Origin of the sequence: Sphingopyxis flava, from assembly GCF_900168005.1 — a bacterium.
Classification (GTDB): Bacteria; Pseudomonadota; Alphaproteobacteria; order Sphingomonadales; family Sphingomonadaceae; genus Sphingopyxis; species Sphingopyxis flava.
The window spans coordinates 1-54,829 of sequence record NZ_FUYP01000019.1 but is presented as its reverse complement, the minus strand read 5'-3'; the positions used below and the strand labels follow the sequence as shown (position 1 = coordinate 54,829).

Here is a 54,829-nt window from a genome sequence, read left to right as displayed (position 1 = left end):
TCCGCGCTGTAGCGCTTTCTCGTCGTCTTCATTCCAGTCCATTCCTCAGGTCAGGCTGAGCTTATCACCCTGTCCAGAAAAACGGCACCACCTCATTCGAGGCATCACTTAAATCAGGAAGGACCCGGATGCGACGCGTCTTGCGCATCACGCACTACAAATCAGGAATGAGATTTGCCGCGCCCAACATTGCATGACGCCCTGTCAACGGGGCGTCAGAAGCTGCGCGACGGTAGTTACAGCGCTCTGCTCGGCGTGGTCGTTCCGCGGGCCGGATGAGCTTGGCCGGATGATCACCCGACATTCGGCAATGGCGCAAACCGCAGCGCCATGCCCGTTTCGCGCCCGTCCCTGGCCGAAGACTGCGTCTTGCGCAGAACCTCTCGGCCACGGACTCGCGCGATGGTCGCCATCGACGATCATGACGATTGGTTATGCGGTTCGACCGTGTGGACGCAACGCCGGGACTGTCTCGCCATCAGACCTGCGGACAGCCCGATGCCGAGCCGACAGGAACCTCAGCCTAGTCGTTCCAGCGACCGGGTGTGGGTGTCCGTCTCACCGCCGGCATCGCCTTCGGCGGTGTCGTTGGCGATCGGCTCGCTCAAATGTGCGGAGATTTCCTCGTGCATCGCGACCAGCAGTTCGCTCTTCCGCTCGCGGAGGATCTCGGTCGGCGAAGCGATCCCGATGGAGAACCGCTCGTTGCTCTTCTCGAGTTGCGGCAACGACATCGCGATCACGCCGGCACCGGGCGTGAAGGTATCGTGCTGGAACGCGTAACCGTTGGTCCGAACCGCCTGGACACGTTCCATCAGTTGCGAGACCGAAACCTTGATGTCGACCTCCTGAGGCTCGGCGCTGTAGCGAATGCCGATCCGCTTGATGTCTGCGTCGGGCAAATCGGCAATCAGCGTCAGACCCGTGGCCGAGCAGGCCAGTGGGCGGCGCGAGCCCTGCACCACGTAGAGCCGCACCGGGCTTGTGGCCTGCAGCACGTGGATGTATTCCGACATAACTTGGTTGCGCACCGCAAGCACGATGGCCTGTCCCGTCCGCATGTTCAGGCGGTGCATGAGGCGGATCAGCGGGCCATCGCTAAACAGCGGGCCATTGACCCAGCTGCCGAGCAACGCGACGCGAGTGGTCGGTGCAAAGGCACGCGTGGTGGCGTTGTAGGAGAGATAGCCCATGACCACCAGGCTGCGCAGCAGGACAGACGTGCTCGACTGAGGCAGGTCGAGAAGGTCGGACACTTCGGACACGACCGCCTCGCGTTTCAGGACATCGAAGAGTTCGAGGATGTTGAGAACACGACCGGCCGACTTGACGACATGGTCGGACCCTTCATGCTCGTGCCCAGCTACCCAGCATTCGCCCAAGGCCTGGCCAAGTCGTGCAAGCTCCATGACATCTCTCCATCTGTCCTTTGCGGTAACCTAACAGACGTTCGGTTTTGGTGCAAGAGATGCGGATGGCGATCAAGGCGACGTGCAAAAAACCCGTACAGTGACGGGACCTGGCCGCTTACAGCGGCTCGCGCGCCGTTTCACGCTGCTTTTGCAAAAGCGCTGTCGGCTGATTTCCCGCGCGGTTCGTCGCGCGGTCTAGGCGGATCGCGAATCGCCCGCGAGCAGGAACCGCCTGGCGAACGCCGCGCTCGCCTCCAGCGTTCGGATGCTTTTGGCGTTCAGCACTGCCAGCGACTGGAACGGATGGATCACCCCGTCAATGCGCTGTGCCTCGACGATATTGCCTGCCTCCTGCAACTTCCTGGCGTAAAGCTCGCCCTCGTCGCGCAGGGGATCGTGCTCTGCCGTCAGGATCAGCGCCGGGGGCAAGCCGCGAAGATCGGGCGAGCGCAGTGGGCTGAGATAGGGCTGATTGCGATCCGCCGGGCCTGCATACTGGTCCCAGAACCACTGCATCATGGCCCGGGTCAGCAGCTTGCCCTCGGCGTTCTCGAGATACGACGGCCGATCGAAATCATGATCGCAAATCGGGTAGACAAGGATCTGGCAGCGCAGCGGTGGGCCGCCACGGTCCCGCGCCATCAGCGCCAGTGCCGCGGCCAGGTTGCCGCCTGCGCTGTCACCCGCCACGCCAATCCGGTCTGCCTCGAAGCCCATGCTGTCCGCATTCGCACGGACCCATTCCGTCACGGCAAGACAGTCTTCCAGAGCGACGGGATAGCGAAACTCGGGCGCCATGCGATAGTCGACCGAAACGACCGCGCAGCCCGATGCGTGGGCGATGAAATGCGACTTGAACTCGTCGGAGTCGAGCGATCCCCTCACCCACCCGCCGCCGTGCATGCTGACGATGACGGGATGCGGTCTCGCCGTAGAGGGACGATAGATGCGGATCGGGATGGGATGGCCATCGTTCGCCGGAATCCGGCGCGCCTCGACCGTGACCGGATCGCGCAGGGGCGGGGTCACGATCGGCGCCGATCGCATCTCGCTTGCGATGTCCATCGCGGGCCGTCCGTAATCCGGCGGCGGCAGCGCATTCACACGATCGAGTATTGCCTGGAAGTCGGGATCGACCGGCATCACGCGCGTCCTGCCGATGCTGGCCGTGCGGCGCCGTTGTTGGCGCCTGCCGTCTCAGGCCGCGTCATATGGCGTCGCACCGACGGCCTTAGCCTGGCGACGCAGCCACTCGTCGAGAGGAACGAAAGTGGGGTCGCCGCGGACGAGTTCTTCCGTCTGCGCCAAGATCACCTCTTCGGGCTCGTCAAGATCGAGCGGTTCGGCGCAGGGCTGCGCGATGTACCATGCAGACTTGGCATAGAGTTCGAGACGGTTACCCTCAGGGTCGAAGCAATAGATGCTCCAGGCGTTGCCATGGTTCATGGCGCGGTCGACCCGGATGTTCTCGGCCTTGATGATCTCGTAGAAACGACGAAGATCGGCAAGGGTGTCGAGCTTGAACGACATCTGGTTGATGAGGCCGCTTCCCATGGCATCGGTGCGCCCTTCGACAAGAACGATCTGGTGATGCTCGTCCGGGCTGCGGCTGAGGAATACGATCCTGCCGCCGGCTTGCGTCGGCCCCCTGTCCGTCACCACGAGACCGAGGACCCGCTGATAGAAGGCCAGCATGGCATCGAGGTCGCGCACATAGATCCCGAGGTGGCGGAACTGGGCATTGGGCGGTGCCAGGGTCATGGGTTCGTCATTCCTTCTTCGACACGATCGGTACGCGATGGCGTCGGCTGTCGAGTGCCGCGTGCGCTAGGAGTCGGTCCGCCGCGACGGGCGGGCACCATCCCGGCCACCTAGGAGGCGCGGATCAGCCCGCCATCGACGTAGAACGTCTGTGCTGTGATCAAATCGGCATCCGAGCTGACCAGCCAGGTCAGGACGCCCGCCATGTCTTCCGGCATCGGCGCGCGCGGGATGGCCTGCCGATCCGCTAGGATGCCGTAAAGCTGCTCGGACGTCTGGCCGCGGAAGTTGGGCGGGCGGTTGAGAGTGCCCTCGGTCCGGGTGAAGCCGGGCGCGATCGCGTTGACGGTAATGCCTTCCGGGCCCAGTTCGCTGGCAAGCGCACGGGTGAAGCCGATGACCCCGCCCTTGGCCGCGATATAGTGGGTCAGTCCGGGTGCGACCTGGCCGAAACTGTTCGACGCCATGTTGACGACGCGGCCCCACTTGCGCTCGCGCATCCCGCCTACGAAGCGCTTCGAGACGAGGAACACCGAATCGAGGTTGACCGACAGCATATGGCGCCAGTCCTTCAGTTCCATCTGTGCGAATGGCATGCTGGGAAAGATGCCGGCGTTGTTGACTAGGATATCGCACCGACCGAACTCGTTCTCGACCTCGTCGCCCAGCCTGGCTACCTGATCGGGATCGCTGACGTCGCACTGGAACGAGGCGGCACGCGCATTGATCGCGCGCAGTTCGTCCATGGTCTCGTCGGCGGCGTTGAGGTCGACGACCGCGACTTCCGCACCTTCGCGCGCAAGGCGAAGCGCGAACGCGCGGCCGATACCGGCCGCAGCGCCCGTGATGACTGCGACTTTTCCTGCATGGCGCTGTTCCATGAAAGGCTCCCTGAAATGAATGGCATGGTGGGGGCGAGTGACCTCGCCCCCTTGGAAATCACACGATGTCGAAGTCGTCCGCTTCCTTGGCGATCCCGTTGCGCAGGATGCCGATCCCGGAAATCTCGACTTCGACGGTGTCGCCTTCCTTCATCCACAACGGCGGATTGTGGAAAGCGCCGACGCCGCCGGTCGTGCCGCAGATGATGACATCGCCGGGTTCGAGCGTGATGAACGAAGAGCAGTAGGCGACAAGGGCCGGAACGTCGAAGATAAGGTCGTCGAGCGTGGCGGTCTGCACTTCCTGTCCGTTGAGGCGGGTCTTGAGCGACTGCGCGCTGATGTCGGTCAGTTCGTCGGCAGTGACCATCCACGGACCGAAGGCACCCGTCTGCGGGAAGTTCTTGCCCGGTCCGAACTGCTGCGAGTGCTTCTGCCAGTCGCGGACGCTGCCGTCGTTGTAGCAGGAATAGCCCGCGACGTAGTCGAGTGCCTTGTCCTCGGGCACGTAGCGGCAGCGCTTGCCGATAATCACCGCGAGTTCACCCTCGTAATCGAACCTTTCCGACACCTTGGGACACAGCATGTCCTGGTGCGCGCCGGTCTGGCTTTCGGCAAAGCGCATGAAGATCATCGGCTTGTCAGGCGTCTCGCGGCCGGTTTCCTTGACGTGGCTGGCAAAGTTCACGCCCACGCACAGGATCTTGTCGGGCTTGGGCACCACGGGCAGCAGCTTGGCGTCGGCAAAGGCAATCGCCGGTGCGGCGTCGGCGCGCGACTTTGCATAGGCAAGTCCGTCGGCGCCATCGGCGATGAGGTCGCGCAACGAAGTGTAGCGCGGACCGAGATCGATGATGCCTTCGGGTGCGTCGATGCTTCCGGTGACGATGCCACAGCTCTCGCGTCCGTCTGATCCGATATAGCTTGTAAGTTTCATTGCCTTTGCCTTCGTGATTCGATTGCTTGTTGCGAAATGTTGTCTAGCGGCCGCCCAGGATCGTGACGACGGTGGATGCTTCCTCGTAACCGAGGAATCCGCCCCCGTTCTCGGCAATGGCCCAGCGTGCGTTCTCCACCTGCCGCGCGCCCGCTTCGCCGCGCAACTGGGTCACGAGCTCGTGCAGCTGGATGATGCCGGTGGCGCCCACCGGATGGCCCTTGGACAGCAGTCCGCCCGACGGATTGACCGGAATGCGCCCGCCAAGGGCCGTCGCGCCCGACTCCGTGAATGCCCCCCCGTCGCCCCGCGCGCACAGACCCAGGTTCTCGATCTGCAGGATTTCGGCGAACGCGGTTGCATCATGGACTTCGGCGACCGACATCGCCTCGGGCCCAACGCCCGCCTGGTCGTACGCCTTGAGCGCGGCGCGACGGCCGAGGTGATTGTCGAGATCGTCGGGATGGCGATCGGAGGATGATACCAGCGCACAAGCCGCAACCGGGACTGCCCGGGCCGCATCGAACTTGTCGAGCGCAGAGCCCGTACACAGGATCATGGCGGCAGCGCCATCGCTGATCGGAGCGCACATGGACCGCGTGAAGGGCCAGGACACCGGCTTGTCGGCCAGCACCTCATCGATCGACATGTCGAAGCGGTATTGCGCATCGGGGTTCATCGTCGAATGGTGATGGTTCTTTGCCGCCACCGCCGCGATCTGCCGCTGCGTCGTGCCGAAGCGGGCCATGTGATAGCGCGCGAAGGCGGCATAGATATCCATGAAGACACTGCGCTCGGCCGCGGGCTCGACACCTTCCGGGATGGGCATGTCCTTGGCCAGCGAAAGCAGGGCCTCGATCTGGCTGTCGAACTCCAGCGTGTCGGTGCTGCCCCTGAAGGCGCGGAACATCCCCTCACGGTTTTCCGGGAAGAACATCTTTTCCGCGCCAACGACAAGGGCGACTTCGCCGAAGCCTGCCTTCAGGAAAGCCAGCGCGTTGTAGAAACCTGTGCTGCCGCTGGCGCAGGCGTTCTCGACGTTGGTGACGGGAATGCCGGTGACGCCGTTGGGGCGCAGCGCGACTTCGCCGCGAATGCCGTTCTGCCCTTCGAGCAGCGCTTGGCGCGTATTACTGAACCACGCGGCCTCGAACAGGGATGCATCGGCAAGGCCGGCATCCTCGCGTGCCTTGGCAACCGCCATGCCGGTCAGCTCGCGAACGGATCGCTCGGGAAACTTGCCGAGCGACGTCATTCCCGAGCCCACGATGAACACGTCAGAATTTGACCGCAAATCCCAGTTCCCAAATTGTTTCGACCCGGCTCGATCCGGCAAGGGCCGAAGGGGTGCACGACTGATCCGCACAGCGCCGCCGGCCCTGCTTTCCGCACGCAGGCCTACACGCCGCCGTTGCGCTGCGGCAAGCGTTGTCAGACCCGTAGGGCCGCCGACAGGAATGCAATCAGGCTGGTGATGGCCGCCGCCGATCGCTGCGGCTGCCCATTGGCGATATCAGCCATGCGCCCGCGTCCGCTCCGGGCAATTCACGGATATAATAACGACCGGGCGGACTACCGGCGCACCATTTGGCGGTTTCGCCCCACCGCTGCATCCCCTAGCTAGACCGCAAGCCGATCGCTTCTGATGTCACCGCTGATGCCGCCGCACACCGCAGGATCGGACCGGGCACGGGTGGCGGCACCGCGCGTCCTGTCTCCGCATGGCGAACGGTCGGGTATGTTCTTTTGTGTAACCCGTCGACACGGGGAGGGAGTAGACTGATGCAGCAGGTTTTGGACCCCAAAAGCATTCCGGCGGGATGTCCCATGCACAATGCTGGCCAGAACTTCCATCCGTTCGAGCACGAGGGCATGTACGACTTCTTCGCGGAAATCCGCGCCGACGTGCCGGTCTTCTATTCGCCCGAGATCGACTATTGGGTCGTCACCCGGCGCGAGGACGTGATCGCCGTCCTGCGCGACCATGATCGTTTTTCTGCAACCGTCGCCACCCAGCCGGTCGTTCCCTGGCCGCCCGAAATGCTGCAGTCGATGATCGACCGCGGCTTCACCAACGAAAGCGTCCAAGTGGCCTGCGACCCGCCGCGGCATGACCGTATTCGCACCCACGTGCAGGGCTTCCTGAACCCCAAGAAGCTGCTTTCCTACGACGGCGCCGTCCGCGAGCTGGTCAAGGGCTATGTCGCTCAGATGAAGGGCAAGGACGAGATCGACCTGGTCGATGCGCTGACTTACGAGCTGCCCGCCAAGACCGCGTTCCTGCTTCTCGGCGTGACCGACATCGATCCGCGCCGGATCAAGCAGTGGACCGAACTGCGTGTCAAATTGATGCACGGCCATCCGACGCGCGAGGAACAGTTCGCCGCTGCCGACGACCTTCTCGATTTCTGGAACTTCTCGTGCGATCTCGTCGAGCAGCGCAAGAAGGTTCCGGGCGACGACTACCCCAGTTGGCTCCTCGCCTCGCGCGGCGGGGACGATACCAGGCTGACGGAGAACGAGATCAAGAGCCTCGTGTTCGCCTCGCTCCTGGCCGCGCACGAGACGACGTCGAATGCCTCTGCCAACCTGCTTCTCGAACTGCTGCGTCGGCCCGAGGACTGGAAGGCCCTGGTGGATGACCCGAAGCTGATTCCCAATGCCGTCGAAGAAGGGCTGCGCTACGTATCGTCGGTGGTCGCCTGGCGTCGCCTGGCCAAGGAGGACGTCGAAATCGGCGGAGTGACCCTTCCCGCAGGATCAAAGATCATCCTCTCGCTGGCCTCGGCCGGCCGCGACGAGGCGACGTTCGAGAATGGCGAGACTTTCGACATTCGCCGCAAGAACGCCCGATCGCACGTGGCATTCGGCAACGGCCTGCATTTCTGCATGGGGGCGCCGATCGCCCGCATGCAGATGCGGATGATGGTCGAGGAACTGACCGCCGCCTTTCCGAACATGCAGCTGATCGAGGACGACCCGGTCGAGATTGTGGGGGTGCTCACCTTCAGGGGGCCGACGCGCCTGCCGGTTCGTCTCAATCCCTGAAACCATCGCGACCCGCGCGCGGGTCTTGGACAGACGATCGAAAGATGGAAGTACCATGGAATCGCAGAATATCAAGTTTCAGTTCGTGTCGGCTGACGGTGAAGCCCGGGATGTGGAAGGCCAGATCGGCGAGACAGTCATGGAAGTGGCATACGCCACCGGGATCAAGGGCATTGCCGCGGAGTGCGGCGGCTCGATGTCGTGCGGAACCTGCCACGTGTTCCTCGACAAGGCTTCGTTCGAACGGATCGAGGCTCCTTCGGAAAGCGAGCTCGACATGCTCGACATCGTGTCGAGCGATCGTCGCCCGACCAGCCGGCTCAGCTGCCAGATCAAGCTGACCCCGGAATTCGTGGACGCCGAAGTGCATATCCCCGAATCCCAGTACTGATCCGCCTCATCACTGTATCCAACGCCGGAGATCATGGCTTGACCGCTTTCGTAACAGCCCCCTCGCCCGACGAACTGGCACCGCTTTTCGAGCCGCTGACCATTCGTGGCCTCACCATCCCGAACCGGGTGGTCATGTCGCCGATGACCCGCAGCTTCTGCCCTGACAACATTCCGGGGCCGGATGTCGCCGCTTACTACCGACGCCGGATCGAGGGCGGCACCGGTCTGCTCATCACCGAGGCGATCGGCACCGATCATCCGGCTTCGGTCGGCGATACCGGACTGGGCGAGGAAAACCTGCCGCTCTTTCAAGGCCAGGCCACTGTCGATGCGTGGGCCAAGGTGGTCGAGGGCGTCCATGCGCTTGGCGGAAAGATCATCCCGCAGCTGTGGCATCAGGGTCCGATGCGGATGCCCGACGGCAAGGCGCCTGCGTTCTCGCCTTCGGGATACTATGGCGATCCGGCGACGGCCGACATCTCCTATATCGAGCAGGCGCGCATCATCTCCGCCGCGCCGATGCCGGTTCCCACCGACGAAGAGATTGCCGACGTCGTCGCCGGCTTCGGCCGCGCCGCTCGCGATGCCGTGGCGGCGGGCTTCGACGGGCTGGCCCTGCACGGTGCCCATGGCTACCTGATCGATTCCTTCCTGTGGGAAGAGACCAACCGCCGCAGTGCGCCGTGGGGCGGCAATGCCGTCGAACGCACACGCTTCGCGGTGGAAGTGGTCAAGGCATGCCGCGAAGCTGTTGGCGAGGATCGTCCGATCATTTTCCGCTTTTCGCAATGGAAGCAGCAGAATTTCCGGGCCAGGCTCGCTGAAACGCCGGCCGAACTCGAAGCCATCCTCGGCCCCATCGCGGATGCCGGCGTCGACCTCTTCGATGCCAGCGTGCGCTTCTTCAACACGCCGGCCTTTCCCGATCATGGCGATCTGTCGCTGGCCGGCTGGGCCAAGAAGCTGACGAGCAAGCTGTCCGGGGCGGTCGGCGGGATCGGCCTGATCAAGGGCAAATACGATACCGACAACGCCATTTCCGAGGCATCGAACAATCTCGGCCTGGTGATGCGCCGCTTCGCAGCGGGAGAGTTCGACGTCATATCGGTAGGCCGCGCAATCCTGCAGGACCCTCATTGGGTCCGCAAGGCACGCACTGGCCAACCGCTACCGCCCTTCGATCCGGCATCGGTGTCGATCCTGACCTGATCGCCCGCACCGCGTCGCCCTCGACAAGGCCACGGGCGCTGATCCGATGACCGATCCTTTCGCGATTGAAGGATGCTGCGCATGAATGATCCCCACTTCACAGGCAAGACTGCGTTGGTGACAGGATCAGGAGCGGGCATCGGGCGCGCTACGGCCAAGGCCTTCGCGGCAAAGGGCGTTCGCGTGGTGGTGAGCGACATCTCGCTTGCCGACGCCGAAGACACGGTGGCATCGATCCGTGACGGAGGCGGCGAAGCCGCTGCCATGCAGTGTGACGCGACCGATGGCGCCGCCGTCGAACGTCTGGTGCAGGCCACGCTCGACCGGTTCGGTTCGCTTGATTTCGCGCACAACAACGTCGGCGTAGGCACCGGCAAATCGATCGAGGACCTGACCGAAGCCGATTACCGCCTGATCAGCGACACATCGTTGAAGTCAGTGATGCTGGGAATGAAGTATCAATTGCCGGTTATGCGGGCCCAAGGGGGCGGCGCAATCGTCAATACCGCGTCGATGGCGGGCATCAGCACGGTGCAGACGGCAGACATCGTCTATGCCGGGGCCAAGGCCGGGGTCATCCAGATGACTGCCCATGCCGCACGCACTTACGCGCCATATGACATCCGGGTGAATTGCGTGGCCCCCGGCCTCGTGCGAACCAAGATCCTGAGCGAGATGTTCACGCACGAACAGCAGATGGCGATGGCCGATTTCCACTTGATCAAGCGTCTGATCGAACCGGAGGAAATTGCTGCGGCAGCGATCTTCCTGTGCTCTGCCGATGCCGCCATGATCACCGGACATTGCCTGCCCGTCGATGGCGGACAGAGCGCCATTCGCTGAACCGCCGGGTGCGCCAGAACAAGAAACACGAGGGAGACTGAGATGGGCAAGCTTGGCGGAAAAGTCGCCATCATCACCGGCGGCGGACAGGGCATAGGGCTTGGCATTGCCCAGACATTCGCGGACGAGGGTGCGTCCCTGGTGCTGAGCGGGCGGACCCTGGCCAAGCTCGAGGGGGTCGTTCCCGAACTGGAGGCCCGCGGCGCGAAAGTGGCGGTTTTCGCGGCGGATGCCCGATCACGAACGGATGCCGAAAAGGTCATCGCCTTTGCAGCCGAAACCTTCGGCGGGATCGATATCCTGGTCAACAACGCACAGTCCGCCTCGGCGGGCGTGATGCTCAGCGACTACACCGACGACCTCATCGCCGAGACGCTGGAATCGGGGCTTCATGGCTCGATCTATCACATGCAGGCCGTTCGCTCGCACATGATCGCGCGCGGTGGCGGCTCCATCATCAATTTCGGATCGCGCCAGGGCATCGTCTCGCCGCCGGGCTGGTCGGTGTATGGCGCAGCCAAGGAAGCCATCCGCGCACTGAGCCGGGGGGCGGCGCGCGAGTGGGGCGTCGACAATATCCGGGTGAACGTGATCAACCCGTCCGCCGTCACGCCCGTGGCCGAGACGTTCTTTGCCGACTTTCCGGAGGAAGCTGCCAGAAACCTCACCGAAGTGTCGCTGCAGCGCTGGGGGGATGCCGCCAGCGACATCGGTCCGGTCGCGCTGTTCCTCGCTTCGGACGACAGCCGCTACGTCACGGGCCAGACGATCAACGTGGACGGCGGCATGGTCATGCCCTGAACAGAGCAGATCGGAGAATCCCGGCGCATCGCGCCAGGACTCTCCGCAAAGGGCAGGACACAGCGCCCTGCCCTTCGGGCCTCAGTCGCCGGTCAGCACCGGCTTGCGCTTTTCGAGCCCGGCAGCGAGAATCTCGTTGCGATCGGCGGACGTCGTGTAGATGGCCTGCCCGGCCATTTCCTCGCGCAGCATCGTGTTCCAGTCGACCTCGAGCGAGCGGCGATAATGCCGCTTGGCGAGGCCCACGGCGCGCGTCGGCTGCTCCGCAAGTCGCCGCGCGAGGTCCATGGCGGTGTCCGCCACTTCCTCCTTGTCCACCAGCCGGTTGATGATGCCCCAGTCGCTCAGGGTATCTGCCGTCACGGTATCGCCCAGGAGAGCGATCTCGTTCAACCGGTGAAACGGGATGATCCGCGGCAGATAGAAGGAATCGCCCGCGTGGGGGATCATGCCGCGCTTGACGAAGACATGGGTCCAGCGGCTACCCCTGGCAGCGACAACCATGTCGGCCAGCAGGGCGAGCAGCCACCCGACGCCGGCAACCGTGCCTTGCACTGCGCTGACGACCGGCCGTTCCACTTCCCACAGTGCCTTGAACATCTCGATATGGGCCGTCGAAACCGCACGATAGTCGAACAGGTTCCGGGGCGCGGCAACCGGAGTTTTCGACGGAGCACCGCCGAGGCAGAAATCCCGATCGCCCGTGCTGCGGATGAGAATCGATCGCACGTCCTGCCGCGTGTTCGCGTCGACCAGGAACCGGGTGTAGTCTCCGGCAACGTCGGCGCCGAATGCGTTGCGGTTGGAGGGCATGTCGAGAGTTAGGATCGCGACGCTATCGTCGATCTCGATCCTCAGACCCTCCTCGTTCGAACTGTCGGTCATAAAATATCTCCGTTGAAGCCATCAATCAGAATGAAATTCCGGGCGCGCAGGAAAGGCCGCTTTTTGGGCCACGGCCGGCCTAGTCCGATAGGGGGCGAGCGCGTTGCACGGGCGCATGCTCTCACTTCACAAGCGATCGGAACAGACCCTCCTGCTTCACCGTTGCGATCAATCGCCCTTCCCGATCGAACAGCCGCCCTTGCGCAAGGGCGCGGCCATCGCCGGCATAGGGGCTCTCGCAATCAAAGAGCGTCCAGTCGCTGCAATTGTGTCGACGATGGAACCAGATCGAGTGGTCGAGGCTGGTCACCGCAAGACGCGGCAGGCGGAATTCGATCGGGTGCGGCAGTTTTGCGGTGCCGCCCAACATATAGTCGGACATGTAGGCGACCAGTTGCTGGTTGGTAGCGACGTCGTCGCCGTCCGCTCCGGCAGCGATCCGTAACCAGAACTTCTGCCGTGCCGAACGCACCGGCTCGCGCATTTTCTCCGGGTCGATCAACCTGATCTCCAGGAGCGGGAGACGCCACGCGACCGAAGCCTCGTCGGCAAGTCCGTCGCTGCCCTCGGGGAGAACGAGAGAACGCACGTCCGCGACCGCATCCGGCGGTGGCACATCGGGCATGGCGACCAGATTATGTTCCAGCCCCGATCCACCGATAAAGAACGAACAGTCGAGACAGGCAATGTCGCGTTCACCCTGCCTTGCGAGCACGCGCCGGATTGAAACGCGGGCGCCATCACGAATCCGTTCGACCTCGTAAGTGACGGGTTGCGACGCGAAGCCAGCCGCCAGAAAATAGGCGTGAAGCGAATTGCACTCGCGCTGGTCCACCGTCCTGCCTGCCGCCGCGATGGCCTGGGCGATGATCTGGCCGCCGAACAGATGATCGTCCCGGCTGCGTTCGGTGAACCGACTGCGGAACCGATCCTGACCGACCTCGTCCAGCGCCACGATCTGGGATGCATCGCTGAACAGTCTCTCGTCCTCGTCGAGGTGGAGCGGACCGATGTTCATGGGTATCCTTGTACTCATCTGGTCGGACAGGAAAAAGCCGGCGCACGACGGCAGTGCAGCAAGCCTGCAAGCGCAGAACCCAGCGGCATCACGCGATTGCGCGCAATTCGACCTTGGCCACTTTGCCCGTAGCGTTCAGCGGGAGAGCGTCTACGAACCTTACCGCGCGCGGGACCTTGTAATTGGCCATCTCGGCCCGGCACCATGCGATGACGTCGGCCTCGGTCAGGTCGGCGCCCTTTGCCGGCACCACAAACGCAAGCCCGACCTGGCCCAACCGCGGATCGTCCACACCGATCACCGCGACCGAGGAGATGCCCGGCATGGTTCGCATGACATGCTCGATTTCCGCCGGATAGCAGTTGAACCCGCCGACCAGATACATGTCCTTGATCCGATCGGTAAGATGCAGGTTGCCCGCCTCGTCGAGCCAGCCGGCATCGCCCGTCAGCAGGAAGCCGTCGGCCGTGAAGGCGGCCGCCGTCGCTTCGGGATTGTCGAGATAGCCCGAAGTGATCTGCGGACCGCGCGCCGCCACTTCGCCCGTTTCCCCCTGCGGCAGTTCCTCGCCGTCGGGGCCGACGATCTTCAGCTCGATATTGCTGAGCGCGCGGCCGACGGTCCGCGCGACGACTTCAGGCGGGTCGTCATCGCGAGTAACCGTGAGAGAGCCTGCGGCCTCGGTCAGGCCATAGCCGGTCTTTACCACCGTTCCCGAGCCCATGTACGCGCGCATGTCCTCGACCAGCTTGACCGGGATGACCGTCCCCCCGGTCGAAATGATGCGGAGGCTGGAAAGATCGGTCCTGGCGCGGTCCGGATGATCGAGCAGGCCCTGCGCCACGGGAGGAGCGACGGGCAGCACAGTGACCCCCTCCTTCTCGATCAAGGCCAGCAACCTGGTCGGATCGAAGGTGCTGACGGGAATGACCCGGACGCCATAAAGGACCGACACCTGCCAGCCCGCGCGATAGCCGGCGTTGTGGGCGAACGGGAAGGTCACGGCGAACACGTCCTCGTGCGTGAACTGGTCGACGTCCTTGGCCTGCACGTCACACGCCGCGAGGCTCTTCCGATGCGTCATCAATACGCCCTTGGGACGTCCCGTCGTGCCCGAAGTGAAGATGAGATCCGAAAGATCGTCACCGGACCCTGCGGCGATACGCGCGTCGAGGGCGGCGGCGTCGGCCCGCGTCTCGGACTTGCGCAACTGCTCGAACGACATCACCTTGTCCGTATCCTTCGCGCCTGAAACGCCGAAGGTAACCAGCCGCTCCACCGTGGGCAGGTCCTGCTCCAGCAGCGCCGCCACGTAGTCGAAATCCCCGAAAGTCGGGTCGCAGAAGACGATGCGAGCACGGCCATCGTTCAGGATGCCGGCCGCCTCGCGCCCCCGCAGCCGCGTGCCGATCGGAATCAGCACCCCGCCTGCGGCCTGGATGCCGAGTGCGGCGATGATCCACTCCGCACTGTTGACACCCCAGATCGCGATACGGTCGCCCCGCTCGATGCCCAGACCCATCAGCGCTGCAGCCACCTCGCGACTGGCCGCTTCCACCTCGCGGTAGGTCAGGTTCACGTCATCCGTGGTTATGCAGACGCGATCGCCGAAGCTTGCTACCGTCTGTTGGAAGCGGCGGTAAAGTGTAGGATCGTCCATGATGGCTACCGTTGTTGTCGAAAGTACGACAGTGGATGCAAGCACCGTGCGACACAAGACGGCGGATGCCACTGGGCGGTGTGAAATCCGCAGCGTGATTTTGGCCGCGTCGCATCGTGGATGTGCGCCGATCTGCTAAGCTTGCGGCGAGTGACACTGGATAAAGCCAACGGGAGTGCGAAATGGTTGCAGGTAAAGCAGAAGGCGAAGTGAAGTCGCTGATGAGCAGGTATATCGACCTCTTCAACGCCGACGATTTCGCGACCGCAGCCGAGGAATGCTACAATGTGCCATTTTCGTGGCTGGTCGGTCCCACGATCGACAGTGTGACCACCCGCCAGGCTTTCGTCGAAAGGATGTCGGGCATGCGCGCCAGCCTTGCCGAGCAAGGCTTCGAGCGCAGCGATCTGGTCGGCTGCACCGTTCGCATGCTTGGCGCCGATGCCGCACTGGCAGGGGTGGAGGTTGCCCGCCACTATGCCGACAAGCGTCCGCCCGAGGTGACCGGCGGAACCTATGTGGCGCATAATGACGGTCGCGGGTGGAGGTTGACCTGCCTGATCGGTCACCCTGTCAGCGACATCGTGAGCTGAGCGCCGTCGGGCGGCATTGCTCCAACCCTTTGAACGAGGCGTCGCGCCGACCATCGGTCAGCGCGACGCCCGTACTTCAATCGCGTATCAGACCTTCCACTGCAGCGGCAGCGAAAGCACGCCGGTGACGCTCCCCGAGCCAACCACCATCGGCTGATCCGGGATGAGCGAGTAGTCGGGAATGCGCTTGAGCCATTCCTCGAGGAACAGGATGATCTCGCTTCGCGCCAAGGCCGCACCGGGGCAACGATGCGGGCCGCTGCCAAAGGTCCGGAAGTCCGTACCGCTTGCGGAACGGTCGAGATCGATGACAAGCGGATCGGTCCAGCGCTGATCGTCGAGGCCATGCAGCATGGTTGCGACGAAAACGGGGTCGCCCTTCTTCACCTCGACACCGTCGATCTCGACATCGGCGACGGCCTGCCGCGCGGGCGCCGCCACGCCGAAGCGCCGGATGATCTCGTCGATCTTGCGCTCAATCAGGCGCGGCTCCTCGATCAGGCGCTGGCGCAGCGGCGTGTTGACCGCAAGATGCGCCGCGATGAAGCCCATCATGGATGCCACGGTGTCGAGCCCGCCGATGAGGACCTGCGTGCATTCGCCGACGATCTCGTCGCGCGTCATCGGCCGCCCCATGATCGTTCCGTTGACGATCGTGCTGATCAGGTCCTCGCCGGGGTTTGCCGTCCGCTCATCGACATAGCGCGCGACATATTCGTGCAGTTTGTTGAACGCATCCATCCGGTCCTCGAGACTGGGCATGCGAACCACTTCGGCCAGGCTGGCCAGATAGGGCCGGTCGCTGCTCGGCAGATCGACGAGGCTCAGGAACACCTCGATCGGGAGATGCTGGGCGAAATCGGTGGTGAAGTCGCAGGTTCCCTTGTCCCGGAACCCTTCGATAAGCCCGACGGCGAGCCCGCGCGCGCGCTCGATCGCGCCCTTCAGTGGCTTGCCGACCACGTGGGGCATGATGAAGGAGCGATATCCGCGGTGCAGTTCGCCGTCCGACTGGATCGGGATGAACGGAGCCATCCCCTCGATGTTCGGCGGCACCCATGCGCCGCCGTTGATGAAGGTCTGGGCATCGCTCAGCACGCGTTCGATCACGTGTGCGCGCATCGGAATCCAGTGTCCGCCGTTGCGCGGCGAGTAGATCAGCGACGGGCTTTCATCCTGGAGTTTCTTCCATCCAAGGTGGAGTCGGGATCGATCGACTGGATGTCGAATATGTCCACGTCCCGGACAAGCTCGCGAGGCACGTGTGGCGGAACTGTTGAGAGTTCCATGGTCTCTTCTCATCTAGGCTTATTGTTTGGCATCCGCGATCAGTGCAGGGCGTTCGCTCCGCCGACATCAAGGCTGGCACCGTTCGTCATGTCCGAAAGCTCGCTGGCCAGCAGGGCGACGGCGGCGCTGATCTGCCTGGCGCTATTCGTGGCACCGTCCGTCAGGTGTAGCGCCTGGCCGACATACTCCCGACCGTTGTATCCGATGTCCTTGTGTTGCACCGCGGTCATCCGAGGCGCCCGCCAGCCACGCCCGTTGAAGTCCGGGCCCGATCGCGAACTGATGACGTTGGCGGTGACGCCGGTTCCGGCAAGCGACTGGGCCAGGCTGACCGTAAGACTGACACACGCTGCCGCGCTGGCCTGATGATCCGCGATGGACGATGACGCGGATGACATGCCCTGGTTGCTGATGTTGATGATGCGCCCCCAGCCCTTGGCCAGCATGGCCGGCGTGAAAGCGCGTATCGTTCGCACGGCGCAGATGACGTTCGTCGAAAAGCTGCGCTCCCAAACCGCTTCCGGGATCGAGAGCCAGTCCGGCAGCGTCGAGGCAGAGTTTCCGGCGTTGTTCACCAGAATGTCGACACCGCCTTTGGCAAGGACGGTTTCGATGACGCCCGCCGCACCCTGCGCTGTCGACAAGTCTCCGACGACGCCCTCGGCCCAGCCGCCATCACCGATGATCGCGGCGACCGCACCTTCGGTCGCGGAACGATCGGTGCCGTGGACGACCAGATGCACGCCTTCGGCCGCCAGGGTCAGGGCGATGTCTTTGCCGACCCCGCAGTCACTGCAAGTGACAAGCGCACGCTTGCCCTCGATACCCAGTTTCATGATCGCCGCTTCCTAGCCGCCCAGGCCACGAGCATCGACGCCGCATGGCCAAAAATCAACACTTCGCACGCAGTATTCCATTCGTGATGGACGACGTGAGCAGCGTGTCGACCGGCGATCGAGCAAGGCAGGTCCGACCGGGCCTGCCCCGTCGACAGATGACGTTGGTGAGCGCGCAGACGGCCCGGGCCGACCAATCGCGTTGCGCGCGACAACCTGCCGGCGACGGCGCGCCGGCAGGATGGGTCCGAGCAAGGCACCGACCGCGGATCGTGACCGGAAATTCGTGTGGGACGATCCGCGATCGAACGACCGCACGGCACGTAAACGAACGGGCGCTCAGGCCCTGCCGTCGAAGATCATGATCTGGGTCCGCGAATGGCGGTTCCGCAGATCGGCATAGGGCTGGTATTCCTCGGCATTGAGGAACTGCATGATCGCCTCGCGCGACGGGAAGTTGAAGGTCCCAACGCCGCTGGGAACCGGCAGATCCCCTTCCACAACCTCGACCGGACCGCCGGAAACGAAATTGTAGTCGCCGCCGTATTTCCTGATGATCTGTGGAACATTCGCGCCGTATTCCTCGGCCCAGCTCATGTCGTCGGCATACATCAGGGCAACCATGTGAGCACTCATCATCATCTCCATGCAGTTGAAGTCGGAAGGCACGGCCCAAGGCCGCAATCGCGGTTCCCTAGTCAGTCCTTGCGGCCGAGCGGCAGCAGCATGCGGCGGATTTCGGCGACGAGAATCTCGGGACTGTCGAGGCCGGGGAAATGTCCGATACCGTCAAGCTTGTAGTTCACGACATCGTAAAGCCGTTCGAGCATGACCCGAGGGGTCGGGGGAAAGAGATCGTCGGGCGGTATCATGAAGACCGCCGGCACCTTGGCCTTCGCGGTACGCATCGTACCGATCTCGTCCATGAACATGTAGATCCACGACGGCGCGAGCGATCCGCCCATCCAGTAGAGCATCACGTTGGCAAGGAGCACGTCCATCGGGAACGGTGGATCGTCGTTGGGGCCGGCGGCCGACCAGGCATGGAACTTCTCCACGATCCAGGCCGCCAGCCCGATCGGCGAATCGGTCTGGGCATAGGCGAGCGTCTGCGGCTTGGTTGCCTGTATGGCCTGGTAAGCTCCCTCGCACGCCTGCACGTCCTGAAGGGCGCTTACCCACTCCTTTTCTTCCGCACTCATTGGCGGACCGGACGCGAAATCGGGGCGCGCCCCGGCGATCGTCATCATCACGCCATCGAGCCGGTCAGCGTGCGTGAAGGCCATGTTGGCGGTGACGATGCTGCCCCAGTCGCTGCCGTAGGCGACGTAGTGATCGACTTCGAAATGCTCGACCATCAACGATGACCACAGCGATGCAATATCGGATGCGGCAAGCGGCCGCGACGGTGCGGGAGAAAGGCCATAGCCGGGCAGACTGGCCACGATGACCGTGCAGGCATCCTCGATCCGCCCGCCATGACGCTCGGGGTGGGCGAGCTTGTCGACGATGTCGAGGAATTCGATGAAGCTGCCCGGCCAGCCGTGCGACATCAGCAAGGGCAGCGGATCGGGACCCGAGCCCTGCTCGACGATGACATGAACCCTCTCGCCCCGTACGTCGATCATGCGCTGTTCGAACGCGTTGATCCGGTCGACCCAGCGCGACCAGTCGAACGAATTCAGCCAGTAGTCGCGAAGGCGCCGCATATAGTCGAGAGGGGTGCCCGTCTGCCAGTCGTCGCCGCCCTGTTGCGCCGGAAATCGAGCAGCCTCGACGCGGGCGCGCACGTCCGCGAGCAACGCCTCATCGGTCTCCAGCCTGAAAGGTGAGCCGGGAATTCGCATGCGCTGGGACCTCTCTCATGTTCCTGCCGTCAGGTAGCGTCGATGACGCCCGGCTCGCAAATCCATCGGCGCGGCGAGCGCAGATCATCGCACACCGGACGATGCCCGACCGGGAGCATGACGCGCCCTGCGACGGTCTGCCGGCCCGTCCGCAGGCCCGACCGCAGGCCCGACCGCAAGCCATGTCGTACGCTTCGCGCCGTCCACCGGAAGTGCGCCGGCGTAGCGGCCAGCCGCAGCGGCTTGCCTCTCCACCGAACAGCGCCACATGTTAAGAATGGGACACGGAAGTCAAACCCCATCGCATCGCCCGTCGCGTGCCCGGGCAGTCGATTACATAGCTGATAAGAAGCACCCCCGCCCAATTTGCGAGCGCGACCGGCCGCCGCACTGACTACGCTCTGCGCAACCACACGCAATCACAGCCGGGAGAGAATCGATGCTGGACAAGAAAGCAAACCTTAAGGGCAAGGTCGCGGCATTGCTTGGGGGAGGTGGCGGGATCGGCGCCGCCTGCACCATCGGGCTTGCCGAGAACGGTGTCGACGTCATCGTGCTGGACACGGATGGCGACGCGCTGGAACAGACGCGCGCCGCTGTCGAGGCGATGGGTCGCCGCTGCGTCACGTTCAAGGGCGATGTCGTCTCGAAGCAGGACGTCGCCGACTTCTACGACCTGGCGGCACGGGAATTCGACAGGCTCGACATCGTCGTCAACGTTGCCGGAGGGGTCAAGCAGCGCGACTTCCTGACCAGCACCGAGGAAGAGGACGAGGCCGACATCCGGCGCAACTTCGGCTATGTCATCCAGTCGATCCGCACGGCGGTCAAGCTCATCGAACGGCATGACCGCGGCGGCAGCATCATCAACTTCACCACGATCGAAGCCTATCGCGGCGCTGCCGGGTTCTCGGTCTATGCTGCCGCCAAGTCGGCAAACGCCAATCTCGGGCGGGCGCTCGCGGTCGAACTGGCGACGCGCAACATCCGGATCAACGAGATCACGCCCGACAATACGCCCAGCAACGGCAATGCCACGGCGCTGCGCCCGGAACTGATCGAGACTTTCGCCAAGGCCCCGCCGGAGGCTCTTGCCAAAGCGATGGCAGTGCAGATCCCGCGCGGACAACCCGCAACGCCGGCGGACCTGGCCGATACCGTTGTGTTTCTTGCCTCGGATCTCTCGCGCTCGATCACGGGCGTCCACATCCATGTCGACGGCGGAACCTCCGCCGCAGGCGGCTTTCTCAACTGGCCGGGCGCGGGCTACTGCCCGGCCCCCCTGGGCGAAGCGTTCGAGCGGATGTTCCTGCGCTGATCCGCCCGTGCCGCGTCGATGACGAAGCGGCACCTGACCATGATCGATCGCGATCGGGCCATCGAAGCAACCGATGGCCCGATCGCGATCCCGGGCTGCGTTGCGGCGTTTACCCGATCATTCCACCAGCCGGAACCGATACTGCCGGTGGGAGAGCCTGCCGCCGCCTCGCCTGTGCGAGATGGAAAGCGCCGCAGCGCCGCCGTGCAGGGCTGTCACCTGACGGCGCGTGCGCCGTAAAGCCGCGGGCGAGCGGGGCGGGTTTCGGGTTGATTTTCCGGTGGCTTACGCAGCGTCGGCTTCGGCAATGACCTTGCGTGCGCTTGCCACGCAGCGCTCCATGCGTCCCCTCGGTCCCAATCCCTGCTCGGCCAGAGAGCGCAACGGGATTTCTAGGCCGATGGTCGGCACGTTCGCCAGCGTCGCCAGGATCTCTGCCACCGGCGCATCGCCATCGCCGGGAAGGCGACGCTCAAACATGGCCTCTTCCAGATAGTCGGCGATGACCGGCTGCCTTGGCGCATCGCAAAGCTGGATATGGCCGATCATGTCGGAGGCATCGGCGAGGTCCTGTAACGGCGTGCCCGAGCGGAAGAAATGCATCACGTCGAGGAGTATCTTGGCCGGCGCCCCCGCGTGCCGGACCGCACCGATCGCGGTGGCAAGGTCACCCACCACCGAAATCGGGCAGGCCTCGATCGACGGCTCCAGGCCGCGTTCGACCGCCATTTCCACGAAGATGCCAAACTGGTCGTAAGTGCGCTGCAGGTCGGGTTCGAAGCTGATCGAATTGACCTTGCGGATGCCGAGTTCCTTGTAGAGATCGAGCTGGGGAGCGATTGTCTCGCGCGCATCGGTGCCCGGCAGGAACGCGTTGCCATCCCCCAGCAGCAGTTCCACCCCGCGATCCTTCAACGCAGCCTTGAGGTCGCGTCGAAGACCGGCATCCTCCATCAGGTTCCACTTGGGATAATTTTCGGGATTGTAGTCGATCGGGGCCGGCACCGTCCCGATGAACTGGCAATCGAGATCGGCGGCAATGTGCACGAGCTCTACCGGGGAAAGCCCGAACACGCCCAGAAACTCGAGTCCCAACTGTCGCAAGGCCTGATCCTCTTTCAACGAGCGCCTTCTGCCACGCGCGCAGGCCGACATCGCTGTCCGTCCGGCGTGGCATGACGCTTGATGCGCTAGGCCTAATTCGCAGCGTCGCACTTTGCCACAGCCTCGCGCGCTGTTTCTCGCAAGGATCACATCCATGCTCGTGCGTGGGTCTGCCGCCGACTATGTTCCTTCATCGGGGGCAAACGTCGAAGACGTCGAAGCGGCGCATCGCCGACGCGGCGGCCGATGGCGTCGGCGGTGCGACACTTTTATGCAGACTTGCAGGCAAAATGCTGTACCGCTGGAGGACGGGAAACGACTGCATGAAACCTATCACCAAATTCGAGAAGCCGGGGAGCGAACCGGCTCCGCCAAGGGATGTCCACGAAGGGCCAGATCCGGCAGAGGACTCGTCGCGCTACCTGTCGCGGCGCGAGACGACCGGCAAGCACACCGCACGGCGCCAGCAGGCCATCGACGCGGCGGCGGCGATCTTCGCACGCGTCGGTTATCAGGGGGCAAGCACGCGGGCCATTGCCAGCGCGCTCGGTATCAAGGTCGCAAGCCTCTATTTCCACATCGGATCGAAAGAGGACGCGCTTGCCGAGATCTGCCTGCTCGGCATGCAGCGGTCACTCGGTTACCTCGAGGAAGCTTCGCATCGGGACACCCTGAGCGAGCAAATCCGCCATTTCTTCGAGTGCCAGTGCGAAGATCATATTCAGCATGCCGACTATGTCGCGGTGTCAACCCGCGAGCGCGCTCACCTGAGCGAACCCATGCAGATGCGCATCCAGGAGATGACGCGGCAGTTCCGCGCCAACATCGACGCGATGTTCGAACGCGCGAAGGAACGGGGCGAGCTCAATCCCGACCTGACGCCGCGCCATTGCCGCTTCATCATGATCGGCACCCTGCGCGGCATCAGCGAAATGTACATGAGCGGCGTGGACTTCACCAACAGCGACATCATGGACAAGTGGATCGAGGCCCTCATCCGCGGCATGGTCGTCGAACGCGCATGAAAGACGGGGCCAGCAATGCCGGCCCCTCCCCTGGTGATCAGTGGCCTGGCGCCGCCCCGTCACGTCAGCCCTGCGGCATGGTGCGTCCCTGGCGCGGCAACCAGAAACCCCTCCTAACGATCCGTGCGCAATTTGATGACGCTGTCTCCGAACGGTCCGTCACGCTCGGCCAGAGCCTTCTTCAGGCCGCCTTCGCGCGCATCGACCCAGAAACGCGAACGTGCCGGGCCGGTGCCAAGATGTGCGCGGGCATCCATCTCCCGTGCGAAGCGCTGCACCGTGAGCATGCCCATCTGTTCCATCGCGATGTTGACGATCCGCTTCTGTGACGACGACAGCTCGGGATCGACCAGGGCAACACGCTTGGCGAGATCCAGCGCATAATCGTCGATCTCGTCCGAAGGAACGGCATCGAGAATGAGGCCGATCTTTGCCGCATCGCGGCCCAGGATGACATCGCCCGTCAGCAGCAACCGCTTCGCCCACTGCGGTCCGACATGGTAGGTCCACATGTGCGACGGCGGCGAGCCGTTCGCCCGGATTGCCGGGAAGCCGAATTTCGCGTCCTCGGCCGCGACGATGAGGTCACAGCGCAGCGCCAGATCGGTGCCACCGGCAAGGCAGTTGCCGTGGATCTTGGCGACGACCGTCTTGTGCATCGAGAAGATCAAGTCCGGGATCGCCTGAAAACGCTCCATGGCCCAGCAATCATTCTCGTAGCTGCCGTGGCTTGGCCGATAGTCGAAGTTCTTGACGCCGCCATCGTCATCCAGCGTCTGCTCGTACGACGAAGTCAGGTCATACCCGGCGCAGAAATCCTTGCCGTTGCCTTGCAGCAAAACCGCGTTGACGTCCTGCCGGTCGTCGGCCTCGAGCAATGCGTCGCGCAGCTCGAACATGAGCTGGTGCGACAGGGCATTGCGCTTGTCCGGGCGATTCATGGTGATGATCGCGACCTTGCTGTCCACCTCGAACAGCAAGCACTCGGGCCGCTTGAGCCATTTGCCGACGTAATCCTTCATCTCATCCTCCAAAAATCGTGGGTGCAAACTAGCCGTCCTTGTTGCGGTGCGAACCGGTCAATCCGCGCGGCAACGGTGAAATTACATAGGTGGTATATTGCCATGGCAGAGCGCAGCCATCGGCTCAGTCCGGCCCGCGGTCCACTCCGACACCGGGCCCGGCCTGTTCCGACACGGCAAGGCCGCGAAGGCCGGTGGCCTTCAACCCAGCCGTTCGGCCCGAAGCAGGGTCCGCCGTACCTTGCCGGCATCGTCGCGCACGGGACTGCGCGTGAATTCGACCGTGCGTGGGCGCTTGTAAGGCGAAACCTGACCGAGTTCCCCGGCAAGAAACGCCAGCCCGTCAGCCGGCTCCGCGACGCCGTCTCGCAGTTCCACGATCGCGTGGAGGCGCTGGCCCAGATCATCGTCGGGCAGGCCGATAACCGCACTGCACAGCACGTCACGGTTTCGTTCGATCGCCGCCTCGATCTCGGCCGGATAGACATTCATCCCGCCAACCACCACCATGTCGACACGCCGGTCGGCGATGTAGAGATAGCCATCATCGTCCAGCCAACCGATGTCGCCAAAGCTGTCCAGATCACCGCGGATGCGCGTTTCCGAACCGATGTAGTCGTATTTCGTGCCCGGCCCGGTCGCGCGACGGCGGAAATGAATCTCGCCTACCTCGTGCGGCGGCAGTTCGTTGCCGTGATCGTCGAGGATGACGATCTCATCCCCCGGCGCGGCCTTGCCGACCGAGCCGGGCCGCGCCAGCCATTCATGGCCGTAGATGAGCGTCGATCCGATCCGCTCGGTCCCGCCATAGACCTCGATCACTTTTTCCGCTCCGATCCTGTCGATCCACCACCGCTTGATATCGGGCGGACAGGGTGCCGCGGCGTGGAACAGGACTTCGATCGAAGTGAGATCGGCCGCATCCGTCACTTCGGCGGGAAGCTTGGCGATCCGGCTCATCATCGTGGGTACAAGACTGACCGAATGGGGACGATGCTCCTCGACCAGACGGAGCCATCCCATCGGATCGAACTGGGTCATGCACACCGTCTTGCTGCCCTCTGCCAAGGGCAGAATGCAGTAGTTGTACGGCATCGTGTGATAAAGCGGACCGGCGTTGAGCGTGGTTATGTGCTTGGGGCGGAACAGCGAAGCCTTGTCGCGACCCCAAACCGAAGGCACGGGATCGATGATCAGCTTCGGCCGGCCGGTGCTGCCCCCGCTCGCCATGATCTTGCCCGGACATGCCACCGCCGGCGGCAGAGGATCGGCCAAAAACCCGTCCGGGCAGGCTTCATCGACGTCGAGGAACGGGCAATCGGACGGGGGGGTGGTGTGATCGCCGACCACGCACCGTGGCTCCACCAGCCCGATGATGGTGCCGAATTCCGACGCGACGAGGCGGTACGAGATCGGGCACGGCACCGCGCCCAGCTTCCACGTCGCGTACATCGCCTCGATGAATTCGACGCGGTTGGGCATGCAGATGACGACGCGGTCGCCCGGCTCCACGCCCAGCGCCTGCAGCCGGCGCGCCAGCCGGTTGGACGCGGCGTCAAGCTCGGCAAAGCTGAGCGTCCGACCCCCGAGTACGAGCGCGGTCGCGGAACCAAGCCGCTCGGCATGTGCCGAAAGCAACACCCCCATGGGCGCTCCGTCGCAGGGCTCGCCCTTTGCGTCGAGATAGTCGGACAATAGCATGATCAGGGCGAACCGGCTTCCATCCAGGATTTGCGGACTATGTCGCCCACTTGACGGCCTGGCAATAGCCACGAAACCAAGCTGGAGCCACCGAAGTGTTCGTGACCGGGCCACAATCACATGCCCGATTGATCGCGAACGGAGCAAACCGCCCGTCGATGCGAGCCAGGCCAAGCCATTACGTTACTGATATCTCGTGCCCCGGCCCACAGGGCACGACGGCGTCATTTTGTCAAAGCATTCAATTGGCGACAAAACTTTCGGAGAATGCGGCGAAAACCCGCAAGACCGGAGCGCCCTTACCCTCATTGACAATTGGCAATGCGGGCATTCTATCTCGCGCCCTATCCCGCAGCGAATGCACAGCAAACCCCAGTTTCACGAAAGATCAGCCCATGAAGGTCCTCATCGTATCCGCCCATCCCGATCCGCGTTCGCTGACGAACGCCCTGCGCGACGTGGCCGTCGAGCAGTTGCGCGCGGACGGGCACGAGGTGCAGGTCAGCGATCTCTATGCGATGAACTGGAAGGCCGCGCACGATCGTGACGATTTCCCGCAGATGGGTTCGGACGAGGCCATGCACCTTCCCTTCGCATCGATGAATGCGATGGCCGATCGCGCCTTCTCCGAGGACATCATTGCGGAACAGGACAAGGCGTTGTGGGCCGATGCGCTGATCCTCGCTTTCCCGCTGTGGTGGTTCTCGGTCCCGGCGATCCTGAAGGGCTGGATCGACCGGGTGTGGATGGCCGGCGTCGGCTACCAGATCAGCGGCGAGCGGTATGGCGCAGGCCGAATGGCCGGCAAGCGGGCGATGGTCATGGTCATGGTCGGTGGCGGCGAATCCTACTTCAGCGACCGCGGCGTCAACGGCCCGATCGAGGATCTGCTTTTCCCGATCAATCACGGCATGCTCTACTATCCAGGCTATTCTGTCCTCCCGCCCTACATCCTTCACAAGACCGACCGGATGGAGCAGGAACGTTTCGACGAAGCGGCCGAGCAGGTCCGCGAACGCATGCGCACGCTGTTCACCATCGCGCCCATTCCCTATCGCCCGCAGGCCGAAGACTACACCGAGCGCAAGTTCGAGCTGAAGGACGAATTCCTGGCCGACGCGCCTGCCGGTTTTGCGCGGCACATCCGCCCGCAGGCCTGAGCAGGCCGCATCGATCACGCCGTCGGCCCTTCCATGCCGCCGACGGCATGTCCGCCGCTCTTCGCGTGGCGGCGGCAATCGCAGCACGGCAGTCATCGGCACGGCGGCATCTCGCGTTTCTGCTGCGTGACACTGGCTTGATTGCGCGTGTCTGCGGTCTGCGCCGACGCGGCTTCGACCGGCGCCCGCTTGCGGCAAGAAAGCGGACGCAACCAGGCCCGAAAACGGCACCTGCGGCCGAAATGTATCCGCTATGTAATGTCCGAGCCGGCGCGTTGACTTCCAGTCGCGGCATATCTCTAACATCGGGAATTATTGGATGGCGGTGCCGCGTTCGCAAGTCGGCCGGCACCGGCTGACGGCCCCTTTCGACTTCCGATGTCCGGCCGCCAAGTCAACGAAAAGGCTTACGATGGAATTGCTTGAATCGCTTTTTGGCCTGCAGGACAAGATCGCACTCGTGACCGGTGGCGGCAGTGGTCTCGGTCGCGTCATCGCCGAAGGTTATGCGGGCGCCGGTGCGAAGGTGATCTGCGCCGACGTCGACGCGGGCCGCGCAGACGAGACGGCCGAGGCTATCGTGGCCGCAGGCGGCAAGGCAGAGCCTTGCACGCTTGACGTGTGGAACGAGGATTCAGTGGCCGCTTCGGTCGAGCAGCTCGGCACGTCGAACCTTGATATCCTGGTCAACTTCGCCGGCGTGGCAACACCGCCGACCCTCACTCACGAACTTTCCACCGCAGACTGGGAACGCGGCGTCGGCATCAGTCTGACCGGCACGTTCTTCATGACGCGTGCGATGCTGCCGAAGATGCGTGCCAATGGCGGCTCGATCATCAACGTCGCCTCCATCCTCGGTCTCGGTGGCTATTTCCCCGACTTCCCGGCATCGAGCGCGGATTACGCCTCAGCAAAGGCCGGCGTGATCGGTTTCACGCGCCAGATCGCGGTCGAATACGCGGCCGAAAAAGTGCGCGCCAACGTGATTGCACCGGGCTGGCACGGCGGAACGCGACTGGGCGACGGCCGCCGCAAGGAACGGACGGCCGAAGAGGAAGAGCGCTTCTATACCGAAATGAACCGTCGTATTCCGATGAAGCGCCGCGGCGACGCCAGCGAGATTCTCGGGCTTGCACTCTATCTCGCGTCGCCTGCCTCTGCCTACCTGACCGGACAGGTCATTACGCAGGATGGCGGCTGGACCGCATGTTGATCCGACGCGACGATACCAGCGGGCGTCGTTATCGCATTCTTTCAAGTTACCTTGCCCTTCTGAGGATAGCGAAATGATCCACAACAAGGAATTGCACAGCCAGTCCACGGAATCGCCGCTGCTTTCCGAAGCGCGACGCCTGGCTCCCCTTCTGGCTGGCAAGGCCAATGAGAACGAAGCCGCCGGCCGGGTGAGCGACGAATCCATCGAGGCCATGCGCGAGGCGGGCTTTTTCAGCCTCATGGTTCCCAAGGCGATGGGCGGGGTCGAGGCCAGCCCCCTCGACGTGCTTTCGATCGTCGAGGAAATCTGCAACATCGACGTTGCGACCGGCTGGGTCATGATGGCGGCGAATGTCGCCACCGCATCGGCTGCCGCATCGCTGACCGACGAAGGTTACGAGACCGTGTTCGGCGGCAACTCCCAGCCGATCATCGCGGGCGCGGGCGCGCCCACGGGCAAGGCCGAGATCGTCGATGGCGGTTATCGGCTGACCGGCAAGTGGACTTACACGGCAGCGGCTGCCTGCACTGCGACTATTACCACGCGGGCGCGATGATTTACGAGAACGGTGCGCCGCGGTTCGTCAACGGCACGAAGGCGCCCGAAACACGGGTTTTCCTCATCCCGGCCGACAAGGTCCGGCCGCTGGGCAACTGGGACACCCTGGGCCTGCGGGCCACAGGCAGCATCGACTACGAGGTCACGGACGTGTTCGTGCCCAGCGACATGACCCACCCTTCAACGGACGTGGTCGGTCGGCGCGGCGGCGACAGCTATCGCATCGGCGTGGTCGGCTTCAGCGCCATCGGTCATACCGGGGTCGCTCTCGGTCACGGTCGGACGGTTCTCGACCTTCTTTCCGAACTCGTGCATTCGCCGTCCAGCGGACCTACCCTCAATGGCCTCATCGGTTCGGACGCCTTCCTCGAGGACTTTGCGATCGCGGAAGGCCGGCTGCGGGCGGCGCGCGCGCTGTCCTACGATGTCTGGAGCGACATCGAGGATACGATCAGCAAGGGCGAGGCGGTTCCCGTGCGTCAGTTCACGTGGGCCCGCCTGGCGGTCAGCCATGCCACCACGGCGCTGAAGGAAAACGCGCTGTTCGCCCATCAGGTCAGTGGCGGGGTCGGGCTTCGCGCCGGACGTCTGCAACGCGCCCTTCGCGACAGCCTCTCGGCCACGCAGCACCTGGTCGTATCGAGCAATTCGGTGCGCGATGCCGGCAGAGACTTTCTTGGCCTTGCCGAAAATATGAAATGGACTCCGCGCGGCCTCGTAAACGCGAACTGACACGGCTCCGGGAGAAGCCGCTGCAGCGAGCGCGTCAGGTTCCCGCGAGTGGGTTCCTGGCCATGCCATGCGTGATCGCGCAGTCTTTGGGGGTGAACTAAAGCGATGTTGCCGATCCATATGCTGTACCGGGGGCTGCGGCTGAACCCGAACGGCGAAGCACTTGTCGACGGCCCGGTCCGTATGACCTTCCGCGAATTGGTCGACCGGGTGGAAGCGGTCGCCAGTTATCTGCAGGAGCGGGTGCCCAGAAACCAGTCGCGCATCGGTTGCTGCGGCCACAACAACTGGCAGCACGTCGTCGCGATGCTCGGCATCTTTGCGTCGGGACATATCTGGGTGCCCCTCAATCCGCGCAATTCACGCGCGGAGCTGGCCGGCATCGCCGAGGCCGCCGAACTGTCGCTGATCTTCGCTGACGAGGATTTCCTGTCGCTGTTCGAAAGTTCGGAACGAACGCTCGTGGTCGTTGCCGGGACATCGGATGCGCATGCTTCGGTCGATGAGATCTGCGACAGCCACAAGGGCAGGCGACCGGCCGATATCGCCCATCTGCAGGACCAGATTGCGGCGATCAAGTTCACTGGCGGAACAACCGGCAGTCCCAAGGGCGTGTTGCAGCCGTATCGGGCTTTCATGAGCTGTATCGCGAGCATGCTGACCGTGTTCGGGTTCGATGGCGACGACCGCCTGCTCACCGTAGCGCCGCTCACGCACGGGGCCGGCACGTTCCTGCTGCCGGTCATGGGCGTCGGCGGCTGCACCGTCCTCCTCGACGGGGCCAAGGCGCCCGTAATCTCGGATACGATCGAGCAGGAGCGCATTACTGCCAGCTTCATGCCGCCCACCCTTATCTTCTCGATGATCGATCATGCGCAGGCTGCGGGTATCCGGTACACCCGGATGAAGCACCTGATCTACGGCGCAGCACCGATGTCGCCCAGTCGCATTCGGCAGGCGCACGAAGTGTTCGGTCCCAACGTGGCGGCGATCTACGGCCAGACCGAGGCGCCGACGATGATCGCGGCAATCACCGCCGAGGAACTGGCGAGGGACGAGAACCTGGAATCGGTCGGCCGCCCCTGCCCCTTCAACGAAGTGCAGATAATGGCGCCCGATGGCACAATCCTGCCCGCAGGCGAGACCGGCGAGATCGTGGTGCGGGGCGATCTCGTGATGCGCGGCTATCTGAACTTGCCCGAAGTGACCGAAAAGACGATCGTCGATGGCTGGCTGCATACCGGCGATCTCGGCGCCTTCGACGAACGCGGTTACCTTTTTCTGAAGGATCGTCTGCGCGACGTCATCATAACCGGCGGCTTCAACGTCTATCCCACCGATGTCGAAGCGTGCATCGCCACGCATCCCGACGTCGTCAACGTGACGGTGGTGGCGCGAGACGACGAATACTGGGGCCAGCGGGTCGAAGCTGCGGTGGTCTTGGCCGACAATAGCACGACGACTAAGGACGACCTGCTGGGTTTCGCCAAAGCCGAACTGGGCTCGGTGCGTGCGCCGAAGGCGATCCACATCCTGCCGAGCATGCCGATCAATTCGGTCGGCAAGGTCACCCGGCAGAGTGTGCTGCGCATCGTCGAGGAAAGCGAGCAGACCGCCTCTTCGTCCTGATCGAGAGGCATGTCGTCGCTACTGGACGCGCCGCTACCATCGAATGTCGAACGCAAACCAGTATGCAGGAGTGAGCAATGCAACTGCTGTACATGAGGCTTGGAACCAACGATCTCTCCCGGTCGCGCGCATTTTATGACGCAACCTTCGGCGTGCTGGGCCTGGCGCCCAGCATGGTCGAGGCCGATCCGCCCTTCATCATGTACGACTTGCCCGGCGGACCAAAATTCGCGGTCGGCGAAGCGCGGAACGGCGAACCGGCGACTTATGCCAATGGCGGGACCATCATGTTCTCTGCCGAGTCCGACGAACAGGTTGCCGCATGGCATGCCGCCGGACTGGCCCACGGAGGAAGCTGCGAAGGCATTCCGGAACCCAAGCCCCGCGCCAACAATGCGTTCGGGGCCTATCTGCGCGATCCCGATGGCAACAAGCTCTGCTGCTATCACGGCGTTTCCTTCGGCTAGTCGACGATGATGCCGGGCGCGGCCGGCAGCCGATCGTCCGGCGTGGATCGCTATCGTCCAATTGCCCAGTGGCGTATCCTGCGAGCCGCTGGACCGGACTTGGAACGGGCCGCATATCAGCCAAGTGATTGAGCGCCGGTCCAGCCGCGCCCTTGTTGCCACCAACGCGCGACGATGCTTAACCTCGTCGCTTCCGGTTATCGAAGAGGTTGTTCTTGGCTCTCCCCCCTCCTGACTCGTTTTCTCTGGAATCAGAATATGATTTCGTGATCGTCGGAAGCGGCGGCGGCTCTATGGTCGCGGCCATCTATGCCAAGCTGGCGGGGCTCAAGCCCGTGATCCTGGAAAAGCGCGACAAGATCGGCGGATCGACGGGCTTTTCGGGTGGCGTCTGGTGGGTGCCGAACAACCACGTACTCAAGCGGCACGGCGTCGAGGATTCCCGCGAACTTGCCGAGCGATACATGAACGCCACGGTCGATTTCGTCGGCAAGGGTACGACGCCCGCCCGTCGCAAGGCGTTTCTGGACGAAGCGCCCGCCATGATCCAATTCCTCGAAGAACAGGGCATGGAATTCGAGTATCCCGACGGCTGGTCCGACTATTACGATGATCGCGATGGCGGCCAGCCGCGCGGCCGGTCGCTGACCGCGGTGCCGTACGACATCCGCAAGCTGGGCCCCTGGCAGGACCTCCTCTCGCGCTACGCCGGCTTCGACGGGATTCCGTTTCCCTCGCTGCCGCTGATCCGGATGCTGATGTTCAAGCGCACCTTCTATGCCAAGAAGATCATGGCACGGCTGGCTTTCGCGATCGCCAAGAACAAGGTCCTGGGCCGCCGCATCGTTGCGCATGGCGGTGCGATCCAGGGGCGCATGATGGAAATGACGCTGAAGCACGGCATCCCCATCTTTGCAGGCTTTGCCGCAGACGACCTTATCGAGGAAAACGGCCGCGTCGTCGCCGTCAGCGGGATGTACAAGGGGCAGCGGGTCACGGTCCGCAGCCGCCTCGGGATCCTCATGAACGTAGGGGGGTTCGCCCGCAACCAGGAGATGCGCCAGAAGTACCAGCGCCATCCTATCAGCAACTCGTGGACCAATGCCAACCCCGGCGACACCGGCGAGATGATCGAGGAGATGATCCGCCACGGCGCCGATACCGAGAACCTCGACATGGCGGTCTGGGTGCCCACCTCGCTCAATCCCGACGGCTCGCTGCCGGCGGGGACGAAGGCCAAGGACGGGGCAAACTATCCTTTCATGCACGTGGGCGAAATCGCGGTCCCGCATTACATGTGGGTCGATCGCACCGGGAAGCGCTTCGTCAACGAAGCCAATTCGTACATGGAACTTGGCGAGGCGATGTATCAGAACGACGCCGTTCCGGCGTTTGCGATCTTCGATGACCGCGCGATGAAGAACTATGCCTACGGCACCCTCATGCCGGGCATGAAGCCGATCAAGGAATGGCTGGAATCCGGCTTCCTCGTGAAGGCTGACACGATCGAGGAACTGGCAGCGAAAACCGGCATCGATCCGGCGGGCCTTGCCGCACAGGTCGAGAGATACAACCGCTTTGCCGAAACCGGCGTGGATGAGGAGTTTCACAAGGGGGAAAGGCAATACGACCGGTTCCGCGGTGACCCGACGCACAAGCCCAATCCCTGCGTCGGTTCGATTGCCAAGGCGCCATTCTATGCCACGCGCATATTCCCCGGCGATGTCGGCACATTCGGCGGCGTCGTGACCGACGAACGCGCGCGCGTGCTGCGCGCCGACGGTTCGACCATAGAGGGGCTCTACGCGACCGGAAACTCGACTTCATCGGTCATGGGACGGTCCTATCCCGGCCCGGGCGCGAGTATCTCTCCGGCGTTCGCATTCGGCTACATCGCCTCCAAGGATGCGGTCGGGAAGGCGCACAACAGCGCGGCCTGATCCCTTCCGCGCCATCCCCTGCGGCGCGCGCCACACCGGTGTCGCAAGGGATCAAAAGGACCATCGATATACAGGGAGACGTGCGCCGGTGGCAGCAGCGCCGCCAGCCCGCGAACGCCAAGGGCGTGATCCGGTCTATTTGACGGGATCACGCCCTTTTCGTGTCTTGTGCGCGTCAACGATGTGGCAGGTAGCCATCCTGCCTGCCCGCTGGCCGGATCAATTGATCGAACGGCACTGGCCGCCATCGACGCGGTAATTGGACCCCGTCATGTAGCTTGCCTGCGGGCTCGCCAGAAATACGACCATGCGGCCGATGTCCTCTGGCCGGCCAAAGTGCTTCGTCGGCTGCGGAATGACTTCGCTGGTAAAGCGGCGCTCTATCGTCGGCCAGTCGAGTTCCGACCACCCGAGCTGCCTTGCCCATTCCACGAAGCCGGCCCTCACGCCTTCGGTGGCGATCGTGCCCGGTGTCACGGCATTGACGGTCACTCCGGTCCCCGAAAGCGACTTTGCCAGTCCGCTGGTAAGGTTGGTGATCGCAGCCTTCGCCGGCTGATAATCGGCAAGGTCAGGTTCGGTCTGGGTCGCCGATGCACTGGAGATGTTGATGATGCGACCCCACCCACGCTCGATCATGCCGGGAGCAAGGGCCTGGATCAGCCGAACCGTCGAACCGACGTTCTGCTCGTAAGTCCAGCGCCAATCGTCCCACGGCGTCTCGAGCCACGGCCGGTTGAAGCTTTCGGCGGTGGAATCCGGGCGTCCCGATGCGGCGAAACCGCCTGCGTTGTTGACGAGGATGTCGACGCCGCCAAACTGTTCGAGCACGTGGCTTGCGACTTCGGCGCAATCGGCTTCGAGGTTCAGCTCGCCGGTCACCTATGCCGCTTCGCCGCCCGCGTCGATCAGGCGCTGCGCAACAGCCCTGGTCTTCTCCTCGTCACGGCCGTGGACCATGACCTTGGCCCCCTCTTCCGACAATATGCGTGCGATCGCGGCACCGATTCCGGACGAGCTGCCCGTGACCAGGGCACGCTTGCCTTTGAGTTCCATCTCCATCGAATTCTCCCGTGCAGCCCATGGCGGCGCACCTGCACCGTCCAGCGTTGAATGCGGTCGCAAGTAAAGCCGATCGTGGCCGAACACCAAAGCGCAATGGCGATCCGTGGCCGCCCTGTCGCATTCGCTATGGATGGGATTTGAAGTCCCCGCTCGCTTGCCGTGGGTAGGCCATGGACTAGGCTGGCTGCCGTGATTGCCGAAGTGGCATGGGGAGAACGGGAATGGGTGCATTGGGTGGAGAAATGACGGGCAAGGTCGCCATCGTGACAGGCGCGGGACTGCCCGGCAACATCGGCTCCGCGACGGCTGAAATACTCGCGCGCGAGGGGGCGAACGTCGTGCTGGTCGACGTATCGGAAGATCCCCTGATCGAAACGACGCAGGCATTGCGGGACAAGGGCTACGCCGTCGCATCCTGCGTCGCCGACATCTCGCAGGAAGATGCGGTGCGGAACCTGATCACGTTCACGCTCGAGACTTACGGCCGCCTCGATGCGATCGACAACAATGCCGCCCGGACGAGCGCGGACCGCGATCTGATGCTGTGTGACATGGACGTCGACTGGTGGGACGAGACCTTTGCCGTCAACACTCGCGGAACCATGCTGATGTGCAAGCATGCGATCCCGGCCATGATCAGGAGCGGCGGTGGCTCGATCATCAACATCAGCAGCGGAACGGTGGTTGCCGGCAATTTCTTCACGACAGCCTATGCGGCGTCGAAAGGCGCGGTCGAAACGCTGACACGTTACATCGCGACGCAGTATGGTGCGCAGAACATCCGTTGCAACGCGATAGCGCCGGGTCCGGTGATGACCAGCTCGCTGCAGAAAGGACTTCCCGACGACCTGCGCGAGATCTTCCGCCGCCATACGCTGACCGGCGACTATGCAAGGCCCTCGGAAATCGGCGAGGTCGTGGCCTTCCTCGCATCGGATCGGGCGAGCTACGTGACCGGCCAGATCATCCAGGTCGATGGCGGAATTTCGGCGCACTCGCCCACATCGGTGGACCTGATGGAACTGATGTCACGCGGATCGATGCCGCAGTGATCTCGGCGGGGATCGGAGACGAACTCCGACTCCCGCCGGTCTGCGCCACCTGAGGACGCGGATTGCAAAAAAAGGGGGCGAGCCGCAAGGCCCGCCCCCCCCTTTTTTGCTGGTGTCCCGATTTCTGCGTCAGGCGACAAGTCCGTTGCGGCCCTTGGGCAGCATGCGCCGGCCGTTGGAAAACATGATCTGTTCGATCTGTTCGGGCGTAAGGCCCTTGCAGCCTTCCTCGACGAAGTCGCGCGGGCGGGCCACGCCTTCGGCGTGCGGATAGTCCGAACCCATCAGGATGCAGCTGGCGTCACCGCCAAGCTGATCGACGATGCCCTTGATGTCGTCTTCCGGGTAGGCGACGACGAAGCAATTGCGTTTGAAGATCGTCGAAGGACGTTCCTTCAGCTGGCCCATCGGCCACCAGCCGCTGCGCGCCATGCCGCGCATCTTGTCCATCTTGTAGAGGAAGCGCGGCAGCCACTCGGCTCCGTTCTCGACGCTGGCCATCTTGATGTTGGGGAAGCGCTCGAAGAAGTTCCAATAGACGAAGTTGGCCATCGTCATCATCACCGGGATTTCGCTGTAGGCGAACATCCACTGCCAGGCCGTCTGCCCCGACTTGCGCGACTGGAGCGGCAGTTCGCCCCATTCCCGGATCACGCTGTGCATGAAGTTGGCTTCGGAAACGTGGAAGGTCACGACGACGCCTGCGTCGTTCAGAACCTGCCACAGGGGGTCGAAAGACGGGTCGGCCGGCGACTTGCCATGGGCGGGGCCCATCGGCATCACCACGACACGCACGCCATTCTCCACCAGCCACTTGGCTTCCTGTACCGCCCAGTCGAGATCGTGGAGCGACAGGATCGCTGTGGTGTAGATGCGATCGTCGGCGTTTAGCCCCCACTCGTTGACGAGATACTCGTTCCACGCATGGAACAGCGCGTTGGCGCCTTCCGAACCCCGCTCTTCGGCCTTGAGCATGATCTGGCCGAAGGACGAGACGAATTCGCCGACGAACATGATCGAGCCATCGACTTCGAATTCGTCAAGCTTGGCAAGGCGCGGGCCAAGCTCGTTCATGTCGGGAGTGACCTTGTGCGATGCGGCAACCGCCTTGCCGGTCGAGATCGCGCGGAGCCATTCCTTCAGCTTGCCCGGCGGCGGGATGAGCCCGTCTTCCTGAAGGTCGGCATTTTCAATCGGGGTGTCGCCGATATACAGCACGAAGCGGCCGTCCGGCGCATGCTTGCGCTGGGGCATCCATTCCGCATGATACTTCTCGGGCAGATACTTGGCGAAGAACGAATAGTCCTTCTCCTGGATATGGGTATCGCTGTCGAAGATCGGTCCGTCATAGTGCGGCTTCGTATTGTCGACTGACTTCAGGGCTGACTGGTTTGCGGCCACGGTTCGTTCCTTCGTTAACGGAAATTCGGTCGCCGGGAGAGTCGTTCAGGACGCTGCCGGCCGTACGTCCTTTGTAGCCCAACGCCGCGTTCACCGCAAACAAAACCGAACAATCGTTAGGGTGAATTGCCGGATGTCCCTGGCCGATGGTGCTGGGAGCGGAACAAGCTCGGAACCGTGCGTCGCCCTCGTCCGTCCGAGAGAATGGGCGGGCGGGCATTTCTCAAAAAAGCCATTTTTTACAATTTTTTACCGCGCAACTGGTATTGACAGCTATCACGGCAAGGCAAGAGATCGCACCGCCGACAGAGGCACGTCGAGCGAGCGGACACGCTATGCTTCTTGATAACCGCCCCGGGCGGCATCACATGGCGGATAGATGCCGCGGCCGGCCGCTGCCCTCGTCGGCAACGCCGCGCCGCGAATCTCCGGATGCACTCGTTCCGGCATCGCCGGCAGCATCCTTGCGGACCGGAAATCGCGCATGAAAAAGAGAGGCGGTTCGAACCCGAACCGCCTCCCCGCTAAATTGCCGGAGCGAAGGGGGCGTTCAGCCCCTCGCCTGTCCGAGAACGTACTGTTCGAGCGTGCGATGGAAGTTGATCACTTCCATTTCCTGCACCGGATTGGGGCGCGCATACTTGAATTTGCTCGACTTCATTCCCGCCTGCACCTCGGTCATGTTGGCAATATCCTGATCGAGGATAAGCCCCACGCTTTCCTTGGTCGGATCCATGATGACGCGCGTTTCGATCTTCGGCTCCTTGCCCGGCGCATAGCGCTTCAAGGACCAGATCTCGAACAGGCACTTTTCGGGATTATCGGGATCGGCAGTGTCCGGCCGCGCGCGATACCACAGCGCACCATCGAAATACGGGAGGGTGACGCAGTTCGGGAAGATGTGCCAGTCGCTGCCGGCCTTTGCCATCGCCTCGAAAGTCAGCTTTTCCGGATAGGCCGCTCCGTCGTCGATCGCTGCCTGGCGACCCAGCTCGATCGCTGTGATCATCGCGGTCATCGCATCGGTGCCCTCGGGCAGGATGTCCATGATCTTCTTGGCGGCTTCGAAATCGCGGTCGGTCTGGATGGCGTTCAGGTCTTCCTCGATCTGCCGGAAGAACTCGACCACGCCTTCGCGCGCATCGGCATAGACATTGCCTGCCAGACGCGGAGAACTGGTGCCCAGCGGCTGCACATCCTTCCAGTAGCCGAAATGGGCATGCTTCCCGTGCGCGAAGCTCTGGGTATAGTCGTTGCCAGCCACCTTGATCAGCTGCGGATGGGTCGCGGCGACGTGATAGCCTTCCATGAACGCTTCGAGGGCGACCTTCCAGTTGACCGGAAGATGCAATTCGACCTTCCAGCGAAAGCGCATTTCCTCGATCTCGAAAGGATCGAGATGCTCGGGAATGGTCTCGAGATACTCGGCAAGCGTTTCGGCGTCCTCGTCCATGCAGATCCAGATAAAACCCGCCCAGGTGTCGACCCGGACCGGCCAGAGATCGATCCGCTCGTCATCAAGGCTGCCTTCCCAGTCGTGACGATCGAGGACCTGAACGTTCTTCCCCTCGAGGTTGAAGGTCCATCCGTGATATTTGCAACGGAACTGACTGGCGCGGCCGCAACCGTCCGCAAGGCGGCGACCGCGGTGCGGGCAGACGTTGTGATAGGCGACAAGACCGTCCTTGCCACGCGCGACCACTATCGATTCGGTGGCGACATTGAAGGTCAGGAAGTCACCGACGTTCCTGAGCTCTTCCTCGCGGCCCGCGACGAGCCAAACCTTGCTCCACAGATGTTCGTTCTCTGCCTTCGCGAAATCCCGCGAGAGATAGTTGTCCGCACGCAACTGCGGCGCGGATCCGGCCTGCTTGAGTTGTGTGGCCATCGTCTTCAGCTCCTCCGCCAAAATTCAAGATACTTCACGTTTACGGCTGCAATCTAGCTATGCAGCGTATGCTACACAAGACTCGTCTCTTTTCGAGAGATGGGGCAAACTTCCTACCCCTGCCATTGCGGGACACTGAACGTCACGCCGTCGAGGTCGGCGCGCACCACTATCTGGCAAGTCAGCCTGCTGTTCTCGCGCGCCTCGATCACGCCATCCAGCAAATCGCTCTCGATCTGCGTCGGCGGCCCGATGCGCGCGATGTCGGCCGGCGCGACGTAGCAGTGACACGTCAGGCAATTCATGCTGCCGCCGCATTCGCCGATGATACCGGGCACGTCGGCTGCGCGCGCGGCAAGCATCACAGTCTCTCCGACACGCGCCTCCACTTCGTATCGCGTGCCGTCATCGCCGACGAAATGCAGTCTCGGCACGTACGGCTTCAGTCAAGCCCGAGATCGGCGCGGATCGCGTCGGCGATCATCGTGGTATGATCGTCCTCTCGCGATTGCGGGGCCTGCATGCGATTGTGCGCGATCGCCACCGCCAGCTTCGTTTCCGGATCGGCAAATCCGATTGAGTTGCCGGCTCCGGGATGGCACAGCGCGCGCGGATATTTTGCGGCCGCGACCGAGAAGGTCTCGCCACCCAGCCAGAAGCCGCCGATCCCCAGCGGAACCGGGAATCCGAACATCACGGGGTCGGCCTCGTCGCTGTTGGCCCGCGGGGTGTTGAACGTCGCCACCATTTCGGCAGGCAGGATATGCACGCCATCGAGTTCTCCGCCCTGCGCAAGCATGGCCCAGAACCGGGCGCAACTGCGCGCCGTGAATATCCCTCCGACCCCGGCAATGGGTGCGCGGCGCACGTCGGGTCGTTCGAACACTTCGGGGATGAGATCGACCTGCGGCGGCATCGATGCGGTATAGAGCGGCGGCGCATGTTCGGGGGGAACGGGCGTGATCGCGTTCACCAGCTTGGCCACGCGCGGCAACTCGCTGTCCGGCAGCCCGACCCATAGATCGGGCGCGTTGAGCGGAAGTGCGATCTCTTCGCGAATGAAGGTGCCGATATCGCGCCTTGCCGGATCGGTGCGGCGGACGACCTCGCCCACCAGCCAGCCGAAGGTCAGCGAAAGGTACAGGGCCTTTTCACCCGGAGGTGCCAGCGGCGTGAGCTTGGCGATCCCGTCGGTCATCCAGTCCCAGTCGCACATCAGTTCGGGGGTGACGCCCTCGGGCATCTGCGGAACGCCGGCGCGATGGGTCAGGACGTCGCGGATGGTCGTCGGCTCTTTCCCGTTGCAACCGAATTCCGGCCAATAGTCGGCGACGCGCGCATCGTAATCGACCAGCCCGCGCGCGACCTGGATGTGAAGGGCCGTCGCTGCTAGCGGTTTGGTGACGGAGAACATGTTGAACAGCGTGTCGCCATCGACCTTGCGGCCGGTGTCCGGATCGGCGAGGCCATCCCAGGTGTCGATCACCAGCTTTCCGTCGAGGTATGCCGCCACCTGCACACCGACTTCCTTGCCTTCGGAAATCAACCTGGCGATGGTTTCATCAACGTGCTGCGACCGACTGATCGTCTGGCTGGACATTCTATCATCTCCCGGAAAGTGAGGGGCAGGCGCGAAGTTCGAGGGCATCGAGCGCCGGCCAAAATGCGACGGCAAGCTTCGCACAACCATGCGTGGCCGCCAATAGCGAGTCCGCGACGGCCACGCCCGGCCGACACAAGATCACATGCCAGATATCTCCGGGAATGCGATAGGCGACCGCATCCACCCGGCTATTGTGCGTGGCGGAAAGTCACATTCCTGCGGGGCATTGTGACAGAATTCGGAGAGACAGATGAGCACGAGTTTCGAGGCGCAAGTTCGCGAATTGATGGACCGTCAGGAGATCCTCGACTGCCTGCACCGCTATTGCCGCGGCGTCGACCGGTTCGATCGGGAGGCGGTGAGATCGGCCTATCACGAAGATGCCGTGGACGATCACGGCGAGTATGTCGGTGACGTCGAGGGGTTCATCGACTGGGCATTCGATTATCACGGCCGGCATCAGCTCCGCACCCTGCATGCCCTTCACAATCACCTTTGCGAGATCGAGGGCGATACCGCCCATGCCGAGACCTACTTCACCTTCCATTCGGTGAATCGCGAGGTGCCGCATCAAACCTCGACGTCGGGTCGCTACATCGACCGGTTCGAACGTCGCGGCGGGCGGTGGGGCATCGTGCGGCGGATCTGCGTGATCAATGCGCTGGGAGAGGCTTTCGACCCTGAGGGTAAGGCCGGCGACGGTCCGTTCTCCCCGTCAACGCGCGACACCAGCGATCCGGCCTATATGCGCCCGCTCGAAATTGACCCGGAGCGGCTGAAAAGGGGACATGGCTGAAAGTGGTGCGAACCCTTGCCACTTGAGACGGTGGGCAAGCCAACGAGAAAGGGACGGCTCTTGCCGTCCACATCGGTGCTGCGCCGTAGATCAGGTGCTTCATCCGGGTGTACCGGATACCCGCAGCCTGCGCATGATCGATCATCGAGAAGATAAGGGTGGGCGGCATGAAGCTGGCAGTAATGCGCTCCTGCTCGATCGTATCCGAGATTACGGGCGCCTTGGCCCCGTCGAGGAGGACGGTGCAGCCGCCGACGCCCATGACCGGCAGCAGGAACGTGCCAGTCCATCTGCGCTCCTTTTCCCGGTCAGCCGGAGATGACCGGCCGCCGCTTCCGTGCACCACGGTTCGACGATCGCATTCTCATAACGTCGACCAAGATGAAACCGGGCTGGTGGCGAAAAGCCATCACGATGGAGATAACTGGAGCGCGACCTGCAACATCGTGGAGCGATGACAGCACGGACTGGTATGCCCGCGCAGCATCGAAACAGCAAACCAGCTACAGGAGGCCGGCATGGTGCCGCAACTCGCCAACGTATTCCAGCTCGCCTACGTGACCAACGATGTCGCAAAGGCGGCAGACCTTTTTCGCACGCGTTTCGCGACCGGCCCCTTCACCCAAATCGAATTCGGCGACATCATGACCATCGGCTTGGCTTTTGCCGGGCGCACGATGATCGAGGTGATCCAGCCGATCAACGATGCCACCGGCATATATTCCGGATGGATCGCGGGCATCGACGGATTTGCCTTGCGTCAGCATCATTACGGCATCCTGGTCGATAGCGTCGAGGAACTGGCGGCAATCAGAGCGGCACATGTCGAAAGCGGAACGCCGGTCGCGACCGAAGGGTCGATGCCGGGCTCGCTAGATTTCCTCTATGTGGATACGGTTCCGCTGCTGGGCCACTACCTCGAATACGTCCGCCTCGACGAGGGCGGCAAGGAGATGTTCCGCAGCGTGGAAGGCAGCATCTTCTGACTGACCGGGCCCACGAATCTCGCATGTGATCGTGCGACCTGACCAGATTTACAGGTGTTTGCGGCCCGCTAGGCTGCGCCCAAGATAATCGGAGAGACATTGCAATGACGGATATCCAGTTTGACGACCGCGTCGCGATCGTAACAGGCGCGGGCAGCGGCCTTGGCCGCGGCTATGCACTCGAACTGGCGCGGCGCGGCGCCAAGGTCGTCGTCAACGACCTTGGCGGCAGCCCGTCGGGAGTCGGCGCCTCGGCAAGTGCCGCCCAGCGCGTGGTGCAGGAGATCACCGACGCCGGAGGCGAGGCCGTGGCCAGCACCGACAGCGTCGCGACCCGCGCCGGCGGTGCCGCCATCGTCCAGACCGCGCTCGACACATGGGGCAAAGTCGACGTGCTGATCAGCAACGCAGGGTTCCTGCGCAACAACAGGTTCGAAGACCTGACCGATGAAGAGATCGATCCGATCGTTGACGTGCACCTGAAGGGTGCCTTCTATGTCGGTCAGCCCGCCTATCGCGCCATGCGCGCCGGCGGCTATGGGCGCATTCTCTTCACCGGTTCGTCGTCGGGCGCGTTCGGTCACGCTTGGCAGGCCAATTACGCGGCCAGCAAGGCGGGCATGATCGGCCTGTCGAACGCCGTGGCGATCGAGGGCTCTGCCTATGGCATCCAGTCGAATGTCCTGCTGCCCAACGCGCTGTCCCGGCTCGAGGAGGTGATGACGCCCGGCTACATGGAAATTCCGGCTTTCGCCGAAGCGTTGCAGTCGACCGACTTCTCGTTTGCCGATGGCCGTATGACCCCCGAATTCACCGTGCCGCTGGCCGTCTATCTGGTGAGCGAGGCGTGCACCGCGACGCAGGGCATCTACTCGTCGAACAGCGGACGCTATTCGCGCGTGCGGCTCGCCGAAGCGGAGGGCTGGGTTTCGCCCGCAGGCACGACTCCCCCGGCTGTCGAGGACATTGGCGCCAACTTCGAGGAAATCAGCGAGCTGCGCGATTTCAGCTTGCCGGCACACAACTACGACGAATTCACGATCGCCGCGAAAGTGGCACGCGCACGCGGGATTCATTCCTGAATTCGAGGCGACAGGAAGAAGGGTTCGCAAAGGCCCGACGATCCCTGGAAATGGAGCGGACGGCCGGTTGGCCGTCCGCTACCCCGGACCGAGCGGTGCATTTTCGCATCGCAAGATACGCCAGGTCGCGCGAATGCACGAAATCGCCAGATCAGGGTCCGCAGTAAACTCGCAGCTGTAGCGGGATCATTCCCAGCCGGCGACGACCCTTGCGAAATTCTCGATCACCGAATTTCCTGTCTCGTCGCCTGCCTTGGCGGCGACCATCGCCCGAACCATCTCGCTGGTCATGGTTCGGAACGGCGGCATTTCGGCAAGAACGACCTCGACGACGGTGGCCGCTACTTCGGTCGCCGACTGGCCCTGCGAAGCAAAAGCCTGTGCCGACAGCGCATGGTAATTTGCGGCGATCCGTTGATAGGGCGGCGTCAACGCGGCCTCAGCCTGCGTTGAGGCGGCGTTGGCGCTTGTCATGAATTCCGTATTCACCGGCCCAGGCTCGACGACGCTCACCCTGACGCCCATTGCGAGCGCGATGGGCGCCAACGATTCCATCATCCCTTCAACTGCGAACTTGGCCGCGCAATAGGCGTCGTTGAGTGGTTGACCGACCATCCCGCCAACGCTCGTGACGCTGACGATACGGCCCTTACCGGCCTCGCGCATGTGCCGCACGATCGCCTTCGTAAGGTTCCAGACTCCGAAGAAGTTGACCTCCATGATCCAGCGGAGGTCGGCGTCGGACGTCTGCTCAAGCGAAGCGATGACGCCGGCGCCCGCGTTGTTGACCAGCACGTCGATCCGCCCGTAATCGGCCATCAGCCCCGCCACGCAGGCATCGATCGACGCCGGTTCGGTCACGTCGAGCGCACGGAGGTCGAGCTCGACGCCCGCCTTCTGGGCCTCGGCCAACAGGACCTGCCGCTTGCCGAGGTCGCGCATGGTGGCCACGACACGATGCCCCGCCTGCGCCAGACCGACGGCAATGTGCACCCCGATCCCTGTCGAACATCCGGTCACCAGCACGATCGGCTGGCCTGTCATCAACTCTTCCTTTGCAGCAGTGACCGAAGCGCCGCTCCGACGCCTGGCCATCTGGTGATCGACAGGGCCCGGCGCCTGCCTGTCGGGTGGGGAACACCGGGCCTGTCCTTGCGGCCGGATATGGCCAGCCGACGGCTATCGCCCGACCCCGGCTCGCGGGGCGCAGGATGATACGCGTATCGCCCAGCGCTGCGCCTTGTCGACCCGTGCCTCAGACCGCCTTCGGATCGAAGAGGACGTAGAGGTGCTCCGGCACGCGCATCATGTAGCCGCGAATGGCCGGTTCGGGCATGTCCGGATCGAGGCGCAGGTTGTGCAGATTGTCGATAACCGCATGAAGTGCGCGCGTCATCTCGACGCGTGCCAGGTGCTGCCCCACGCAGATGTGCGGCCCGCGCGCGAACGAATAGTGCGGGTGGCGCGAACGCATGATGTCGAACCGGTCGGGATCGGGATAGATCGCGGGATCGCGATTGGCCGCGCCGGCAAGCACGTCAAGGAAAGCGCCGGCGGGAATTTTCACGCCGCCGATCTCGGTGTCTTCCTTCGCGACGCGCAGCTGGCTGAGGACCGGACCATCCCACCGGAGTCCTTCCTCGATCGCCGCGGGAATCAGGCTGCGGTCGTTGCGCAACGCCTCGAACTGGTCGGGGTTGCGCAGCAGGGCGGTCAGAAGAATGCTGGTCCCGCGATAGGTCGTGTCGCCGGCCGCGTTCATCAACTGGCGCAGAAACGACACCAGGACCAACTCCGGCAGATGCTCGCCGTCGACCTCGGTCGTGGCCAGAAGGCTGATGAGGTCATCCCCGGGATTGGCGCGGCGTTCGTCGATGAGCGCCTTGAAGTATTCGCCGAGCTTCACACCGGCCTCCATGGCCTGCGGCATGTGTTCGAAGTCGGTCTGCCCGATCGCCAGGCGCTGGAAAGTGTCGACGTCGCTACGCGGCAGATCGAGCTGGTGGTAGATGACCTCGAACGGATAGGCGTGGGTGAAATCCTGCACGAGATCGGCCTTGCCCGAGGGCAGGAACTTCGACATCAGGCTGTGCACGACAGGGTCGACAATCGTGTCCCCCCACATCTTCACGTGCTGCGGCAGGAATATCTTCTGGAAGATCTTGCGCCAGCGGCCGTGCACCGGATTGTCCATGACGCTGATGCTGCCCATGCCGAACGTTCGCCCAAGCGTCAGTTCGTAGCCGGAGTTCGAGAAACGGTTTGCTTCGACGAGAACCTGTTCGACTTCCTTGCTGCCGACGATCGTGAAACTGGGCGCATCGCCGTAATAGCAGTGGTACCCGAGAAGGCTGCGGAACGAGCCGGGGATGACGGCCCCTTTCGAGCGAAGCTCATGGATGAAGGGATAGGGATCGGCCTCCGTACCGAAATTGTCCTCGTGAGACACGAACGGATTGTACGACGGATCGTCGAATTCCTGGATCTTGATTGCGGTGGCCATGACTCGATCTCTCTCTCCGATATGTAGTAATTGCCACATAAGCTGAAGAGCCCGTTCCGTCAACGTGTGGAGTCCCGCGCGGCAAGGGGATCGAGTGCCCGATCCACCAGCAGTTCCAGAAGATCGACCAGCTGCTCGCGGGGTGGAGTGCCCTCGGGAAACAGCCAGTCGCTCATCAGGACGGACGAGGCCAGCATGCCGAACGCCAGCCGGATGCCGAGCCCCATGTCGAACGGAGGTTCGGTGCCAAGGTCGGCGTATTTCTGCACCTGTTCCGCGGCGGCAGCATTGAAGAACGGCAGCAGGCCGATGAACGATGGCTCGCCGCCTTCTTCGGTCGGCGTTCCTTTCGCCGCCAGCAGGGCGATGAATACGGAACGGTTCTTCTCGAAGAGTTCGTAGGCGGCGACGAAATTGCGACGTTCGCCGCTCTTGCGATCCTCGTTGGTGGGATATTGTTGCAGGAATTCCTGCATGAACCGGTTGAACGGCTGGACAATCACTTCCTCGAAGAGGATGGCCTTGCTGCGATAATATCGGAACAGCAACGTCTCCGACACGTCGGCAACGCTCGCGATACCTCGTGTCGTCGCCCCGTGGTATCCGCGTTCCGCAAAGACCTGCCGCGCGGCGTCGCAGATCCGCTCCTCGACGTTTTCGCGCGTGCGACGACGACGGCGAACGTTGCCGGGTGGCGTGGTCGCGCGATCCGGCCCTTGCGTCGCTGCCGGTATCCGTTCGGTCCTGCTCATGGCCGTAAGATTGTCTTTCACCCACCATCGCGCGTCGCCCGCCACTTGTGGCAAGGCATGCCAGCACGTTGCAATTCCATGCGCCCGCAGGCGCTATAGCAGTTAGTGGCAAGGTGCCAAGCATGCGCCGACTATCCCATCAATGCACTCAGCGCCTCCACCGTCTCGTCCCGGACTGCGCCGAGCACCTCATGCCCCTTCGCCTTCTCGGCATAACCGGCGAGGCGGGGAAACGCCTGCATGATACCTTCGACTGCGAAAAGATGCTCGATGATGTCGATCAGCAGGAAGGTCGGCAGGATCATGCAATCGGCCTTCGTCAGCACGCCAGCCGTCGCAAAGGGCGCATCGTCGACGAAATGCTGCACCACGCCAAGGCCGTTTCGTATCTGGGCCAGTTCCGCCGCCACGATGGTCACATCGCGCGTTGCCGGGTCCATCTGGCCAAAAAGGCGAAATAGGGCGGGCACGACGTAGAGTTCGGTCGTCCGGATCGCATTGCGCATCCGGACGCGGTCCGCCGGTCTGCTCGGGATGAGCGACGGTTCGGGAAACGTATCCTCGAGGTAATCGATGATCGTTTCCGATTCCGCGATTACGAGGCCGTCGTCGGTGACCAGCACCGGCAGCTTGCCGATCGGATTGATGGCGAGGTATTCCGCCGAACGCGTGCTCCCGCCCGGTAGCGGCACCTGCTCGAACGATAGGCCCTTGAAGCGCAGCGCCATCTTGACGCGCGCCGCGAAGGGGGAGTGGGTCACGGCATGGAGTTTCAAGGTTTCCGTCCTTCATGTTAATCGTTTCGGGCTGCGCATCCGGCCCTGACCGACCCGGCTTTCCCGGATCGCACTGTCGGCAACTCAGATCGCCTGAGGGCGACCGATCGCCTCGGTCCCGCCATCCACGTAAAGTATCTGGCCAACCAGGTAGCGCCCGCGCAACGTGGCAAGGAAGCTGATGACCTCGGCCAGTTCCTCCGGCTTGCCATAGGGACAGTCGGAAAGCGCGATGGGGGTCGCCTCGTCAAGCATGGCGCGCCCTTCCTCGGTCGCGAAGAACGGTTCGGTCATCGGCGTGAGCGTGCGGCCCGGTGCAACGCCGTTGAGCAGAATTCCCGACCCGGCCCAGTCTTCCGATATGGCCGCGCGGCGCAGCCACTTGGCGAGCGCGTGCTTGCTGGTTGCATATCCCGTCGCCGAATTGGGATCGACGTCTTCGGCGCGAAGCAGTGTGGCGGCCTCGTCGCCCGCAAGGCACGAATCGACCAGCGCCGGATCATAGTCCGTCAGCGAGGCGGTCGACGTAATCGCAACGGCGCGAGGCGATTGCGACTTCAGCAACAGGGGCCGCAGCAGTTCAAGCGTCGCCACGGCGCCGAAATAGTTGAGCGCCAGGATCGCGGGAACGGGCGCGGGCGCGGGCCTGCCCGCCACTGCGATCACGGCATCGATTCCCTCTGTAGCCAGCGCCGTCACTGCCTTTGCCATGACATCGCGTCCGCCAGGGGTCGACAGATCGGCGACGACCTCAACCCCGTGCAGGTCGACGCCGATGACGCGGTGGCCCTGATCTTCCAGCGTCGTTCGTGTGGCGCGCCCGATACCCGATGCAGCACCGGTGATCACAATCGTCCTGCCCATACCAGCAACATTCTCCGTGTCGATTGAAACGCTTTGGCCCGGCCCCTGCCGGACGGAAGTAAGGCTATGCCGAAGCCGCCGACGAGCGGCGAACGGCCAAGACCGCTGTGGCAACTGCGAGCATGACGGCGAGCATGGCATAGACCATGGGCGGTCCGAAGGCGCCGCCCACGACGCCCGCAACCAGCGGAAACAGCACTTGCGGCAGATACAGGGCAAGGCTGACCATGCCGGTCGCCGCGCCCGGATCTCCGGCGATGCCAATGGATTCGATCGCCAGTGCGTACGACGCCGCGCCGAACATCGCCAGTCCCGCCCCCATCAAGCCCAGCCCAACGATCACCAGCGGCAGCGCCCCGCCCACGGCAAGCAACACGCATCCGACGGCGGAGAGCACCATCGCGAGAAACACCATGACCTTCGTGCCCAGCCACTTCTGGGCAAAGCCGTACGATCCCGACCCGGCGAGCGAGCACATGGCCATGACCGACAACACCATGCCGACCCGTTCCGGATTCGTGACGCCCTTTGCCGCAAGATAGAACGGCGAATAGATACTGGTCGAGACGATCGCCCAGCCGCCCACCGCCGCGGCGAGAAGCAGTTGCGGCGGCACGCCGGCCAGTCGCCCCACCGCTTTCGCCGCGACGGCCGACAATCCGGCGGTCTGCCGATGGCGCGGCAGGAACAGCGCCATGATCGCGGCGGGCAGCAACATCAGATGAACGAGGAACGCCGGTCGCCAATCAGCCGCGGCAAGGCTGCCGACCAGCGGATAGGCGAAGATCGCCAGCCCGCCGCCGATGAAGGCGGTGAGGCCGTACATGATGTGCCGCTGGCTTTCCGGCATGCGCGCGATACCGGCCATGCCTGCGGTGAATGCGCCGGCCACCCCGATGCCGACAATCACCCGCAGTGCAAGGATGACGATCAGCGAATCGCTTACGGCTGGAGCGATGCCGGCAATGGTGAAGATCAGCACCGATGCGAGATAGATCGCCCTCACGCCGTAACGGCTGACCAACCGACCCGCCAAGGGCGAGGCCAACGCGAAAGCCGGCGCTCCGACACTGCCGATCAACTGGATGAGCAAGGCGGCATTGGGCTCGTCGGCGAAATCGGCCTGCAACGGTGGCAATGCGGCGCCCAGCGAAAACAGGCCGACCGAAATGAAGGTGCCCACGATTGCCAGCGCGCCTTTGGCCGCGAGGTTGAGCGACGACCATTCGTCGCCGGGGGGGCGATTGCGGGCTTTCTTCGTACAGGCTTGCCACGTGCTCAGGTTCTCCCGCATCGCGAACATTCTCGTGCCCGCCTCTTGTTCGGTCGTGCACGCTAGGCGGGCAGCACCCGCGCGACCAGACATGCCCGCCAACGATTATAACCATGATGTTGCGAGGATGTTGCGAGGATGAATCCGGCGGGCAGCACATCTTCGATAGCGTCGGGCACGCATCGCTGCGGCCAATGCGGCCGATATCAGATAGCAGATCACGTCTGCACAGGTGACCGCACACGAGGGATTGCACTTGCAAAAGGCGCGACCGCTCAACAGACTTTGGTCCATGACCAACATTGACTATATCATCGTCGGCGGCGGATCCGCCGGATGCGTGCTTGCCGATCAGCTTTCGGCCGATCCCGACTGCAACGTCCTGCTCGTGGAAGAGGGACAGGGGGGCGACGGCTTTCTGGTCGAAATGCCCAAGGGCTTCGGCAAGACGCTGACCGATCCGAAGACAGCCCATTACTATCCGACGGTGAACGCCCGCGAAGGCGGGGCCGGGCCGGAAGTATGGGTCCGCGGCAAGATGCTCGGCGGGTCGAGCGGCGTCAACGGCATGGTATGGAACCGCGGCGTTGCGGCCGATTACGACAGGCTTGGGGAACTGGCGGGCGAACAGTGGTCGTGGGAACACATGCGCCCGATCTTCCTGTCGCTGGAAAATCACGCCAGCGGGGCCAGCGAAGACCGCGGTGTCGGCGGACCGATCCAGGTAAAGACGCACCCCTTGCCTTCGCCGCTGATGAAGGCATGGATCGAGGCTGGCCGTGAAATGGGACTTCCGGTCAAGTCCGACCATTCGGACCCGCGGCAGGAAGGCATCGGTCCGCTGCAGTGGAATATCGATGGCAAGGGCCGCCGCGTGTCGGCGGCACGGGGTTTCCTTGGGAGGGCACGCAACCGGCCCAATCTGCGGGTCGAGACCGGTGTGCGGACCGATCGCGTGATCGTCGAAGGGCGGCGGGCGGTGGGCATCGCCGGAACGCGCAGCGACGGATCGGCGGTGGAATACCGTTGCCGCGGCGAAGTCATCCTTTCCGCAGGCGCGATCGGGTCGCCGCGCATCCTCCAGCTTTCGGGCATCGGCGCGCCGGACGACCTCAGAAACGCCGGGATCGATGTGCTGCTCGACAGCCCCGGCATCGGCCACAACATGCGCGAGCATGTCCTCGTCATGATGAACTGGCGGCTGCGGCACATGCGCGACAGCGTCAACAACCAGTTCGGCGGCGCCAGGCTGCTTGCCAACGTGACCAAGCACGTCCTCGGCATCAACAACGTGATGAGCTACGGATCGTCCGAGGCGGCCGCCTTCGTCAAGGCCCTCCCCGAAAGCGAGCGGCCGGACAGCCAGCTCATGTTCGCGCCCTATTCGCTCGACCCGACAAAAGGCATGGCGATGGAGGACGAACCCGGCATGCAGGTCTTCACCATGACCTTGCGGCCGCGCAGCGAAGGTCGCGTACTGGTGACGAGCGCGGACCCGGCGGCGATGCTGGACATCGTTCCCAACCATCTGGCCCACGAATACGATCGCCGTGCGGCGGTCGCGCAATTCCGCTTCGTGCGCAAGCTGATGGCTCAGCCCGCGCTGGAGCCTTTCGTCGTGGGTGAAACCGATTTCACCGCCACGGCGCAGACCGACGACGAGATCCTGGATCTTTTCCGTCTCTATGGCGGGGCCGGCTATCACGCCACCGCCACCGTGCGGATGGGCCGGGACAATTCCGCTCCTCTCGACGGCCGGCTGAGGCTGCGCGGGATCGACGGGCTGCGCGTTATCGATTGCTCGGTATTTCCCGAGATGGTCGCGGGCAACACCAATGCCCCGACGATGGGGATGGCGATGCGCGCCGCGCAGCTCGTGCGGGAGGATCGGCGAAACGCCAGCGCACAGGCGGCCTGAAGCCGGCCAGGTGCGAATCCTTTGCTCCCCGCGCGAACGGAGAGTTTGCGTGGCCATACGGCGCATGATGCGACGGCTCGAGAAGCTCGCCCGCACATACCCGCAGACCCGCTGCATCACCGGCAGATCATCACCGCGACAGCGGTCTACGATGCCGTGGTCGCGCGCGAGCAGGATGTGCATGGGAAAGGCGAGTGGCGTGCCGACGACGAGACTTTACTCTCAGAACTTTACGACATGTTGCAGGCGATCTGCATCAGGCCCCATCCGACCGCTTGACCGGGCGATGTCCAGGAGGTGGCACGCCGCACCCGTGAACGCCCACCGGCGCGGCCGGACGCGGGTCGATCCTTCCTCGCCGACCGGAAATGCGGTCTGCGGGGGCCGAGACGGAAAGGCATGGCGTTCGGCTCGCTGCAGGCCGCGAAATCGCTGCGCGCGACCGGATGCGGCATCGAAACAAGATACATGTCTTTATTCGGGCGTCGCAAGTCTCTACGCTCGGCCGCGACGCCCCCGGCTGTCATCGGCCGCCGAACGAGCCGAAGGCCGGCGCGGTTGATGTTCGGAGAGATGCTGCGATGACCGAGACCGTTGACTACATCAGTGCGGGCGCCGGCAGCGCCGGCGCCGTGCTTGCCGCGCGGCTGACCGAGGACCCTGCAGTGCGTGTCGTTCTGATCGAGGCGGGCAAGGATCGAACGGCGAGCCTGTTCGTCAACATGCCCGTCGGCTCGTTCGCGATGATCGGCAATCCCCGTTTCTCCTGGAGCTATCGCACGGAACCTGATCCGAGCCTCGGCGGGCGCACGATCGGCTGGACGGGCGGACGGATGCTCGGCGGGTCGAGCGCGATCAATGGCATGGTCTACGTACGCGGCAACCGCCAGGATTACGCCCGCTGGGTCGAGAAAGGTGCGACCGGCTGGGACTGGCCCGACATGCTGCCATATTTCCTCAAGTCCGAGAATTATCAGGGCGAGCCGTCGCAGTGGCACGGCAGTCACGGCCCGCTGCGCGTCGGTCTTCAGAACACGCGGCATTCGCTGGCCGATGCGGTCATTGCCGCATTCGTCGCCAACGGCGTGCCGCACCGACCCGAATATTGCGATGGTGACCAATCGGGCGTGTATGAAAACCTGACCACGGCGCCGGGCGGTCGGCGTTGCAGCACCGCGCACGGCTATCTGGCCGATGCGCGCACGCGGCCCAACCTTCGGACCATGACCGACACGCTGGTCGATCGCGTGCTGACCGAGCAGGGCCGCGCAATCGGAGTGCGCGTGCTGCGCGGCGGTCAGGTGCAGGACATCGCGGGCAATACCGTGGTGCTTTCCAGCGGCGCAATCCAGTCGCCCGCGATCCTCATGCGGTCGGGTATCGGGCCGGGCGCGGCGCTGACGGAGATGGGAATTCCGGTCGTCAGCGATCGTCCCGTGGGCCAGAACCTGCAGGACCATTGCGGCGTCGGCCTCGCAAAATTCGTCGACGTGCCGACCTACAACAGCCCGTTCAGCCCCCTGACGATCGCGAGCAACCTGGCACGCTGGGTCCTGACCCGCAAGAGACCGATGGCTTCGGCCGCGGTGCAGGTCATGGCGGGCGTGCGATCGTCTCCCGATGTCGAGGAACCGGACATCGCGGTCTCGTTCCTCCCTCTCGCTATCGACCTTGCCAGCGGGCGCCCGCAGATGCACAAGCGGCCGGGGATTTCGGTGGGCGGCAACTGCATGCGTCCCGACAGCCGTGGCGAACTGCGCCTCGCCACGCGCGATCCCAACGAACAGCCGATCATCGACCATCGCCATCTGGGCGACTATCGCGACGTGGTGCGGCTGCGCAATTTCCTCAAGTTCCTCGACAAGGTGATGGCGAGCAAACCGTTGGCCGATCATGTCACGGGAAACATCTCGCCCGCAGTCATGCCGCGATCCGACGACGAATGGGATGCCATGATCCGCGAAACCGCAGTCGTCGGCTACCATTCGGTCGGCACGTGCCGGATGGGCGGTGAAGATGCGGTCGTTGATCCCGAGTTGCGCGTGCGCGGCGTCGACAACCTGCGGGTGATCGATGCCTCGGTCATGCCTTTGCTGGTTTCGGGCAACACCAATGCCGCCACCATCGCCATCGCCGAACGCGGCGCGGAAATGTTGCTACGCGCCGCTGCCTGACGCAGGCGCAAGCGACGAACCGCAAGCCGGTTTAGTGGCGGGTTGCGTCGTGGCTTCGCGCCGCAAGGCTTGGAGCCAGCGCCATCATCGGCAGACCGGTCGGATGCGATCACGGTCAGTGCCGATGTCTTGGCTTTTGCAGAATTCGCGCTCTTCGGCGAGGTGGGATCAGACCGGTTTTCCGTCCTTGCCCGGTCGGTAATCGATGTCGGTCCATTTCTCGTCGCGCCAGGCTATATACCCCTTGATGCCCTTTTCTGCTGCGATCTTGCCGAAGTTGCCGGCATTGGGGCGATTCCAGGCCGAGGCCGTGTGCCAATGGATGGCCATCATCAGGGAATTCTTGAAGCCCATCATCTCGTAGGCCTGGTTGAGCGATCCCTTGTTCGCAGCGAGCATGTCAACCGGGATCGTCGCAAGCGCGGCGACTTCCTTCTCGACCTCGGCGTCGAAGTCGTCGGCGGCAAAGCTCTTTGCCACCCAGCCCCAGTCGGCCGCCTGCTTGCCGCTGATCGTCGAACCGGTGAGCTGCATGTATTTTGCATGGGCCATGCCCATCTTCCACGGGAAATACCCGGTATCTGGCGATGACATTTCGCGGGTTGGGGGATAGCCGATGCGGGCATCGTCGGCGACGAAGACAATGTCGCACATCGACATCACCTCGGTGCCTCCGGCCAGGCAGGCACCATGGACCTTGCAGACCACGGGCTTGAGGCAGTCCCAGATCGTCAGCCAGTCCTTCACGCAATTGCGCGCGTATTGATCGGTCCATCTGTCGAACATCTGGGCAGAGATATAGCCGCCTTCGGGAGGCGAATAGCCACGCAGGTCATAGCCGCTGCAGAACACGGGTCCCGCCCCGGCGAGAAGGATCACCGAGACGTCATCGTCGCGCTCGGCCCGGTTGATAGCCGCCACCAGTTCGCGCCGAAGCGAGGTGCTGAGAGCATTGCGCGAGGTCGGGTCGTCGAGGGTTATGCGTGCAACCTTGTCGGCCACGTCATAGCGAATGAGCTCGTAGTCGGTCATCGTCATCCTTGCTCCATCTCGTTGTCGTTTTCGAGGCGCCGACGGCATATCGCTCGCACTTCATCCCGCTTCGGTCCCGCGCCATCCTTGCCACGCACGGTTTTCGGCTTCCACCTGCAGCGCAGCGGATCCCTGCCGGAAAAACCGCGACGCGAGGACGAGGAACATAGCCGCGACAGGAAGCGCGGAAAGTCCTCGCCATGACCATGCGCAGAGCCGCGCGGCGGCTAACCGCTCTTATGCACCAAGGGGTGTCTGAGCGGTAGGCGGGAGTAGCGTAAATCTCTGTTCTGAAGTAAGAAATTGGGTGTCTAAGCCGTCCCTGCTCCGGGACAGAAATTGCCATAGGCTACACCCGCCATGACCGACGTTACCTCA

Annotated in this window: 48 protein-coding genes and 1 pseudogene; 21 read left to right on the top strand and 28 right to left on the bottom strand. The window is 63.4% G+C overall.

The window, feature by feature from the left end; all coding sequences use genetic code 11:
• Positions 1-518: 518 nt before the first annotated feature.
• The 6 genes from B5X69_RS14630 to B5X69_RS14605 form a co-directional block, all read right to left on the bottom strand.
• On the bottom strand, positions 519-1,409 hold the full coding sequence (locus B5X69_RS14630; protein WP_079639453.1) for an IclR family transcriptional regulator: 891 nt from the start codon (positions 1,407-1,409) through the stop codon (positions 519-521).
• A 198-nt stretch (positions 1,410-1,607) separates the two neighbouring features.
• A complete protein-coding gene (locus B5X69_RS14625) occupies positions 1,608-2,555 on the bottom strand; it encodes an alpha/beta hydrolase (protein WP_079639452.1) in 948 nt (315 codons plus the stop codon).
• Positions 2,556-2,609: 54 nt separating this feature from the next.
• Entirely contained in the window at positions 2,610-3,173 is a 564-nt protein-coding gene (locus B5X69_RS14620; RefSeq protein WP_079639451.1) for a VOC family protein, read from the bottom strand.
• A 110-nt stretch (positions 3,174-3,283) separates the two neighbouring features.
• Positions 3,284-4,054, bottom strand: coding sequence for an SDR family NAD(P)-dependent oxidoreductase (locus B5X69_RS14615; RefSeq protein WP_079639450.1), 771 nt, complete (start codon positions 4,052-4,054; stop codon positions 3,284-3,286).
• 58 nt (positions 4,055-4,112) lie between these two features.
• Complete coding sequence (locus B5X69_RS14610; RefSeq protein WP_079639449.1) at positions 4,113-4,991, bottom strand: fumarylacetoacetate hydrolase family protein; 879 nt, start codon at positions 4,989-4,991, stop codon at positions 4,113-4,115.
• A gap of 43 nt (positions 4,992-5,034) precedes the next feature.
• Positions 5,035-6,258 carry a thiolase family protein gene (locus tag B5X69_RS14605; RefSeq protein WP_342745797.1) on the bottom strand — a complete coding sequence of 408 codons (1,224 nt, stop codon included), beginning with the start codon at positions 6,256-6,258 and terminating at the stop codon, positions 5,035-5,037.
• Between the two features lie 515 nt (positions 6,259-6,773).
• Here B5X69_RS14605 and B5X69_RS14600 point away from each other — a divergent pair.
• From B5X69_RS14600 to B5X69_RS14580, 5 genes are all read left to right on the top strand, one after another.
• Positions 6,774-8,039 (top strand): cytochrome P450, encoded by a 1,266-nt coding sequence (locus tag B5X69_RS14600; RefSeq protein ID WP_079639447.1) that lies wholly within the window; start codon positions 6,774-6,776, stop codon positions 8,037-8,039.
• Positions 8,040-8,094: 55 nt separating this feature from the next.
• Positions 8,095-8,430, top strand: a complete 336-nt coding sequence (locus B5X69_RS14595) for a 2Fe-2S iron-sulfur cluster-binding protein (protein WP_079639446.1) — start codon at positions 8,095-8,097, stop codon at positions 8,428-8,430.
• A 38-nt stretch (positions 8,431-8,468) separates the two neighbouring features.
• Positions 8,469-9,641, top strand: coding sequence for an oxidoreductase (locus B5X69_RS14590; RefSeq protein ID WP_079639445.1), 1,173 nt, complete (start codon positions 8,469-8,471; stop codon positions 9,639-9,641).
• A gap of 72 nt (positions 9,642-9,713) precedes the next feature.
• A complete protein-coding gene (locus tag B5X69_RS14585; protein WP_079639444.1) occupies positions 9,714-10,484 on the top strand; it encodes a glucose 1-dehydrogenase in 771 nt (256 codons plus the stop codon).
• A 42-nt stretch (positions 10,485-10,526) separates the two neighbouring features.
• A complete protein-coding gene (locus B5X69_RS14580; protein WP_079639443.1) occupies positions 10,527-11,285 on the top strand; it encodes an SDR family NAD(P)-dependent oxidoreductase in 759 nt (252 codons plus the stop codon).
• Between the two features lie 81 nt (positions 11,286-11,366).
• Here B5X69_RS14580 and B5X69_RS14575 read toward each other — a convergent pair whose 3' ends face one another.
• The 3 genes from B5X69_RS14575 to B5X69_RS14565 all read right to left on the bottom strand — a co-directional run bounded on the left by B5X69_RS14575 (position 11,367) and on the right by B5X69_RS14565 (position 14,848).
• A complete protein-coding gene (locus B5X69_RS14575) occupies positions 11,367-12,170 on the bottom strand; it encodes an enoyl-CoA hydratase/isomerase family protein (RefSeq protein ID WP_079639442.1) in 804 nt (267 codons plus the stop codon).
• Positions 12,171-12,291: 121 nt separating this feature from the next.
• Positions 12,292-13,188, bottom strand: a complete 897-nt coding sequence (locus tag B5X69_RS14570; RefSeq protein ID WP_176141629.1) for an acyl-CoA thioesterase — start codon at positions 13,186-13,188, stop codon at positions 12,292-12,294.
• 88 nt (positions 13,189-13,276) lie between these two features.
• Complete coding sequence (locus tag B5X69_RS14565; protein WP_079639440.1) at positions 13,277-14,848, bottom strand: AMP-binding protein; 1,572 nt, start codon at positions 14,846-14,848, stop codon at positions 13,277-13,279.
• Between the two features lie 221 nt (positions 14,849-15,069).
• Here B5X69_RS14565 and B5X69_RS14560 point away from each other — a divergent pair, with 221 nt between their 5' ends.
• Positions 15,070-15,441 (top strand): DUF6841 family protein, encoded by a 372-nt coding sequence (locus B5X69_RS14560; RefSeq protein ID WP_139375806.1) that lies wholly within the window; start codon positions 15,070-15,072, stop codon positions 15,439-15,441.
• Between the two features lie 87 nt (positions 15,442-15,528).
• Here the strand turns inward: B5X69_RS14560 and B5X69_RS14555 are convergent, their stop codons facing one another.
• The 4 genes from B5X69_RS14555 to B5X69_RS14540 all read right to left on the bottom strand — a co-directional run bounded on the left by B5X69_RS14555 (position 15,529) and on the right by B5X69_RS14540 (position 19,414).
• Complete coding sequence (locus B5X69_RS14555; RefSeq protein WP_176141628.1) at positions 15,529-16,563, bottom strand: cytochrome P450; 1,035 nt, start codon at positions 16,561-16,563, stop codon at positions 15,529-15,531.
• A 206-nt stretch (positions 16,564-16,769) separates the two neighbouring features.
• The gene (locus tag B5X69_RS14550; protein WP_079639437.1) at positions 16,770-17,567 is read right to left on the bottom strand and encodes an SDR family NAD(P)-dependent oxidoreductase; all 798 of its coding nucleotides are present in this window, start codon (positions 17,565-17,567) and stop codon (positions 16,770-16,772) included.
• A gap of 339 nt (positions 17,568-17,906) precedes the next feature.
• Positions 17,907-18,191, bottom strand: a complete 285-nt coding sequence (locus B5X69_RS14545; protein WP_281250939.1) for a DUF1330 domain-containing protein — start codon at positions 18,189-18,191, stop codon at positions 17,907-17,909.
• Between the two features lie 74 nt (positions 18,192-18,265).
• Positions 18,266-19,414 carry an epoxide hydrolase family protein gene (locus tag B5X69_RS14540; protein ID WP_079639435.1) on the bottom strand — a complete coding sequence of 383 codons (1,149 nt, stop codon included), beginning with the start codon at positions 19,412-19,414 and terminating at the stop codon, positions 18,266-18,268.
• A gap of 439 nt (positions 19,415-19,853) precedes the next feature.
• Between B5X69_RS14540 and B5X69_RS14535 the strand changes: the two genes are divergently transcribed.
• Positions 19,854-20,732 carry an SDR family NAD(P)-dependent oxidoreductase gene (locus B5X69_RS14535; protein ID WP_079639434.1) on the top strand — a complete coding sequence of 293 codons (879 nt, stop codon included), beginning with the start codon at positions 19,854-19,856 and terminating at the stop codon, positions 20,730-20,732.
• Between the two features lie 285 nt (positions 20,733-21,017).
• Here B5X69_RS14535 and B5X69_RS14525 read toward each other — a convergent pair whose 3' ends face one another.
• On the bottom strand, positions 21,018-21,887 hold the full coding sequence (locus B5X69_RS14525; protein WP_176141626.1) for a sugar phosphate isomerase/epimerase family protein: 870 nt from the start codon (positions 21,885-21,887) through the stop codon (positions 21,018-21,020).
• A gap of 272 nt (positions 21,888-22,159) precedes the next feature.
• Here B5X69_RS14525 and B5X69_RS14520 point away from each other — a divergent pair, with 272 nt between their 5' ends.
• Entirely contained in the window at positions 22,160-22,861 is a 702-nt protein-coding gene (locus B5X69_RS14520) for a TetR/AcrR family transcriptional regulator (protein WP_176141625.1), read from the top strand.
• Positions 22,862-22,974: 113 nt separating this feature from the next.
• Here the strand turns inward: B5X69_RS14520 and B5X69_RS14515 are convergent, their stop codons facing one another.
• Both B5X69_RS14515 and B5X69_RS14510 read right to left on the bottom strand, forming a co-directional pair.
• The gene (locus B5X69_RS14515) at positions 22,975-23,883 is read right to left on the bottom strand and encodes a crotonase/enoyl-CoA hydratase family protein (protein WP_079639431.1); all 909 of its coding nucleotides are present in this window, start codon (positions 23,881-23,883) and stop codon (positions 22,975-22,977) included.
• Positions 23,884-24,084: 201 nt separating this feature from the next.
• Entirely contained in the window at positions 24,085-25,584 is a 1,500-nt protein-coding gene (locus B5X69_RS14510) for an AMP-binding protein (RefSeq protein WP_079639430.1), read from the bottom strand.
• A gap of 95 nt (positions 25,585-25,679) precedes the next feature.
• Between B5X69_RS14510 and B5X69_RS14505 the strand changes: the two genes are divergently transcribed.
• From B5X69_RS14505 to B5X69_RS14475, 7 genes are all read left to right on the top strand, one after another.
• Complete coding sequence (locus B5X69_RS14505) at positions 25,680-26,744, top strand: NAD(P)H-dependent oxidoreductase (protein WP_217699133.1); 1,065 nt, start codon at positions 25,680-25,682, stop codon at positions 26,742-26,744.
• Positions 26,745-27,156: 412 nt separating this feature from the next.
• Positions 27,157-27,957: an SDR family NAD(P)-dependent oxidoreductase gene (locus tag B5X69_RS14500; protein WP_176141624.1), complete on the top strand. Its 801-nt coding sequence runs from the start codon at positions 27,157-27,159 to the stop codon at positions 27,955-27,957.
• Between the two features lie 73 nt (positions 27,958-28,030).
• On the top strand, positions 28,031-28,516 hold the full coding sequence (locus tag B5X69_RS14495; protein ID WP_176141623.1) for an acyl-CoA dehydrogenase family protein: 486 nt from the start codon (positions 28,031-28,033) through the stop codon (positions 28,514-28,516).
• The gene (locus B5X69_RS14490) at positions 28,513-29,250 is read left to right on the top strand and encodes an acyl-CoA dehydrogenase family protein (RefSeq protein ID WP_079639426.1); all 738 of its coding nucleotides are present in this window, start codon (positions 28,513-28,515) and stop codon (positions 29,248-29,250) included. Before B5X69_RS14495 ends, B5X69_RS14490 begins: the two co-directional genes overlap by 4 nt.
• A gap of 105 nt (positions 29,251-29,355) precedes the next feature.
• The gene (locus tag B5X69_RS14485) at positions 29,356-30,879 is read left to right on the top strand and encodes a class I adenylate-forming enzyme family protein (protein WP_079639425.1); all 1,524 of its coding nucleotides are present in this window, start codon (positions 29,356-29,358) and stop codon (positions 30,877-30,879) included.
• 77 nt (positions 30,880-30,956) lie between these two features.
• Positions 30,957-31,346: a VOC family protein gene (locus B5X69_RS14480; protein WP_079639424.1), complete on the top strand. Its 390-nt coding sequence runs from the start codon at positions 30,957-30,959 to the stop codon at positions 31,344-31,346.
• Between the two features lie 266 nt (positions 31,347-31,612).
• A complete protein-coding gene (locus B5X69_RS14475; protein ID WP_245798754.1) occupies positions 31,613-33,286 on the top strand; it encodes an FAD-binding protein in 1,674 nt (557 codons plus the stop codon).
• A gap of 219 nt (positions 33,287-33,505) precedes the next feature.
• Here B5X69_RS14475 and B5X69_RS14470 read toward each other — a convergent pair.
• Positions 33,506-34,342 (bottom strand): annotated as a pseudogene (locus B5X69_RS14470) (SDR family NAD(P)-dependent oxidoreductase).
• A 230-nt stretch (positions 34,343-34,572) separates the two neighbouring features.
• On the opposite strand from B5X69_RS14470, the gene B5X69_RS14465 reads away from it, so the two are divergent.
• Entirely contained in the window at positions 34,573-35,403 is an 831-nt protein-coding gene (locus B5X69_RS14465; RefSeq protein WP_079639422.1) for an SDR family NAD(P)-dependent oxidoreductase, read from the top strand.
• A gap of 129 nt (positions 35,404-35,532) precedes the next feature.
• Here B5X69_RS14465 and B5X69_RS14460 read toward each other — a convergent pair whose 3' ends face one another.
• The 4 genes from B5X69_RS14460 to B5X69_RS14445 form a co-directional block, all read right to left on the bottom strand.
• Positions 35,533-36,804 carry an amidohydrolase family protein gene (locus tag B5X69_RS14460; protein ID WP_217699130.1) on the bottom strand — a complete coding sequence of 424 codons (1,272 nt, stop codon included), beginning with the start codon at positions 36,802-36,804 and terminating at the stop codon, positions 35,533-35,535.
• 550 nt (positions 36,805-37,354) lie between these two features.
• Entirely contained in the window at positions 37,355-38,692 is a 1,338-nt protein-coding gene (locus B5X69_RS14455; protein ID WP_079639421.1) for an aromatic ring-hydroxylating oxygenase subunit alpha, read from the bottom strand.
• A gap of 113 nt (positions 38,693-38,805) precedes the next feature.
• Positions 38,806-39,126, bottom strand: coding sequence for a 2Fe-2S iron-sulfur cluster-binding protein (locus B5X69_RS14450; protein WP_079639420.1), 321 nt, complete (start codon positions 39,124-39,126; stop codon positions 38,806-38,808).
• A gap of 8 nt (positions 39,127-39,134) precedes the next feature.
• Positions 39,135-40,292, bottom strand: a complete 1,158-nt coding sequence (locus B5X69_RS14445) for a serine hydrolase domain-containing protein (RefSeq protein WP_079639419.1) — start codon at positions 40,290-40,292, stop codon at positions 39,135-39,137.
• 253 nt (positions 40,293-40,545) lie between these two features.
• Between B5X69_RS14445 and B5X69_RS14440 the strand changes: the two genes are divergently transcribed.
• The 3 genes from B5X69_RS14440 (at position 40,546) to B5X69_RS14430 (ending at position 43,159) form a co-directional block, all read left to right on the top strand.
• On the top strand, positions 40,546-41,091 hold the full coding sequence (locus tag B5X69_RS14440) for a nuclear transport factor 2 family protein (protein WP_079639418.1): 546 nt from the start codon (positions 40,546-40,548) through the stop codon (positions 41,089-41,091).
• A 518-nt stretch (positions 41,092-41,609) separates the two neighbouring features.
• A complete protein-coding gene (locus tag B5X69_RS14435) occupies positions 41,610-42,077 on the top strand; it encodes a VOC family protein (RefSeq protein WP_079639417.1) in 468 nt (155 codons plus the stop codon).
• A 104-nt stretch (positions 42,078-42,181) separates the two neighbouring features.
• Positions 42,182-43,159 (top strand): SDR family NAD(P)-dependent oxidoreductase, encoded by a 978-nt coding sequence (locus B5X69_RS14430; protein WP_079639416.1) that lies wholly within the window; start codon positions 42,182-42,184, stop codon positions 43,157-43,159.
• Between the two features lie 186 nt (positions 43,160-43,345).
• On the opposite strand, the gene B5X69_RS14425 is transcribed toward B5X69_RS14430, so the two are convergent.
• The 6 genes from B5X69_RS14425 to B5X69_RS14400 all read right to left on the bottom strand — a co-directional run bounded on the left by B5X69_RS14425 (position 43,346) and on the right by B5X69_RS14400 (position 49,357).
• A complete protein-coding gene (locus tag B5X69_RS14425; RefSeq protein ID WP_079639415.1) occupies positions 43,346-44,203 on the bottom strand; it encodes an SDR family NAD(P)-dependent oxidoreductase in 858 nt (285 codons plus the stop codon).
• A 211-nt stretch (positions 44,204-44,414) separates the two neighbouring features.
• Positions 44,415-45,662, bottom strand: a complete 1,248-nt coding sequence (locus B5X69_RS14420) for a cytochrome P450 (protein ID WP_079639414.1) — start codon at positions 45,660-45,662, stop codon at positions 44,415-44,417.
• A gap of 59 nt (positions 45,663-45,721) precedes the next feature.
• Positions 45,722-46,414, bottom strand: coding sequence for a TetR/AcrR family transcriptional regulator (locus tag B5X69_RS14415; protein ID WP_079639455.1), 693 nt, complete (start codon positions 46,412-46,414; stop codon positions 45,722-45,724).
• A 131-nt stretch (positions 46,415-46,545) separates the two neighbouring features.
• The gene (locus tag B5X69_RS14410) at positions 46,546-47,190 is read right to left on the bottom strand and encodes a glutathione S-transferase family protein (protein ID WP_079639413.1); all 645 of its coding nucleotides are present in this window, start codon (positions 47,188-47,190) and stop codon (positions 46,546-46,548) included.
• A gap of 84 nt (positions 47,191-47,274) precedes the next feature.
• Complete coding sequence (locus B5X69_RS14405; RefSeq protein ID WP_079639412.1) at positions 47,275-48,054, bottom strand: SDR family oxidoreductase; 780 nt, start codon at positions 48,052-48,054, stop codon at positions 47,275-47,277.
• Positions 48,055-48,118: 64 nt separating this feature from the next.
• A complete protein-coding gene (locus B5X69_RS14400; protein WP_176141622.1) occupies positions 48,119-49,357 on the bottom strand; it encodes an MFS transporter in 1,239 nt (412 codons plus the stop codon).
• A gap of 262 nt (positions 49,358-49,619) precedes the next feature.
• Between B5X69_RS14400 and B5X69_RS14395 the strand changes: the two genes are divergently transcribed.
• Both B5X69_RS14395 and B5X69_RS14385 read left to right on the top strand, forming a co-directional pair.
• On the top strand, positions 49,620-51,245 hold the full coding sequence (locus tag B5X69_RS14395) for a GMC family oxidoreductase (protein WP_079639410.1): 1,626 nt from the start codon (positions 49,620-49,622) through the stop codon (positions 51,243-51,245).
• 581 nt (positions 51,246-51,826) lie between these two features.
• Positions 51,827-53,419 carry a GMC family oxidoreductase gene (locus B5X69_RS14385; RefSeq protein ID WP_079639454.1) on the top strand — a complete coding sequence of 531 codons (1,593 nt, stop codon included), beginning with the start codon at positions 51,827-51,829 and terminating at the stop codon, positions 53,417-53,419.
• A gap of 168 nt (positions 53,420-53,587) precedes the next feature.
• On the opposite strand, the gene B5X69_RS14380 is transcribed toward B5X69_RS14385, so the two are convergent.
• On the bottom strand, positions 53,588-54,457 hold the full coding sequence (locus B5X69_RS14380; protein WP_079639408.1) for an enoyl-CoA hydratase-related protein: 870 nt from the start codon (positions 54,455-54,457) through the stop codon (positions 53,588-53,590).
• Positions 54,458-54,829 lie beyond the last annotated feature (372 nt).

Excerpts from the sequence above, each read along its gene's own strand:
- B5X69_RS14630 (WP_079639453.1), bottom strand. The coding sequence starts at position 1,409 with ATGGAGCTTGCACGACTTGGCCAGGCCTTGGGCGAATGCTGGGTAGCT.
- B5X69_RS14625 (WP_079639452.1), bottom strand. The coding sequence starts at position 2,555 with ATGCCGGTCGATCCCGACTTCCAGGCAATACTCGATCGTGTGAATGCG.
- B5X69_RS14620 (WP_079639451.1), bottom strand. The coding sequence starts at position 3,173 with ATGACCCTGGCACCGCCCAATGCCCAGTTCCGCCACCTCGGGATCTAT.
- B5X69_RS14615 (WP_079639450.1), bottom strand. The coding sequence starts at position 4,054 with ATGGAACAGCGCCATGCAGGAAAAGTCGCAGTCATCACGGGCGCTGCG.
- B5X69_RS14610 (WP_079639449.1), bottom strand. The coding sequence starts at position 4,991 with ATGAAACTTACAAGCTATATCGGATCAGACGGACGCGAGAGCTGTGGC.
- B5X69_RS14600 (WP_079639447.1), top strand. The coding sequence starts at position 6,774 with ATGCAGCAGGTTTTGGACCCCAAAAGCATTCCGGCGGGATGTCCCATG.
- B5X69_RS14595 (WP_079639446.1), top strand. The coding sequence starts at position 8,095 with ATGGAATCGCAGAATATCAAGTTTCAGTTCGTGTCGGCTGACGGTGAA.
- B5X69_RS14585 (WP_079639444.1), top strand. The coding sequence starts at position 9,714 with ATGCTGCGCATGAATGATCCCCACTTCACAGGCAAGACTGCGTTGGTG.
- B5X69_RS14580 (WP_079639443.1), top strand. The coding sequence starts at position 10,527 with ATGGGCAAGCTTGGCGGAAAAGTCGCCATCATCACCGGCGGCGGACAG.
- B5X69_RS14575 (WP_079639442.1), bottom strand. The coding sequence starts at position 12,170 with ATGACCGACAGTTCGAACGAGGAGGGTCTGAGGATCGAGATCGACGAT.
- B5X69_RS14570 (WP_176141629.1), bottom strand. The coding sequence starts at position 13,188 with ATGAACATCGGTCCGCTCCACCTCGACGAGGACGAGAGACTGTTCAGC.
- B5X69_RS14565 (WP_079639440.1), bottom strand. The coding sequence starts at position 14,848 with ATGGACGATCCTACACTTTACCGCCGCTTCCAACAGACGGTAGCAAGC.
- B5X69_RS14560 (WP_139375806.1), top strand. The coding sequence starts at position 15,070 with ATGAGCAGGTATATCGACCTCTTCAACGCCGACGATTTCGCGACCGCA.
- B5X69_RS14555 (WP_176141628.1), bottom strand. The coding sequence starts at position 16,563 with ATGCGCGCACACGTGATCGAACGCGTGCTGAGCGATGCCCAGACCTTC.
- B5X69_RS14550 (WP_079639437.1), bottom strand. The coding sequence starts at position 17,567 with ATGAAACTGGGTATCGAGGGCAAGCGTGCGCTTGTCACTTGCAGTGAC.
- B5X69_RS14545 (WP_281250939.1), bottom strand. The coding sequence starts at position 18,191 with ATGGTTGCCCTGATGTATGCCGACGACATGAGCTGGGCCGAGGAATAC.
- B5X69_RS14540 (WP_079639435.1), bottom strand. The coding sequence starts at position 19,414 with ATGCGAATTCCCGGCTCACCTTTCAGGCTGGAGACCGATGAGGCGTTG.
- B5X69_RS14535 (WP_079639434.1), top strand. The coding sequence starts at position 19,854 with ATGCTGGACAAGAAAGCAAACCTTAAGGGCAAGGTCGCGGCATTGCTT.
- B5X69_RS14525 (WP_176141626.1), bottom strand. The coding sequence starts at position 21,887 with ATGTCGGCCTGCGCGCGTGGCAGAAGGCGCTCGTTGAAAGAGGATCAG.
- B5X69_RS14520 (WP_176141625.1), top strand. The coding sequence starts at position 22,160 with ATGAAACCTATCACCAAATTCGAGAAGCCGGGGAGCGAACCGGCTCCG.
- B5X69_RS14515 (WP_079639431.1), bottom strand. The coding sequence starts at position 23,883 with ATGAAGGATTACGTCGGCAAATGGCTCAAGCGGCCCGAGTGCTTGCTG.
- B5X69_RS14510 (WP_079639430.1), bottom strand. The coding sequence starts at position 25,584 with ATGCTATTGTCCGACTATCTCGACGCAAAGGGCGAGCCCTGCGACGGA.
- B5X69_RS14500 (WP_176141624.1), top strand. The coding sequence starts at position 27,157 with ATGGAATTGCTTGAATCGCTTTTTGGCCTGCAGGACAAGATCGCACTC.
- B5X69_RS14495 (WP_176141623.1), top strand. The coding sequence starts at position 28,031 with ATGATCCACAACAAGGAATTGCACAGCCAGTCCACGGAATCGCCGCTG.
- B5X69_RS14490 (WP_079639426.1), top strand. The coding sequence starts at position 28,513 with ATGATTTACGAGAACGGTGCGCCGCGGTTCGTCAACGGCACGAAGGCG.
- B5X69_RS14485 (WP_079639425.1), top strand. The coding sequence starts at position 29,356 with ATGTTGCCGATCCATATGCTGTACCGGGGGCTGCGGCTGAACCCGAAC.
- B5X69_RS14480 (WP_079639424.1), top strand. The coding sequence starts at position 30,957 with ATGCAACTGCTGTACATGAGGCTTGGAACCAACGATCTCTCCCGGTCG.
- B5X69_RS14465 (WP_079639422.1), top strand. The coding sequence starts at position 34,573 with ATGGGTGCATTGGGTGGAGAAATGACGGGCAAGGTCGCCATCGTGACA.
- B5X69_RS14455 (WP_079639421.1), bottom strand. The coding sequence starts at position 38,692 with ATGGCCACACAACTCAAGCAGGCCGGATCCGCGCCGCAGTTGCGTGCG.
- B5X69_RS14445 (WP_079639419.1), bottom strand. The coding sequence starts at position 40,292 with ATGTCCAGCCAGACGATCAGTCGGTCGCAGCACGTTGATGAAACCATC.
- B5X69_RS14440 (WP_079639418.1), top strand. The coding sequence starts at position 40,546 with ATGAGCACGAGTTTCGAGGCGCAAGTTCGCGAATTGATGGACCGTCAG.
- B5X69_RS14435 (WP_079639417.1), top strand. The coding sequence starts at position 41,610 with ATGGTGCCGCAACTCGCCAACGTATTCCAGCTCGCCTACGTGACCAAC.
- B5X69_RS14430 (WP_079639416.1), top strand. The coding sequence starts at position 42,182 with ATGACGGATATCCAGTTTGACGACCGCGTCGCGATCGTAACAGGCGCG.
- B5X69_RS14425 (WP_079639415.1), bottom strand. The coding sequence starts at position 44,203 with ATGACAGGCCAGCCGATCGTGCTGGTGACCGGATGTTCGACAGGGATC.
- B5X69_RS14420 (WP_079639414.1), bottom strand. The coding sequence starts at position 45,662 with ATGGCCACCGCAATCAAGATCCAGGAATTCGACGATCCGTCGTACAAT.
- B5X69_RS14415 (WP_079639455.1), bottom strand. The coding sequence starts at position 46,414 with ATGAGCAGGACCGAACGGATACCGGCAGCGACGCAAGGGCCGGATCGC.
- B5X69_RS14405 (WP_079639412.1), bottom strand. The coding sequence starts at position 48,054 with ATGGGCAGGACGATTGTGATCACCGGTGCTGCATCGGGTATCGGGCGC.
- B5X69_RS14400 (WP_176141622.1), bottom strand. The coding sequence starts at position 49,357 with ATGTTCGCGATGCGGGAGAACCTGAGCACGTGGCAAGCCTGTACGAAG.
- B5X69_RS14395 (WP_079639410.1), top strand. The coding sequence starts at position 49,620 with ATGACCAACATTGACTATATCATCGTCGGCGGCGGATCCGCCGGATGC.
- B5X69_RS14385 (WP_079639454.1), top strand. The coding sequence starts at position 51,827 with ATGACCGAGACCGTTGACTACATCAGTGCGGGCGCCGGCAGCGCCGGC.
- B5X69_RS14380 (WP_079639408.1), bottom strand. The coding sequence starts at position 54,457 with ATGACGATGACCGACTACGAGCTCATTCGCTATGACGTGGCCGACAAG.